Annotated in this window: 53 protein-coding genes and 1 pseudogene (1 of these 54 running past the window's edge); 36 read left to right on the top strand and 18 right to left on the bottom strand. The window is 71.3% G+C overall.

Annotation, left to right across the window (positions count from 1 at the left end; all coding sequences use genetic code 11):
- Window positions 1–99: 99 nt before the first annotated feature.
- Entirely contained in the window at window positions 100–1,074 is a 975-nt protein-coding gene (locus tag ABT063_RS19745) for an aminoglycoside phosphotransferase family protein (protein WP_351058644.1), read from the top strand.
- On the opposite strand, the gene ABT063_RS19750 is transcribed toward ABT063_RS19745, so the two are convergent.
- Both ABT063_RS19750 and ABT063_RS19755 read right to left on the bottom strand, forming a co-directional pair.
- On the bottom strand, window positions 1,031–1,726 hold the full coding sequence (locus ABT063_RS19750) for a gamma-glutamyl-gamma-aminobutyrate hydrolase family protein (protein ID WP_351058645.1): 696 nt from the start codon (window positions 1,724–1,726) through the stop codon (window positions 1,031–1,033). The two genes, ABT063_RS19745 and ABT063_RS19750, sit on opposite strands and share 44 nt — an antisense overlap.
- A gap of 64 nt (window positions 1,727–1,790) precedes the next feature.
- Window positions 1,791–2,525, bottom strand: a complete 735-nt coding sequence (locus tag ABT063_RS19755; RefSeq protein ID WP_351058646.1) for a FadR/GntR family transcriptional regulator — start codon at window positions 2,523–2,525, stop codon at window positions 1,791–1,793.
- An 86-nt stretch (window positions 2,526–2,611) separates the two neighbouring features.
- Here ABT063_RS19755 and ABT063_RS19760 point away from each other — a divergent pair, with 86 nt between their 5' ends.
- The 4 genes from ABT063_RS19760 to ABT063_RS19775 are packed head-to-tail and all read left to right on the top strand — an operon-like array spanning window position 2,612 to window position 7,085.
- Complete coding sequence (locus tag ABT063_RS19760; RefSeq protein ID WP_351058647.1) at window positions 2,612–3,982, top strand: glutamine synthetase family protein; 1,371 nt, start codon at window positions 2,612–2,614, stop codon at window positions 3,980–3,982.
- A gap of 8 nt (window positions 3,983–3,990) precedes the next feature.
- Complete coding sequence (locus tag ABT063_RS19765; protein WP_351058648.1) at window positions 3,991–5,370, top strand: aldehyde dehydrogenase family protein; 1,380 nt, start codon at window positions 3,991–3,993, stop codon at window positions 5,368–5,370.
- A complete protein-coding gene (locus ABT063_RS19770) occupies window positions 5,367–6,149 on the top strand; it encodes a 3-oxoacyl-ACP reductase (protein ID WP_351058649.1) in 783 nt (260 codons plus the stop codon). The genes ABT063_RS19765 and ABT063_RS19770 overlap by 4 nt, the downstream gene beginning before the upstream one ends.
- Window positions 6,150–6,182: 33 nt before the next feature.
- Window positions 6,183–7,085, top strand: a complete 903-nt coding sequence (locus ABT063_RS19775) for a DUF2510 domain-containing protein (RefSeq protein ID WP_351058754.1) — start codon at window positions 6,183–6,185, stop codon at window positions 7,083–7,085.
- Between the two features lies 1 nt (window position 7,086).
- On the opposite strand, the gene ABT063_RS19780 is transcribed toward ABT063_RS19775, so the two are convergent.
- Together ABT063_RS19780 and ABT063_RS19785 are read right to left on the bottom strand one after the other, a co-directional pair.
- Entirely contained in the window at window positions 7,087–8,289 is a 1,203-nt protein-coding gene (locus ABT063_RS19780) for an amino acid deaminase/aldolase (protein WP_351058650.1), read from the bottom strand.
- Window positions 8,290–8,777: 488 nt separating this feature from the next.
- Window positions 8,778–9,518, bottom strand: a complete 741-nt coding sequence (locus ABT063_RS19785) for a hypothetical protein (RefSeq protein WP_351058651.1) — start codon at window positions 9,516–9,518, stop codon at window positions 8,778–8,780.
- Between ABT063_RS19785 and ABT063_RS19790 the strand changes: the two genes are divergently transcribed.
- The gene (locus ABT063_RS19790) at window positions 9,505–10,923 is read left to right on the top strand and encodes a hypothetical protein (protein WP_351058652.1); all 1,419 of its coding nucleotides are present in this window, start codon (window positions 9,505–9,507) and stop codon (window positions 10,921–10,923) included. The two genes, ABT063_RS19785 and ABT063_RS19790, sit on opposite strands and share 14 nt — an antisense overlap.
- 5 nt (window positions 10,924–10,928) lie before the next feature.
- On the top strand, window positions 10,929–12,137 hold the full coding sequence (gene mycP / locus ABT063_RS19795) for a type VII secretion-associated serine protease mycosin (protein WP_502990849.1): 1,209 nt from the start codon (window positions 10,929–10,931) through the stop codon (window positions 12,135–12,137).
- A gap of 36 nt (window positions 12,138–12,173) precedes the next feature.
- Here mycP and ABT063_RS19800 read toward each other — a convergent pair whose 3' ends face one another.
- The gene (locus tag ABT063_RS19800) at window positions 12,174–13,121 is read right to left on the bottom strand and encodes a serine hydrolase (protein ID WP_351058654.1); all 948 of its coding nucleotides are present in this window, start codon (window positions 13,119–13,121) and stop codon (window positions 12,174–12,176) included.
- Window positions 13,122–13,271: 150 nt separating this feature from the next.
- Here ABT063_RS19800 and ABT063_RS19805 point away from each other — a divergent pair, with 150 nt between their 5' ends.
- Window positions 13,272–14,003, top strand: coding sequence for an SseB family protein (locus ABT063_RS19805; protein WP_351058655.1), 732 nt, complete (start codon window positions 13,272–13,274; stop codon window positions 14,001–14,003).
- A gap of 1 nt (window position 14,004) precedes the next feature.
- Here ABT063_RS19805 and ABT063_RS19810 read toward each other — a convergent pair whose 3' ends face one another.
- On the bottom strand, window positions 14,005–14,373 hold the full coding sequence (locus ABT063_RS19810) for a DUF1844 domain-containing protein (RefSeq protein ID WP_095749311.1): 369 nt from the start codon (window positions 14,371–14,373) through the stop codon (window positions 14,005–14,007).
- A 366-nt stretch (window positions 14,374–14,739) separates the two neighbouring features.
- Here ABT063_RS19810 and infC point away from each other — a divergent pair.
- From infC to ABT063_RS19860, 10 genes and pseudogenes are all read left to right on the top strand, one after another.
- Window positions 14,740–15,433: pseudogene (gene infC / locus ABT063_RS19815) on the top strand (translation initiation factor IF-3).
- A gap of 111 nt (window positions 15,434–15,544) precedes the next feature.
- Window positions 15,545–15,739: a 50S ribosomal protein L35 gene (rpmI, locus tag ABT063_RS19820; protein ID WP_351058656.1), complete on the top strand. Its 195-nt coding sequence runs from the start codon at window positions 15,545–15,547 to the stop codon at window positions 15,737–15,739.
- A 90-nt stretch (window positions 15,740–15,829) separates the two neighbouring features.
- Window positions 15,830–16,213, top strand: coding sequence for a 50S ribosomal protein L20 (gene rplT, locus ABT063_RS19825; RefSeq protein WP_006141703.1), 384 nt, complete (start codon window positions 15,830–15,832; stop codon window positions 16,211–16,213).
- 156 nt (window positions 16,214–16,369) lie between these two features.
- Window positions 16,370–17,218, top strand: coding sequence for a TrmH family RNA methyltransferase (locus ABT063_RS19830; protein WP_351058657.1), 849 nt, complete (start codon window positions 16,370–16,372; stop codon window positions 17,216–17,218).
- Window positions 17,219–17,269: 51 nt separating this feature from the next.
- The gene (locus tag ABT063_RS19835; protein ID WP_351058658.1) at window positions 17,270–18,406 is read left to right on the top strand and encodes a sensor histidine kinase; all 1,137 of its coding nucleotides are present in this window, start codon (window positions 17,270–17,272) and stop codon (window positions 18,404–18,406) included.
- 138 nt (window positions 18,407–18,544) lie between these two features.
- Entirely contained in the window at window positions 18,545–19,666 is a 1,122-nt protein-coding gene (gene pheS, locus ABT063_RS19840; protein ID WP_351058659.1) for a phenylalanine--tRNA ligase subunit alpha, read from the top strand.
- Entirely contained in the window at window positions 19,666–22,179 is a 2,514-nt protein-coding gene (gene pheT, locus ABT063_RS19845) for a phenylalanine--tRNA ligase subunit beta (protein ID WP_351058660.1), read from the top strand. The genes pheS and pheT overlap by 1 nt, the downstream gene beginning before the upstream one ends.
- Window positions 22,180–22,399: 220 nt before the next feature.
- Window positions 22,400–23,569: a PP2C family protein-serine/threonine phosphatase gene (locus ABT063_RS19850; RefSeq protein ID WP_351058661.1), complete on the top strand. Its 1,170-nt coding sequence runs from the start codon at window positions 22,400–22,402 to the stop codon at window positions 23,567–23,569.
- A gap of 225 nt (window positions 23,570–23,794) precedes the next feature.
- Window positions 23,795–25,135 (top strand): NsdA family TPR-like regulatory protein, encoded by a 1,341-nt coding sequence (locus ABT063_RS19855; protein WP_351058662.1) that lies wholly within the window; start codon window positions 23,795–23,797, stop codon window positions 25,133–25,135.
- A gap of 75 nt (window positions 25,136–25,210) precedes the next feature.
- Complete coding sequence (locus ABT063_RS19860) at window positions 25,211–25,756, top strand: NUDIX hydrolase (RefSeq protein WP_351058663.1); 546 nt, start codon at window positions 25,211–25,213, stop codon at window positions 25,754–25,756.
- A 34-nt stretch (window positions 25,757–25,790) separates the two neighbouring features.
- On the opposite strand, the gene ABT063_RS19865 is transcribed toward ABT063_RS19860, so the two are convergent.
- Both ABT063_RS19865 and ABT063_RS19870 read right to left on the bottom strand, forming a co-directional pair.
- Complete coding sequence (locus tag ABT063_RS19865; protein WP_351058664.1) at window positions 25,791–26,048, bottom strand: hypothetical protein; 258 nt, start codon at window positions 26,046–26,048, stop codon at window positions 25,791–25,793.
- Window positions 26,049–26,239: 191 nt separating this feature from the next.
- A complete protein-coding gene (locus tag ABT063_RS19870; protein ID WP_351058665.1) occupies window positions 26,240–27,112 on the bottom strand; it encodes a 3-hydroxybutyryl-CoA dehydrogenase in 873 nt (290 codons plus the stop codon).
- A 172-nt stretch (window positions 27,113–27,284) separates the two neighbouring features.
- Between ABT063_RS19870 and ABT063_RS19875 the strand changes: the two genes are divergently transcribed.
- Complete coding sequence (locus ABT063_RS19875) at window positions 27,285–28,511, top strand: glycoside hydrolase family 10-like protein (RefSeq protein ID WP_351058666.1); 1,227 nt, start codon at window positions 27,285–27,287, stop codon at window positions 28,509–28,511.
- 1 nt (window position 28,512) lies between these two features.
- Here the strand turns inward: ABT063_RS19875 and ABT063_RS19880 are convergent, their stop codons facing one another.
- The gene (locus ABT063_RS19880; RefSeq protein ID WP_095749299.1) at window positions 28,513–28,713 is read right to left on the bottom strand and encodes a DUF1918 domain-containing protein; all 201 of its coding nucleotides are present in this window, start codon (window positions 28,711–28,713) and stop codon (window positions 28,513–28,515) included.
- Window positions 28,714–28,806: 93 nt separating this feature from the next.
- Window positions 28,807–29,724, bottom strand: coding sequence for a DMT family transporter (locus tag ABT063_RS19885; RefSeq protein ID WP_351058667.1), 918 nt, complete (start codon window positions 29,722–29,724; stop codon window positions 28,807–28,809).
- Here ABT063_RS19885 and ABT063_RS19890 point away from each other — a divergent pair.
- Window positions 29,723–31,156, top strand: coding sequence for an aminotransferase-like domain-containing protein (locus ABT063_RS19890; protein ID WP_351058668.1), 1,434 nt, complete (start codon window positions 29,723–29,725; stop codon window positions 31,154–31,156). The two genes, ABT063_RS19885 and ABT063_RS19890, sit on opposite strands and share 2 nt — an antisense overlap.
- On the opposite strand, the gene ABT063_RS19895 is transcribed toward ABT063_RS19890, so the two are convergent.
- Entirely contained in the window at window positions 31,153–31,764 is a 612-nt protein-coding gene (locus ABT063_RS19895) for a DUF6461 domain-containing protein (protein ID WP_351058669.1), read from the bottom strand. The two genes, ABT063_RS19890 and ABT063_RS19895, sit on opposite strands and share 4 nt — an antisense overlap.
- Before the next feature lie 92 nt (window positions 31,765–31,856).
- On the opposite strand from ABT063_RS19895, the gene ABT063_RS19900 reads away from it, so the two are divergent.
- Both ABT063_RS19900 and ABT063_RS19905 read left to right on the top strand, forming a co-directional pair.
- Complete coding sequence (locus ABT063_RS19900) at window positions 31,857–32,357, top strand: GNAT family N-acetyltransferase (RefSeq protein ID WP_351058670.1); 501 nt, start codon at window positions 31,857–31,859, stop codon at window positions 32,355–32,357.
- Between the two features lie 41 nt (window positions 32,358–32,398).
- Window positions 32,399–32,992: a histidine phosphatase family protein gene (locus ABT063_RS19905; protein WP_351058671.1), complete on the top strand. Its 594-nt coding sequence runs from the start codon at window positions 32,399–32,401 to the stop codon at window positions 32,990–32,992.
- A gap of 13 nt (window positions 32,993–33,005) precedes the next feature.
- Here the strand turns inward: ABT063_RS19905 and ABT063_RS19910 are convergent, their stop codons facing one another.
- Window positions 33,006–33,458, bottom strand: a complete 453-nt coding sequence (locus ABT063_RS19910; protein ID WP_351058672.1) for a DUF6314 family protein — start codon at window positions 33,456–33,458, stop codon at window positions 33,006–33,008.
- Window positions 33,459–33,601: 143 nt separating this feature from the next.
- Here ABT063_RS19910 and ABT063_RS19915 point away from each other — a divergent pair, with 143 nt between their 5' ends.
- From ABT063_RS19915 to ABT063_RS19945, 7 genes are all read left to right on the top strand, one after another.
- Entirely contained in the window at window positions 33,602–36,085 is a 2,484-nt protein-coding gene (locus ABT063_RS19915; RefSeq protein ID WP_351058673.1) for an alpha-L-arabinofuranosidase family protein, read from the top strand.
- A gap of 426 nt (window positions 36,086–36,511) precedes the next feature.
- Complete coding sequence (locus ABT063_RS19920; protein WP_351058756.1) at window positions 36,512–39,052, top strand: YfhO family protein; 2,541 nt, start codon at window positions 36,512–36,514, stop codon at window positions 39,050–39,052.
- A gap of 273 nt (window positions 39,053–39,325) precedes the next feature.
- A complete protein-coding gene (gene argC, locus ABT063_RS19925) occupies window positions 39,326–40,366 on the top strand; it encodes an N-acetyl-gamma-glutamyl-phosphate reductase (protein WP_351058674.1) in 1,041 nt (346 codons plus the stop codon).
- Complete coding sequence (argJ, locus tag ABT063_RS19930) at window positions 40,363–41,541, top strand: bifunctional glutamate N-acetyltransferase/amino-acid acetyltransferase ArgJ (RefSeq protein WP_351058675.1); 1,179 nt, start codon at window positions 40,363–40,365, stop codon at window positions 41,539–41,541. Before argC ends, argJ begins: the two co-directional genes overlap by 4 nt.
- The gene (gene argB / locus ABT063_RS19935) at window positions 41,538–42,446 is read left to right on the top strand and encodes an acetylglutamate kinase (RefSeq protein ID WP_351058676.1); all 909 of its coding nucleotides are present in this window, start codon (window positions 41,538–41,540) and stop codon (window positions 42,444–42,446) included. The genes argJ and argB overlap by 4 nt, the downstream gene beginning before the upstream one ends.
- Window positions 42,443–43,630: an acetylornithine transaminase gene (locus tag ABT063_RS19940; protein ID WP_351058677.1), complete on the top strand. Its 1,188-nt coding sequence runs from the start codon at window positions 42,443–42,445 to the stop codon at window positions 43,628–43,630. The genes argB and ABT063_RS19940 overlap by 4 nt, the downstream gene beginning before the upstream one ends.
- 19 nt (window positions 43,631–43,649) lie before the next feature.
- The gene (locus ABT063_RS19945; protein ID WP_351058678.1) at window positions 43,650–44,186 is read left to right on the top strand and encodes an arginine repressor; all 537 of its coding nucleotides are present in this window, start codon (window positions 43,650–43,652) and stop codon (window positions 44,184–44,186) included.
- 82 nt (window positions 44,187–44,268) lie between these two features.
- On the opposite strand, the gene ABT063_RS19950 is transcribed toward ABT063_RS19945, so the two are convergent.
- The 6 genes from ABT063_RS19950 to ABT063_RS19975 form a co-directional block, all read right to left on the bottom strand.
- Entirely contained in the window at window positions 44,269–45,069 is an 801-nt protein-coding gene (locus tag ABT063_RS19950) for an FAD:protein FMN transferase (protein WP_502990845.1), read from the bottom strand.
- Window positions 45,062–45,829, bottom strand: a complete 768-nt coding sequence (locus ABT063_RS19955; protein ID WP_351058679.1) for an FMN-binding protein — start codon at window positions 45,827–45,829, stop codon at window positions 45,062–45,064. Before ABT063_RS19955 ends, ABT063_RS19950 begins: the two co-directional genes overlap by 8 nt.
- A gap of 28 nt (window positions 45,830–45,857) precedes the next feature.
- On the bottom strand, window positions 45,858–47,240 hold the full coding sequence (locus ABT063_RS19960; RefSeq protein WP_351058680.1) for a ferredoxin reductase family protein: 1,383 nt from the start codon (window positions 47,238–47,240) through the stop codon (window positions 45,858–45,860).
- Between the two features lie 100 nt (window positions 47,241–47,340).
- Window positions 47,341–48,036, bottom strand: coding sequence for a L,D-transpeptidase family protein (locus ABT063_RS19965; protein ID WP_351058681.1), 696 nt, complete (start codon window positions 48,034–48,036; stop codon window positions 47,341–47,343).
- Window positions 48,037–48,039: 3 nt separating this feature from the next.
- Entirely contained in the window at window positions 48,040–48,627 is a 588-nt protein-coding gene (locus ABT063_RS19970; protein WP_351058682.1) for a pyridoxamine 5'-phosphate oxidase family protein, read from the bottom strand.
- Between the two features lie 148 nt (window positions 48,628–48,775).
- Window positions 48,776–49,621, bottom strand: coding sequence for a hypothetical protein (locus ABT063_RS19975; protein WP_351058683.1), 846 nt, complete (start codon window positions 49,619–49,621; stop codon window positions 48,776–48,778).
- A 198-nt stretch (window positions 49,622–49,819) separates the two neighbouring features.
- Here ABT063_RS19975 and ABT063_RS19980 point away from each other — a divergent pair, with 198 nt between their 5' ends.
- The 7 genes from ABT063_RS19980 to ABT063_RS20010 all read left to right on the top strand — a co-directional run.
- Window positions 49,820–51,013 carry an argininosuccinate synthase gene (locus tag ABT063_RS19980; RefSeq protein ID WP_351058684.1) on the top strand — a complete coding sequence of 398 codons (1,194 nt, stop codon included), beginning with the start codon at window positions 49,820–49,822 and terminating at the stop codon, window positions 51,011–51,013.
- An 80-nt stretch (window positions 51,014–51,093) separates the two neighbouring features.
- Window positions 51,094–52,527, top strand: coding sequence for an argininosuccinate lyase (gene argH, locus ABT063_RS19985; protein ID WP_351058685.1), 1,434 nt, complete (start codon window positions 51,094–51,096; stop codon window positions 52,525–52,527).
- 159 nt (window positions 52,528–52,686) lie between these two features.
- Window positions 52,687–53,658, top strand: coding sequence for an aldo/keto reductase (locus ABT063_RS19990; protein ID WP_351058686.1), 972 nt, complete (start codon window positions 52,687–52,689; stop codon window positions 53,656–53,658).
- 82 nt (window positions 53,659–53,740) lie between these two features.
- Window positions 53,741–54,325: a TetR/AcrR family transcriptional regulator gene (locus ABT063_RS19995; RefSeq protein WP_351058687.1), complete on the top strand. Its 585-nt coding sequence runs from the start codon at window positions 53,741–53,743 to the stop codon at window positions 54,323–54,325.
- On the top strand, window positions 54,322–55,854 hold the full coding sequence (locus ABT063_RS20000; RefSeq protein WP_351058689.1) for an MFS transporter: 1,533 nt from the start codon (window positions 54,322–54,324) through the stop codon (window positions 55,852–55,854). The genes ABT063_RS19995 and ABT063_RS20000 overlap by 4 nt, the downstream gene beginning before the upstream one ends.
- Window positions 55,855–56,230: 376 nt before the next feature.
- Window positions 56,231–56,476 carry a hypothetical protein gene (locus tag ABT063_RS20005; RefSeq protein WP_351058690.1) on the top strand — a complete coding sequence of 82 codons (246 nt, stop codon included), beginning with the start codon at window positions 56,231–56,233 and terminating at the stop codon, window positions 56,474–56,476.
- Window positions 56,477–56,478: 2 nt separating this feature from the next.
- Window positions 56,479–56,554 carry the 5' portion of an AAA family ATPase gene (locus tag ABT063_RS20010; protein WP_351058691.1) on the top strand. 947 nt of this gene lie beyond the right edge of the window, so the window shows 76 of its 1,023 coding nt (coding positions 1–76); its start codon is at window positions 56,479–56,481; its stop codon lies off the right edge, out of view.

Below are 56,554 nucleotides of genomic sequence, written 5' to 3' on the forward strand. Positions count from 1 at the left end.
AGGTGCGGCAGCGGCGAGCAGTGGCCGGGCAACGGGCCTGCGCGCACTCCGGCGGAAAACCCTTGGCGGGCCCCCGCCGCGGCCCCGCACCATGCCTGCATGAGCTTCCCCGCCCCACCCGCCACCGGCACCCGTACCCCCTGGAACGGCCTCCCGGAGTCGGTGCGCGATGCCATCGCGGACCTGCTCGGCGCCCCCGTGGTGCACGCCGTCACCCAGACCGGCGGCTTCTCGCCCGGCGCGGCCGTCCGCGTCCGCACCGCCGATGGACGGCGCGCCTTCGTCAAGGCGGTCAGCGGGGACGCCAACCCGCAGAGCCCGGGAATGCACCGCGCCGAGGCCCGCAACGCCGCCGCCCTCCCGCCGAGCGTGCCCGCGCCCCGCCTCCTCGGCACCTACGACGACGGCACCTGGGTCGCCCTCGCCTTCGAGGACGTGGACGGCCGCCAGCCCCACGTCCCGTGGCGTCGGGCCGAGTTACGGCGCGTCCTGGACGCCGTAGCCGAACTGAGCCGCACCCTCACTCCCTCCCCGCTCGACGCCCCGCCCGCCGCCGAGGACCTCGCCGGCATCTTCGACGGGTGGCAGCGGCTCCTCGCAGAGCCCGGCCTCGCCGCCCGCCTCGGCCCCCGGACCGCCGCAGACCTCCCTCACCTCGCCGAGCTGGCCGCCCCCTGGCCCGAGGCCGTCAGCGGCGACACCCTCGCCCACGCAGACCTGCGCGCCGACAACATCCTGCTCACCGCCGACGACCGCGTCGTCTTCGTCGACTGGCCGCACGCCGTACGCGCCGCACCCTGGTTCGACCTGCTGGTCATGCTGCCCTGCGTCCGCGCCCAGGACGGCCCGGACCCGGAGGAGGTCTTCACCGCCCACCCGCTGGGCCGCGACGCCGACCCGGACGCGGTCACCGCCGCACTGGCGGGCCTCGCCGGATTCTTCCTCCGGCACTCGCTCCTGCCCCCGCCCCCGGGCATCCCCACGGTCCGCGCCTTTCAGCGGGCCCAGGGGGAAGCGGCCCTGGCCTGGCTCAGGAAGCGGCTCGCATCGCGGCCTCGACCAGTGCGCGCATGACCCGCAGGTCCTCACCCATCTCCGGATGCCACTGCACGCCCACCACCCAGCGGGGGCCGGGAAGCTCCACGGCCTCCACCGTCCCGTCCGCCGCGTACGCCGACGGGACCAGGCCCGTGCCGAGGCGGTCCACGGCCTGGTGGTGAAACGTCGGCACGGACGTCTCCTCCGGGACGACATCGGCGTACGACGTCCCCGGCACCGGCTTCACGAGGTGCCGGCCGAAGACGCCGGGCACCTCCGCGTGCCCCTCGATGTGCTGCGTGAGCGTGCCGCCCAGGGCGACGTTCAGCAACTGCATGCCCCGGCAGACGCCGAGCAGCGGGACGCCCGCCGTCAGCGCCGCGTCGACGAGCGCGAGCTCCCAGGCGTCCCGAGCGCGCGCGGGCGGCCCGGTGCGGGGGTCGGTCTCGGCGCCGTAGCGGACCGGCTCGACGTCCGGGCCGCCCGCGATCACCAGGCCGTCGAGGCGGGCGACGGTCGCGGCGGCGTGCTCCGGCGCGTCCGGCGGGAGCATCGCGGCCAGCCCGCCCGCCCGCTGCACGAGCCGCGGATACCCGGCGGGCAGCAGCGCGGCCTCCAGCTCCCACACACCCCAGCGCGCCCCGGCCTCCAGGTACGTACTGATCCCGATCAACGGCCTGTCCGCCATGCGACCTCCCGCAATGGAATACCTTTATACCTTTGCCGAGCGTCACCCTGGACGGCAAGGCCGCTCACGCCAGGAACCCCCGCAACAGCGCCGCCGTCCCCGCGCAGTGCTCCCGCATCATCTCCCGCGCCCCGTCCGCGTCCCCGTCGAGCACCGACTCGACCAGCGCGGTGTGCTGGCGCTGCGAGTGCTCCAGGTTGCGTACGAGAAGCGGGATGCAGTCGAGCAGGTCGTTCACCGACGCCCGTACCGCCGCGTACTGCGCGGTCAGCGTCGGCGAGCCGCACAGCTCGGCCAGCGTGAGGTGGAGCAGCGTGTCCAGGCGGCGGTACTCGGTCAGCGGCGCGTCCTGCGTCGCGGCCAGCGCCTCCCGCAGCCGGTCCGCCTGCTCCGCGGACAGGCCGTGCGTCGCGCACAGGCCCGCCGCGCCCACCTCGAGGACCTCCCGGAAGCGCAGGACGTCCTCGATGTCGACCGCGGAGATCCGTCGCCGCAGCTCGTCCTCGCCGCCCGCGTCCGTGCGGGGCAGGACGAACGTTCCGCCGTACCGCCCGCGCCGCGACTCGACCAGGCCCTGGTCCTGGAGCACCTTCAGCACCTCGCGCAGCGTCACCCGGCTGATCCCGAGCCGCTCCGCCAGTTCCCGCTCCGCGGGCAGCCGTTCTCCGCCCGGTACCAGACCCAGCCGGACCACCTGGAGGATCTGCTCCAGCGCCTCCTCGAAGCCGTTGCCCGCCCGCACCGGGCGCAGCACCGGGGTCAGCCGGTCGTCCGGGCCGTCCTCAGTGTCCACCGACATATGGCCGTGCCCCCCTTCCCAAGCAATGGTTCTCACCAATACCTTAGGGCTTCCGGCTGACCGAAGAAGCCGAAGGAGGCTTTCCCGTGGCAGACCGCACACCCCCGCTCGGCGTCGAGGAGCTGCACGCCCTCGTCGCGGGCGGTGAGATCGACACTGTCGTCCTGGCCTTTCCCGACATGCAAGGGCGGCTCCAGGGCAAGCGGTTCGCCGCCCGTTTCTTCCTCGACGAGGTCCTCCACCACGGCACCGAGGGCTGCAACTACCTCCTCGCCGTCGACACCGAGATGAACACCGTCGACGGCTACGCGATGTCCTCCTGGGACCGTGGCTACGGCGACTTCGCCATGCACCCCGACCTGAGCACCCTGCGCCGAGTCCCCTGGAACGAGGGCACGGCCATGCTCATCGCCGACCTCGCCTGGAACGACGGCTCCCCGGTGGTCGCCGCCCCCCGCCAGATCCTGCGCCGCCAGCTGGAACGCCTCGCCGAACACGGCTTCACCGCCCAGGTCGGCACGGAGCTGGAGTTCATCGTCTTCAAGGACACCTACGAGCAGGCCTGGGACGCGGGCTACAGAGGGCTCACACCGGCCAACCAGTACAACATCGACTACTCGGTGCTCGGGACCGGCCGGATCGAGCCCCTGCTCCGTCGCATCCGCAACGAGATGACCGGCGCCGGCCTCACCGTCGAGTCCGCCAAGGGCGAGTGCAACCCCGGCCAGCACGAGATCGTCTTCCGCTACGACGACGCCCTGGTCACCTGCGACCAGCACGCCATCTACAAGACCGGCGCCAAGGAGATCGCCTCCCAGGAGGGCGTCTCGATCACCTTCATGGCCAAGTACAACGAGCGCGAGGGCAACTCCTGCCACATCCACCTCTCGCTCGCGGACGCCGCCGGCAACAACGCGATGGCGGGTTCCCCTCAGGACGAGGGCGGGATGTCGGACGTCATGCGGTACTTCCTGGCCGGACAGCTCGCCGCACTCCGCGACTTCTCGCTGCTCTACGCCCCCAACATCAACTCCTACAAACGGTTCCAGCCCGGCTCCTTCGCACCGACCGCCGTCGCCTGGGGCTACGACAACCGCACCTGCGCGCTGCGGGTGGTCGGCCACGGCCGCTCCCTGCGCTTCGAGAACCGGCTGCCCGGCGGTGACGTCAACCCGCACCTCGCGGTGGCCGGACTGGTGGCGGCCGGCCTGTACGGCATCGAGCAGAAACTGGAGCTGCCGGAGCCCTGTCCCGGCAACGCCTACGCCGCCGACTTCGCGCACGTCCCCACCACGCTCCGCGAGGCCGCCGAGCTCTGGGAGAACAGCCCGATCGCCAAGGCCGCCTTCGGCGACGAGGTCGTCGCGCACTACCGCAACATGGCGCGCGTCGAACTGGACGCCTTCGACTCCGCGGTGACCGACTGGGAACTCCGCCGCTCCTTCGAACGCCTGTGAGGCCCTCCTTGTCCCCCGAGTACGAGCTCGAAGTACTGAACCCGGCGACCGAGGAGGTCGTCGCCACCGTCCCCGGCGCCACCGAGGCCGACGTCGACGCGGCCGTCGTACGCGCCACGCGGGCACAGGCCCACTGGGCCGCCATGGCGCCCGGCGACCGCGCCCGCCTGCTGCGCCGGTTCGCCACGACAGTCGACGAACACCTCGAAGAGCTGGCACGGCTGGAGGTCCGCGAGGCCGGACACACCGTCGGCAACGCCCGATGGGAGGCGGGCAACGTCCGTGATCTGCTGGACTACGCGGCCGGGGGAGTGGAGCGGCTGACCGGACGACAGATCCCGGTGCCCGGCGGCCTCGACGTCACGATCCTCGAACCGCTGGGCGTCGTCGGCGTCATCGCACCCTGGAACTTCCCCATGCCCATCGCGGCCTGGGGCACCGCCCCGGCACTCGCCGCCGGCAACGCGGTGATCCTCAAGCCTGCCGAGACGACCCCGCTCACCGCCCTGCGCCTGGCCGGACTCGCCCTGGAGGCGGGCCTGCCCGAGGGCCTGTTCCAGGTACTGCCCGGCCACGGAGCCGTCGCGGGCAACGCGCTCGTCGAGCACCCCGGCGTGGCGAAGATCGTCTTCACCGGGTCGACGGCCGTGGGCAAACAGGTGCTGGCGAAGGGGTCCGCCCTCCTCAAGCGCGTCACCCTCGAACTCGGCGGCAAGAGCCCCAACATCGTCTTCGCCGACGCGGACATCGAGGCCGCCGCCGCAGCGGCTCCGATGGCCTTCCTCGACAACTCCGGCCAGGACTGCTGCGCCCGCACCCGCATCCTCGTCCAGCGCTCCGCCTACGACCGCTTCCTCGACCTCCTCGCCCCCGCCATCGAGTCCGTCCTCGTCGGCGACCCGGCGGACGAGCGGACGAACATGGGCCCCCTGATCTCCAAGGTCCAACTGGACCGCGTGCGGTCGTACGTCTCCGACGACGCCGAAGGCATCCGCGGCAAGGCCCCCGAAGGCCCCGGCTTCTGGTTCCCGCCCACCGTCCTGACCGGAGTCGACCCGCACGCGCGCGTGGCCGTCGAGGAGGTCTTCGGCCCGGTCGCCGTAGTCCTGCCCTTCGAGGACGAGGCGGAGGCGATCCGGCTCGCGAACGCCACCGACTACGGCCTCTCCGGCTCCATCTGGACCCGGGACGTCGGCCGCGCCCTGCGCGTCTCCCAGGCGGTCCGCGCGGGCAACCTGTCCGTCAACTCCCACGCCAGCGTCCGCTACTGGACCCCCTTCGGCGGCTTCAAGCAGTCCGGCATCGGCCGCGAACTCGGCCCGGACGCCCTCACCGCCTTCACCGAAACCAAGAACGTCTTCATCAGCACGGAGGGCCCCGCACAGTGACCGAAGAAATCATCTGCCGCCGCCTCGTGGGCCGTACCGCCGTCGTGACCGGAGCCGGCAGCGGCATCGGTCTCGCCACCACGCGCCGACTCGCCTCCGAGGGCGCGCACGTCGTCTGCGGCGACGTCGACGAGACGCGTGGCAAGGCCGCCGCCGAAGAGGCCGGCGGGACCTTCGTGAAGGTCGACGTCACCGACCCCGAGCAGGTCGAGGCGCTGTTCAAGACGGCCTACGACACCTACGGCAGCGTCGACATCGCCTTCAACAACGCCGGCATCTCCCCGCCCGACGACGACTCCATCCTGGAGACCGGCCTGGAGGCCTGGAAGCGTGTCCAGGAGGTCAACCTCACGTCCGTGTACCTGTGCTGCAAGGCCGCGATCCCGTACATGCGGCGCCAGGGCAAGGGCTCGATCATCAACACCGCGTCGTTCGTGGCCCGGATGGGCGCGGCGACCTCCCAGATCTCGTACACGGCCTCCAAGGGCGGCGTCCTCGCCATGTCCCGCGAACTGGGCGTGCAGTTCGCGCGGGAGGGCATCCGGGTCAACGCCCTGTGCCCCGGACCGGTCAACACCCCACTGCTCCAGGAGCTGTTCGCGACCGACCCCGAGCGGGCCGCCCGCCGGCTCGTCCACATCCCGCTCGGCCGGTTCGCCGAGGCGGAGGAGATCGCCGCCGCCGTCGCCTTCCTGGCCAGCGACGACTCCTCCTTCGTGAACGCCACCGACTTCCTGGTCGACGGCGGAATCTCGGGGGCATACGTCACACCGCTGTAGGCCTCGCCCAGGACCTAGAGTGCCGGAATGAGCATGACGCCCCCGCCCGGCTGGTACCCCGACCCCCACGCTCCCCACCTGGAGCGCTGGTGGGACGGGACCGCGTGGACCGAACACCGGCGTGCTCCCGAGGCACCCGGGCCGCCGCAGCCGGCCGGCGGGGCCTCCGGACGTGCGAAGGCCGTCGCCCTCACGATCGCCGGGGTCGTCCTCGTCGCCGCGATCGTCACGGGAGTGGTCGTACTCGGCGAGGACGACGACGGCGGCGGCACGGTGGCGGACACTCCACCGACGTCCGTCACGCCCACCACGTCCACGGCCTCCACCGCCCCGACGCCGACCCCCTCCGAGCCGTCCGCCGACGACCCGGCCGTCGTGGTCGACGAACTCAACGGCATCACCCTGCCGTTGCCCGACGGCTGGGTCAGGCCGGAGAACGTCGCCGAGGACGACGTCGTCATGACCACGGACGGCACGTACGACTGCCCGGCCGGCGTCGGCATCTGCAGGCACGGCACGGTCTTCTCGCGCACCGTGACCGAGAACGACGAGAAGTCCCCCGAGGCCCTCGCCAAGCAGGACATCTCGGAGGCCGCCGACGACGCCTACGACCGCGACGCCCTCGGCCGGCGCCTCTACGGGGGCATCGAGTCGCACAAGACCGTCAAGTCCGGGCAGGTCGCCGTGGCGGGACGCGCCGGGTACCTCGTGCGCCGGCAGGTGACGACGGCGGACGGGCCCGGTGGCTATGTGCAGTCGCTGGTGTTCCCGTCCAGCGTCGGCAGCGAGTCGCCGGTCCTGGTGCGGTTCGTCTTCGACGCGGGGCCGGACGGACCGCCGCTCGCCGACATGGACCGGATCACCGAGGGGATCCGGTCGATCGACGACGCGGACACGGGCGGCGGCGTGGGCAGCAGCCTCGGCCCGCCCGGCTGACCTACAGGAACGTGCGGCCCTCGCCCCGGTACGTCGGGACGGTCGCCGTCACCGCGTCCCCCTCGATCAGGTGCAGCGTCTCGAACCGCTCGCACAGCTCACCGGCCTTGGCGTGCCGGAACCACACCTTGTCGCCGATCAGCAGGTCGTCGGCCGGCGAGCCGAGCAACGGCGTCTGCACCTCGCCCGGCCCCTCCTGAGGGTCGTACTTCAGCCCTTCCGGCAGATACGGCACCGGCAGCCGGTCGGGCCCGGCCGCACCCGAGGCGGGATAACCGCCACCGAGGACGGTCACGACGCCGACCCCCGGCCGCCGTACGACGGGCTGGGCGAACAGCGCGGCCGGACGGCCGCTGAAGGACGTGTAGTTGTCGAACAGGCGCGGTACGTACAGCCCCGACCCGGCGCCGATCTCGGTGACTGCGTCCTCCGCGGCGGTGTGCTGCACGCTGCCCGTGCCGCCGCCGTTGACGAACTCCAGGTCCGGCACCACGGCCCGGACCGCGCGCACGACCTCGCCACGCCGCTCGGCGAGTTCCCGGCGGGCGGTGGCCTGCATCAGCCGTACGGCCCGCGAACGCAAAGGCCGCCCGGCGACGGCGTCACCGACGCCCGCGACATGCCCCTCGTACGCCATGATCCCGACGACCTTGAACCCCGGTCGCCGGGCCACGACACGGGCCATGTCGGCGACTTGGGCGGGGGAGTGCAGCGGCGACCGACGGGCCCCGACCCGCACCCGCCCCCCGAGCAGCTTCAGCGAGGTGTCCAACTCCAGGCAGACACGGATCACTTCGCGCCCGCCGTCGCGTGCCTCGTCGATGAGCCTGAGCTGCGCCGGGTCGTCGACCATCACGGTCACGGCGGCGGCCAGCTTGGGATCGGAGGCCAGCTCGGCGTACCCGGCGCGGTCGGCGGACGGATAGGCGAGCAGCACGTCGTCGAAACCACTCCGCGCCAGCCACAGGGACTCGGCGAGGGTGAAGGACATGATGCCCGCGAAGCCGTCCTTCGCCAGGGCGCGTTCGAGCAGGGCACGGCAGCGTACGGACTTGCTGGCGACCCGGACCGGCTTGCCCCCGGCCCGGCGGACGAGGTCGTCGGCGTTGGCGTCGAAGGCGTCCAGGTCCACGATCGCGAGGGGGGCGTCTAGATGGGCGGTGGCCCGGTCGTAACGGGCCCGGTCGGCGGCGCGCGCAGTCATGAACGCAGCCTGCCAGACAGGATTACCGCAGGGTAGGGGGACGTTCCGGGCAGATGCCCCGGGGTCGCGGACTGGTTCCCGTTCGCCCAGGAACAACCCGTAGAGTGACGCGCACGCACGGAGGACCGTTCCGCCCCCGGTCGCACGCCCGCGCCGGGATGCCGGTCCGCCCGTGCGGGTATGCGTGCCCGGGACGGCCCAGTCCGCGCCGGGCGCGGATGTCGGCGACAACGGCCCGCGTACGAGGAGACGGCCCGGGCCTGAGGAAACGGGGGGTGCATGAGCACGGAAGCGCGCCGCGCCTCCATTCCTCCACGCCCACCCCAGCCGCCGACGACGGCAGAGGCGGACGGCGACGAGACGGGCACACAAGGGACTCGGACGGCGGGCCGTCAGGGGTTCGACGGGGCCGGGCAGCAGGAAACCGGTGGATCAGGCCGCCAGGTGTTCGACGCGACCGGGCGGCAGAGGAACGGTGAGGCGGGCCGTCAGCCGTATGACCCGGCGGGCCGTGAGTGGTCCAGCGGGTCTTCGGCCCCGGCGCGGCCGACCGCGCAGCCGGAGACCGAGTCCGGGCCGGCGACCTCCCGTGGTGTCGTTTCGGAGCCGGGATCGGCGTCGGGTGCCGGGCCGACCGTGTCGTCGGCCCAGGCGTCGACGGCCGGTGACGGCTCCGGTGCCGTCGCGTCGCCCCGGCGTGGCGGCGAGGACGACCGCGGCGGCGAGGCCGACGGGGGTGGCCCGGGATCCACCTCGCGGCCCTTCCGACTCCGCTCCCCGAACCCGTGGGCCCCGTCCCCCCGCAACCCCACCTCCCCACCCCCGCCCAAGGCCTCGGCCCGCTTCCCGGACACACCGCCGACAGCGGGCTGCGAGACGCGCCAGGAGAGCACGGGCACGGCCACACCGGGCGCGGCACCGCCTCGCCCGAACGCCGGGCCGGCCGTGTCGCCCTCCGCACCGCCCCGCTCGAGCGACGGTCCGACCGCCAACGATCCTGCCGCGCCGGGTGTCGTACCGCCTCGCCCGAGCAGTGGCCCGACCACGTCGGCCTTCGTACCGCCCCGGCGGAACGCCGGGCCGGCCGCGGCGAACGTCGGGCAGTCCCGTCCGAGCAGCGGGCCGACCACCGGGTCGAGCGTCACACCGCCTCGCCCGAGCAGCGGGCCGAGCCCGTCGACCTCCGTACCACCCCCTCCGAGCAGCGGCCCGACCGTGCGGAGCGCCACCCCGACCCGCCCCGGCACCGGACCGACCGCATCGGCCCCCGTGCCGCCCCGCCCGAGTCATCGGCCCCCGATACCGCCCCGTCCGACCGGCGCGCCCGTCGAGACCGCGTCGGAGACGACCTTCCGGCTGCGCCCGATCCCCGCGGATCCTCCGCCGGAGTCGGACAGCCGCCGCCGGGACGCCGAGGCGTACGGACGTACGGGGCCGACCGGCGTCGGCGGGCCCCGTGGGTCGGACGGCCGTCCGGATTCCGCGCCCGGCAGCCGTACCGGTTCCGGCACGTCGGGCGCACCGTCCGGCACTCGGCCGGGTGGCTCGGCCGCGCCCGTCCCGCCGGGCTTCCCGCCCCGCCCCGAGCGGGGGCCTGCCGTTGCCGGGAACGACTCGCGTGCCTCCTCCGCGGGCGGTATGGGCCCCTCCTCCGCGACCGCCGGGGAAGGGCGCGGTCCCCGTATCCCGTCCGCACCCACCGCCCCGCCCCGCTCCACCGCCACCGCCGGTGCCGACTCCACCGTCCTGTCTCCGGACCCGTCCCTGTCCTGGAGCGCCCCCATGGCGCCGGGTGGGGTCCCCGGCGCTGCGCGGCCCGTCGTCTCGTTCGGGGAGCCCGAGGGGTACGACGACCGGGCGCGGCCGCGTCCGCTCGGTGTGTGGGTGCGGCCCCGGGTCGCCGCGGCGGCCGCCTGTTTCGTGCTCGGCCTGGGGCTCATCGGCGGTGCCCTGACCGGGAGTTGGCTCATCGGAGACCCGAGGGAAACCGGCCCGAGCGACACCTTCGCCGCGGCCGGCGGCCTGTGGCACAGCGTCCCCGTGGACCAGTTGTTCCCGCCGACCGTGGAGGGCCAGGGCGCCGGCCCCGGCGGCGCCGACCGGACCTGGACCCGGATCGCCGTCGCCCCCGACAGCGGCTGCAAGGGCGCCTTCGACCCGCTGCTGCGCAAGGCCCTCGGCTCCGCCGGCTGCGAGCGGCTGCTGCGCGCCACCTACACCGACGCCACCCAGAGCTACGTCACCACCGTCGGCCTGCTCTTCACCAAGGCCGACGCCGCCGCCATGACCTCCCTCAGCACACGGTTCAAGGCCGAGGGCCTGGGCAAGCGGACCGACCTGATGCCCCGCCCCTACGCCGCGAAGGACACCGTCGCCGCCGACTTCGGCCCCGAACAGCGCGCCTCCTGGACCGTCTCCGTCCTCACCGAAGCCCCGGTGGTCGTCTACGCCGTCTCCGGCTGGGCCGACGGCCGCACGGTCGACGATCCGCAGCCCGCCGAGGAGGCCATGAAGTCCGGCACCACCACGGCCCCCGCCCAGGCCGGCCTCGGCAACGAGGCGCAGGGCCTCGCCGACCGCATCGAACGCGGCCTGCGCAAGACCGTCAGTTCGCCCACGGAGAAGCCCTCATGAGCCGCATGAGCATCAGGACCCGCCGGGCCGGCCTGCTGAGCGCCCTCCTCGCCGCCTCCGTGGCCCTCGTCCCGCCCACCGCCGCGCACGCCGACGGCATCCGCGCCCAGCAGTGGGCCCTCGACGCCATGCACACCCAGCAGGCCTGGCGCACGACCAAGGGCGCGGGCGTCACCGTCGCCGTCCTCGACACCGGCGTCGAGGACGACCACCCCGACCTCGTCGGCAACGTCCTCCCCGGCAAGGACATGATCGGCTTCGGCGCGAAGGACGGCGACCGCGCCTGGGCCCGGCACGGCACCGCGATGGCCGGCATCATCGCCGGCCACGGACACGGCGCCGGCGACGCCGACGGCGTCATGGGCATCGCCCCGGAGGCGAAGATCCTGCCCGTCCGCGTGATCCTCGAGGACGGCGACCCGGCCCGCGCCAGGGCCCGCAACACCCGCGGCAACGCCCTCGCCGAAGGCATCCGCTGGGCCGCCGACCACGGCGCCGACGTCATCAACCTCTCCCTCGGCGACGACTCCGCCTCCGCCCACCCCGAACCCGCCGAGGACGAGGCCGTCCAGTACGCCCTGAAGAAGGGCTCCGTCGTCGTCGCCTCCGCCGGCAACGGCGGCGAGAAGGGCGACCACATCTCCTATCCGGCCGCCTACCCGGGCGTGATCGCCGCGACCGCCGTCGACCGCTACGGCACCCGCGCCTCCTTCTCCACCCGCCGCTGGTACGCCACGGTCAGCGCTCCCGGTGTCGACGTCGTCATCGCCGACCCCGACCACAAGTACTACGAGGGCTGGGGGACGAGCGCCGCCTCCGCCTTCGTCTCCGGCGCGGCCGCGCTCATCAAGGCCGCCCACCCGGACCTGACCCCGGCCCAGATCAAGGATCTCCTGGAGGACACGGCCCGCAATGCCCCGAGCGGCGGCCGAGACGACTCCCGCGGCTACGGCTTCATCGACCCCGCGGCCGCCCTCGCCGAGGCCGACCGCCTCAAGCCCGAAGGCCTCCAGGCAGCCGCGTACGGCGACAGGTACTTCGGCTCCGGTCCGGACGCCGACCAGGCGGACAGCGACACCTCCGCCTGGGCGGCCCCGCTCGCGGGCGGCTTCGGCGTAGTGCTGCTGATCGTCGCGGTGGTGCTGTGGCGCGGCCGCCGCACCCCGCGCACCCACGAGGGCTACGACAGCTACGACAGCTACGACGGCTTCTAGAGCACTTGCGGAGCACTCGTAGAACTACGACCGCTTCTAGGGCGTGAATACCGACACCGTCGCCCGCGCCACCGCCTCCACCAACGAAATCCCCTTCGCCTGCGTCGAGTTGCCCTTCGACAGCACGGCCACCAGGTAGTCGTCGCCGTCCACCGTCACGCGCCCGACGCTGTTGATGTCCCACAGACCGGTGGTGCTGCGCGGCAACCAGCCGTTCTTCAGCGCCCACGCCGAACCGTCGGCCGCGGCCGACACCCCCCACTGCTGGCCGACGGCTACCTGCCTCATCAGCCCCCGCAGATACGACCGCGAGGCCTCACTCAGCTCCGAGTCCTCCCCGAACACCTGGTGGAGCAGGGTGAGTTGATCGGCGGCCGTGGTCTGCGTCAGCCCCCACAGCTCGCCGTCGCCGCCCTCGGTACCGGCGAGCCCGAACCGCTCGTTCGCGGCGTCCAGCCCCTGCGCCTTCCCGATGATCCGCCACAGGGCCGTCGCGGAGGCGTTGTCGCTGTCCTCGATCATCGCGGTGGCGTAGGCCTTCTCCTCGGCCGTGAGACGCGTCCCCGCGTCCTGATGCCGGAGCAGCAGCGCCGCGAGGATGTCGACCTTGACGATGCTCGCCGTGTCGAAGACGCCGTCGCCGTACGTCGCGCTCTCGCCGGAGCCCAGGTCCAGCACCGCCACCGACACCTCCGCGGTGTCTTCCGCGCTCACGGCCTTCACGGCGTCGGCCAGCAGCGCGTCGTGATCCACCGTCGGCCGCGCCACCGGTTCCACGGATGCCTCCTCGCTCGCCGGGGCCGAGGGGGAGGCCGACGGCGTCGCCGCCGACGATACGGCGCCCCCACCGGAGTGCGCCTGCGCCTTGACGTACACGGTCCCGGCCGCCGTACCGCCGACGACGGCGACGGAGGCGAGCGCGGTGTACAGCCAGGGGCGGCGCCAGGAAGGGCGGGAGCGGGGGGCGGCTCCGGAAGCGTCCATGCCCGCGATGCTCGGGGCGGCGACTGTGCGGGTTGTTAGACGGAGGTTAGATGTGTGTCAGCGAAATCTGAGAAAGCCGTGAAATGCGTCACGGGCAGGTTTCCGGGCCCGCACAAGCCCAGCAGCATCCTCCCTATAGGGTCGGTGACCGTGGCGAACAAGAACATTCCCGACTCCGGCTTCTCCGACGACGACGGCTCCGCCGACCCCCGGCTGAGCGCGGCGCTCGCCACGTGGGCCGAGGACCGCTCCGCCGAGGGACCCGTTCTGGAGGCGCTCAAGGGCGCCCGGCTGCTCGTCCCCGTCGTCGCGGTCCTCGGCGAGGTGGAGGAGGACGAGAACGGGCTGCGCCGCGAGAAGACCAGCGACATGGCCGTACCGACCCTGAAGGCCGGCAGCCGCGTCGCCCTTCCCGCCTTCACCTCCACCGAGTCGCTGGCCCGCTGGGACCCGGCGGCCCGCCCCGTCGCCGTACCCCTGCACCAGGCCCTGCAGGCCGCCGCGCACGAGAAGGCGGACACGGTGGTCCTCGACCTGGCCGGTCCGGTGCCGTTCGAGCTGACGGGATCCGCGCTGCTCGCGCTCGCCGAGGGGCGTGCGACGGTCGACCCGCTCGCCGACCTGGCCGTCGTCGAGGCCGTCCGCGGTGCCGTCGCCGCCGAGCCCGCCGTGCTGCGCGCCCACCTCGGGCCGGGGCAGGCCGACGGCACCCTCGCCCTCGTACTGGACCCGGCCACGCCACCTGCCGAGGCCGCGCGGGCGGTCGCACAGCGCCTCGCCGCCGACGACACGCTGCGGGCCCGCCTGGTGCGCGGCCTCGACCTGGCACTGCTGCCGGCCGGGGCGACGCCGCCGGGCGAGCCCCTGTACGTACGTCCGTGAATCAGCCGTAGATCGGGCCCGTGTACTTCTCGCCCGGTCCCTGCCCCGGCTCGTCCGGGACGAGCGACGCCTCGCGGAACGCCAGCTGCAGCGACTTCAGACCGTCGCGCAGCGGCGCCGCGTGGAAGGAGCTGATCTCGGTCGCGCTCGCGTCCAGCAGCCCGGCGAGGGCGTGCACCAGCTTGCGGGCCTCGTCCAGGTCCTTGTACTTGTCGCCCTCCTCGGTCAGCCCGAGCTTCACGGCGGCGGCGCTCATCAGATTGACGGCGACCGTCACGATCACCTCGACCGCGGGGACCTCGGCGATGTCGCGGGTCATCTCGTCGAAGTCGGGCTGCTCGGGGGAGCCGGAGGGGGAGGTATCACTCATGCAGGACACGATAGGCGGCGGACGGAGCACCACCCCCGTCGGTCTCGGTTAGCCCTTCCTGGACCGAGCTGCTAACCTTGTGTAACGACCGGCCGGACGCGCCAAGAAGTACACTGCGTGCTCGGCCCACAAGTGGAGGCTCCGATCTCCCACCTGACCGTCCTCCGGGACGGCGGGTCACCCGGTCAGGCGGCCACCATCGTTCCGTACGGACGATGGAGTCGCCCGAAAGCGCGCCCCGCGATCATCGCGGCGGTGCTCCGGTAGTAATGGGAGCCCCGCCTGTGATCGTCCGGGGCATTTTTTGTGCGTCGGCGCGGTTAGGTCTTACGAACAGATACATACGCGGCTGTCCGCCAGACCGCCGTGTGGTGCTAACCGAGGAGGATCCATCAGCGCCGAGCCCCGCATCAACGACCGGATTCGCGTTCCCGAGGTGCGACTTGTCGGTCCCAGTGGCGAGCAGGTGGGCATCGTCCCCCTGGCCAAGGCACTGGAGCTTGCGCAGGAGTACGACCTGGACCTGGTCGAGGTCGCGGCGAACGCCCGTCCGCCCGTGTGCAAGCTCATGGACTACGGGAAGTTCAAGTACGAGTCGGCCATGAAGGCCCGTGAGGCGCGCAAGAACCAGGCGCACACGGTCATCAAGGAGATGAAGCTCCGGCCGAAGATCGACCCGCACGACTATGACACCAAGAAGGGTCACGTCGTCCGGTTCCTCAAGCAGGGCGACAAGGTCAAGATCACGATCATGTTCCGTGGTCGCGAGCAGTCCCGGCCCGAGCTGGGCTACCGACTGCTGCAGCGGCTGGCGGAGGACGTCCAGGACCTCGGTTTCGTCGAGTCGAACCCGAAGCAGGACGGCCGAAACATGATCATGGTTCTCGGTCCGCACAAGAAGAAGACCGAGGCGATGGCCGAGGCTCGCCAGGCGCAGGAAGCCCGCAAGGCCGAGGCGAAGGCCAACCCCGGCAAGTCGCAGAACGCCGCGGAGGCCGAGGACGCCGACATCGCCGAGGACTCCGCCGAGGCTCCTGCCGAGGCTTCCGCCGACGCGTGATCCCCGGGGACGCGAGTCCCCAGGACGTAACCGATACAAGAGCGACGCTCCACCGTGCCCGGTTTTCGTGACCGGGCATCGGAGCGCCACCAACGAGGAGAGAACGGCGCCATGCCGAAGAACAAGACGCACAGCGGTGCCAAGAAGCGCTTTCGGGTGACCGGCTCGGGCAAGGTGCTCCGCCAGCGTGCGAACCGCCGCCACTACCTGGAGCACAAGTCCTCGACGCTGACCCGCCGCCTGGCCGGCACCGTCGAGCTGGCGTCGGGCGATGCCGCCAAGGCCAAGAAGCTCCTCGGGATGTAGTGCGCGCCCTGCGTGGGCAGGGCGCAGCCGATAACCGGGACCAAGCCGTTCTCGGGTCACCCTTGTGACCCAGCTACAAGGAGTTAACAAGTGGCACGCGTCAAGCGGGCAGTCAACGCCCACAAGAAGCGCCGGGCGATCCTCGAGCAGGCCTCCGGCTACCGCGGTCAGCGTTCGCGCCTGTACCGCAAGGCCAAGGAGCAGGTCACCCACTCGCTGGTCTACAACTACAACGACCGCAAGAAGCGCAAGGGTGACTTCCGCCAGCTGTGGATTCAGCGCATCAACGCCGCTGCCCGCGCCAACGGCATCACGTACAACCGCTTCATCCAGGGTCTGAAGGCCGCGAACGTCGAGGTCGACCGCAAGATCCTGGCCGAGCTGGCCGTCAACGACGCGAACGCCTTCGCGGCGCTCGTCGAGGTCGCCCAGAAGGCGCTGCCGTCGGATGTCAACGCGCCGAAGGCTGCGTGACGCTCGCGCCGGCCTTGAGCCGACGTGACTGAACGGACCCGTGGGATTTCCTGCGGGTCCGTCGTGTTGCCCGGTGCGGGTGGGTTCGGCACCGCCGAATTCCGCCGTCGTGGTTGATCGCCGTTGCGGCGGAAAGAAGTTCTGAAAGTGAGCCCCATGTCCCCCGCCACTCCCGAGCTGATCTCCCCCCGTTCCCCCCGCGTCTCCGCCGCCCGGCGGCTCGCCAAGCGGAACTTCCGGGGCAAGGAGCGGCTGTTTCTCGCGGAGGGGCCGCAGGCCGTGCGGGAGGCGGCGGCGCATGCGTCCACGTTGGTCGAGCTCTTCACCACGCTGGACGCCGCGGAGCGGTACGCCGACATCATCGGTGAGGCCCGTGACGCCGGGGCCCGGGTGCACCTCGCCGACGAGCAGGTCATCGCCGACATCTCCACCACCGTCACCCCGCAGGGACTCGTGGGGATCTGCCGGTTCCTCGACACGCCCTTCGAGGAGATCCTCGCGGCCCGCCCCCAGCTCGTCGCCGTGCTTGCGAACGTACGGGATCCCGGGAACGCCGGCACCGTCCTGCGGTGCGCCGACGCGGCCGGTGCCGAGGCCGTCGTCCTGACCGATGCCTCGGTCGATCTCTACAACCCCAAGGCCGTACGAGCCTCCGTCGGCTCGCTGTTCCACCTTCCCGTCGCCGTCGGCGTGCCCGTCGAGCGGGCGCTGGAAGGGCTCAGGGACGCCGGGGCGCGGATCCTCGCCGCCGACGGTGCCGGGACCGACGATCTCGACGACGAGCTCGACAAGGGGACCATGGGCGGGCCGACCGCCTGGGTGTTCGGGAACGAGGCCTGGGGGCTTCCCGAGGAGACCCGCGCGCTCGCGGACGCCGTGGTGCGCGTCCCGATCCACGGGAAGGCCGAGAGCCTGAACCTTGCCACCGCGGCCGCCGTATGTCTCTATGCGTCAGCCCGTGCACAGCGCGCCTCCGGAGGGTGCCGCACCGTCACCGAGAGCTAGTAGGGTGACCAGCTCGGGGGCCCTGCGCCGTCTGAGAGGTGGGGTACGGGGATGAGTGTCGGCACGAGCAGCGCACCGGGAGCACGAGACGTACGGTGCCCGCCCGCGTCACAGCCCGGTGATCTCGCCGAGCTCGGCATCGACCCCGACCAGCTGCCCGACGGCCTCGTCGTCGCCGACGAGCACGGGCGGGTGATCTGCTTCAACGCCGCGGCGGCCCGGATCACCGCCCTCCCCGCCGAGGACGCCCTCGGGCAGCGGCTGGAGAAGGCCCTGCCGTTAGAGGACCTGGAGGGGCGGCGCTGGTGGCAGCTGACCGATCCGTACGGCGGGCTCGCCATCCGGGTCGGACAGCCCGAGCGCAACCTCCTCCTCCCCGGCGGCCGGGAGGTGCTCGTCTCCGCGAAGTACGTGCGGACACGGCCCACCGGGCCCGTCCACCGGGTCGTCGTCTCCCTCCGCGACACCGAGGCCCGCCGCCGCACCGAGCGCAGTCACGCCGAGCTGATCGCGACGGTGGCCCACGAGCTGCGCTCCCCCCTCACGTCCGTCAAGGGCTTCACCGCGACCCTCCTCGCCAAATGGGAGAGGTTCACCGACGACCAGAAACGGCTGATGCTGGAGACCGTCGACGCGGACGCCGACCGGGTCACCCGGCTCATCGCCGAACTGCTGGACATCTCGCGGATCGACTCCGGGCGGCTCGAGGTGCGCCGCCAGCCCGTCGACATGGGCGCCGCCGTCGGACGGCACATCCAGGCGTACGTCGCGGCAGGGCTGCCCGCCGACCGGTTCCTGCTGCGCGTCGAGCAGCCCCTGCCCGCCCTGTGGGCCGACCCCGACAAGATCGACCAGGTGCTCAGCAACCTGCTGGAAAATGCCGTGCGGCACGGCGAGGGAACGGTCACCATTGACATCACGGCCACGGCGTCCCCGCGCGAGGGCGAGGACACCGGCACGTCGGTCACGGTCAGCGACGAGGGGCCCGGCATCCCGGAGGAGTCCATGAACCGCGTCTTCACCCGCTTCTGGCGGGGCAGCAAGCGCGGTGGCACCGGCCTCGGGCTCTACATCGTCAAGGGCATCGTGGAAGCCCACGGCGGCACCATCACGGTCGGCCGGGCCGCCGGTGGCGGCGCCGAGTTCCGATTTACGTTGCCCGTGAGCGCTCCGGCCTATCTGACCTGAGCAGCCCGCGGGCGCATTCGTATACCTCCGCCCCGTTAGACTCGGCCTTTGGCACCCTTGTGTCCCAAAAACCGTGACGATCCGTCCACGAGTCGGTGACGGGGACCTTCAGCCAGCCAATCGGAAGCACGGGAAGAGATGTCGGCACCGAATAAGTCGTACGACCCTGTAGAGGTCGAGGCCTTGAAACCGGAAGAGATCGAGCGCATGCGGGACGAGGCGCTCGCCGCCTTCGCCGCCGCGGACTCCCTCGACGCGCTCCAGGAGGCCAAGGTCGCCCACACCGGCGGCACCTCCCCGCTGGCCCTCGCCAACCGCGAGATCGGCGCGCTGCCCCCGCACGCCAAGGCCGAGGCCGGCAAGCGCGTGGGCCAGGCCCGCGGCGCCGTGAACAAGGCCCTGGCCGCCCGCCAGGCCGAGCTGGAGGCAGAGCGGGACGCACGTGTGCTGGTCGAGGAGGCGGTGGACGTCACGCTGCCGTACGACCGCGTACCGGCCGGTGCCCGCCACCCGCTCACCACCCTCTCGGAGCGCATCGAGGACATCTTCGTGGCCATGGGCTACGAGGTCGCCGAGGGCCCCGAGGTCGAGGCCGAGTGGTTCAACTTCGACGCGCTGAACATCGGGCCGGACCACCCGGCCCGCGGCGAGCACGACACGTTCTTCGTGCAGGGACCTCAGGGCGGCACCGAGTCCGGCGCCGTGCTGCGTACCCACACCTCGCCGGTGCAGATCCGCTCCCTGCTCGACCGCGAGCTGCCGGTCTACGTGATCTGTCCCGGCCGCGTGTACCGCACCGACGAGCTGGACGCCACGCACACCCCGGTCTTCCACCAGGTCGAGCTGCTCGCCGTGGACGAGGGCCTGACCATGGCCGACCTCAAGGGCACCCTGGACCACATGGTCCAGTCGCTGTTCGGCGAGGGCATGAAGACCCGGCTGCGGCCGAACTTCTTCCCCTTCACCGAGCCGTCCGCCGAGATGGACATGGTGTGCTACGTCTGCCGCGGCGAGTCCGTCGGCAACCCCGACCGGCCCTGCCGCACCTGCTCCTCCGAGGGCTGGATCGAGCTCGGCGGCTGCGGCATGGTCAACCCGCGGGTGCTCACCGCCTGCGGCGTCGACCCGGAGAAGTACAGCGGCTTCGCCTTCGGGTTCGGTATCGAGCGGATGCTGATGTTCCGCCACAACGTCGATGACATGCGAGACATGGTCGAGGGTGACGTCCGGTTCACCCGGCCGTTCGGGATGGAGATCTGATGCGGGTCCCGCTTTCTTGGCTGCGGGAGTACGTCGACCTGCCGGCGACTCAGACCGGGCGCGACGTCCAGGCCAAGCTCGTTTCGGCCGGTCTGGAGGTCGAGACCGTCGAGCACCTCGGCCACGACCTCAAGGGGCCGCTCGTCGTCGGCCAGGTGCTGACCATCGAGGAACTGGAGGGCTTCAAGAAGCCGATCCGCTTCTGCACGGTCGACGTCGGCCAGACCAACGGCACCGGCGAGCCCCAGGAGATCGTCTGCGGCGCCCGCAACTTCGCCGTCGGCGACAAGGTCGTCGTGGTGCTGCCCGGCGCCACGCTGCCGGGCGGCTTCTCGATCTCCGCGCGCAAGACCTACGGCAAGACGTCCCACGGCATGATCTGCTCCAGCGGCGAGCTGGGCATGGGCGACGACGGCACCCACGGCATCATCGTGCTGCCGCCGGAGGCCGAGGTCGGCAAGGACGCCATCGAGCTCCTGGAGCTGGTCGACGAGATCCTGGACATCGCCGTCACCGCCAACCGCGGCGACTGCCTGTCCATCCGCGGTGTCGCCCGCGAGGCCGCCATCGCCTACGGCCTTCCGCTGCGCGACCCGGCCCTGCTCGACGTGCCCGGCCCGAACGCCTTCGGCTACCCGGTGCGGGTCGCCGACCCGGCCGGCTGCGACCGCTTCACCGCCCGTACGGTCACCGGTCTGAGCCCCGAGGCGCGCTCGCCGATCTGGCTGCGGCGCCGCCTGCAGAAGGTCGGCATGCGCCCGATCTCGCTCGCCGTCGACGTCACCAACTACGTGATGACGGAGCTCGGCCAGCCGCTGCACGCCTACGACCGGGCTCTGGTCCAGGGCACGATCGGCGTGCGCCGGGCCGAACCGGGCGAGAAGCTCACCACCCTCGACGGCGTGGTCCGCACGCTGGACGCCGAGGACCTGGTGATCGCCGACGACCGCGGCCCGATCGGTCTCGCGGGCGTGATGGGCGGCGCGAACACGGAGATCGCCGACCACGACGACCTGGAGAACGCGACGACGGACGTCGTGATCGAGGCGGCGCACTTCAACGCCGTCTCCATCGCCCGTACGGCCCGCCGCCACAAGCTGTCCTCCGAGGCCTCCCGCCGCTTCGAGCGCGGCGTCGACCCGCAGGCCGCGGCCGCCGCCGCGCAGCGCACGGTCGACCTGCTCGTGCTGCTCGCGGGCGGCACCGCAGAGGCCGGCGTCACCGAGGTCATCGCCCCGTCCGCGCCGCACACCATCACCGTCCCGGCCGACCACCCGGACAAGGTCGCGGGTGTCACGTACGGCCGCGAGACCGTCGTACGGCGTCTTCAGGAGATCGGCTGCGACGTGTACGGGCAGGACGAGCTGCTCGTCACCGTGCCGTCCTGGCGGCCCGACCTCCTCGAGGTCAACGACCTGGCCGAAGAGGTCATCCGCCTGGAGGGCTACGAGAACCTGCCCTCCACACTGCCCAAGCCGCCGTCCGGCCGGGGCCTGACCCACCGACAGCGGCTGCACCGCCGCGTCGGCCGGGCCCTGGCCGGGGCCGGATACGTCGAGGCGCCGAACTACCCGTTCGTCAGCGAGCAGGTCTTCGACCAGCTGGACCTGGCGGCCGACGACCCGGCCCGCCGGGTCGTCAGGCTGACCAACCCGCTCAACGACGAGGAGCCGGCGCTGCGTACGTCGCTGCTGCCGGGCCTGCTGGGTGCCCTGCGGCGCAATGACGGTCGGGGCTCGCACGACTTGGCGTTGTTCGAGACCGGGCTGGTGTTCCTGCCGCGTGAGGAGCAGCGGGTCGCTGTTGCTCTGCCCGTCGACCGGCGTCCCACCGACGAGGAGATCGCGGAGCTGAACGCCGCGCTGCCGGAGCAGCCGCGGCACGTCGCCGTCGTCCTCGCCGGCGCCCGCGAGCAGGCCGGCTGGTGGGGCAAGGGCCGTCCGGGCGACTGGGCCGACGCCGTGGAGGCGGCGCGGGTGGTGGCCCGAGAGGCCGGTGCGGAGCTGGTCGTCCGCAGCGGGCAGTACGGGCCCTGGCACCCGGGGCGGTGCGCCGAGCTGGCGGTCGTCGCGGATGGTGCCGAGCGGGTCGTGGGACATGCGGGTGAGCTGCACCCGCGGGTGCTGAAGGCGCTGGGGCTGCCCGCGCGTACCTGTGCGATGGAGATCGATCTGGACGCGCTGGAGCGGGTGGGGGACGGTACGCCGCAGGCGCCGAGCATCTCCACGTTCCCTGTCGCTACGCAGGATGTGGCTCTCGTGGTCGAGAAGTTCGTGCCGCATGCGGATGTGGAGGCCGCGCTGCGTGAGGGTGCGGGTGAACTGCTGGAGGGTATCCGGCTGTTCGATGTGTACGAGAACGAGGAGCAGCTGGGGGAGGGGCGGAAGTCTCTGGCCTATGCGTTGCGGTTCCGTGCGGGTGACCGGACTCTGACCGTGGATGAGGCTTCTGCGGCTCGGGATGCGGCGGTTGCGCTGGCGGGGGAGCGTACGGGGGCTGTTCTGCGGAGTTAGTCGCCCAAGGGGTGGGGACTGCGGTTCGTTGGCGGCTGCGGGTTCGCCGTGGCTTGTCGCGCAGTTCCCCGCGCCCCTTAGGGGCGTTGCGGTCACCTCACTCAATAGGGTGACTTCTCCCAGTGACTGGCCCTTTCTGGGCATCTGGTCGACAGAATCGGACCGGCCTTTCGGGGTCGGTCCGATTGCGCTGTCAGGGCCTAATTGGGGGGCCATCGGCATGATCCGCATCAAGGCTGGGGTTCCCCGCAGGGCGGGGCGGACCCGGACGGACTCACGGGCGCCCGGTCGCCGGGGTCTTCCCTCATGGCTTCGAGGCACCTCTCGGCCCGGCCGCCGACCGCTGCGGCGGGCCCTCGCGCTCGGGCTGCCCACCGCCTGGGGAGCCGTCGCCATCACCTACAAGCTGGCCTGTCCGCTCGCCCAGCAGAACAGCCTCGGGGCACGCGCGGTCACCAGCGCCGTCTTCTTCACCGTCGGCACCGGGCTGATCCTCTACGTCCGGCACACCCTGCTGCGCGAACTCAGGCAGGCCCGCCAGGTCGCGGACGCCGCTCAGAGCGTGCTGCTACGGCCGCTGCCCCCGCGCGTCGACGGACTGAACCTCGCCGCCGCACAGTTGTCCGCCGACCACGGCGCCACCATCGGCGGCGACCTGTACGACGTGGTGGCCACCGAGCACGGCGTACGGATCGTGATGGGCGACGCACGCGGGCACGGTCTCACCGCCATCGGTACGGCGGCCGCCGTCCTGGGCAGCTTCCGCGAGGCCGTGCACGACGAGGCCGAACTCGACGGTGTGCTGCGCCGGTTGGAGCGGGCGCTGGCCAGGCATCTACGCGAGCGGGCCCGCGCCGAACATCCCTCGGCCGGTCCGGCACCCGACAACCCGGTCGCCGAGGAGTTCGTCACCGTACTGCTGCTGGAGATCGACCGGGACGGAGAGGTCCGCGCCCTCAACTGCGGCCATCCGTGGCCGTATCTGCTCAGCGGCACGAGCGTCGAGCCCCTCGCGACCGCGGATCCCCTCCCGCCCCTCGGCCTGTTCCCCCTCCCGCCCGACCTGCCGCCCGAGCGGTGTGGCCACCTGCAGCCGGGCGAGACCCTGGTCCTGCACACGGACGGCGCCGAGGACGCGAGGGACGCGCGTGGCCGGTTCTTTCCCCTGTCGACGGCTCTGTCCGAGGCTGTACGTCGGCAGCCCGTTGGCGCACCTCAGGCGGTCATAAGTTCAGTTTTCACGGCCCTACTGCAACACACGGGCGGGCTGCCTGCGGATGACATCGCCCTACTCGCGCTGCGAAACGAGCGGCAACGCAGACGTGCTCCAGGGGCGCGGGGAACTGCGAGACCAGCCAGAACCAACCCGCAGCCGACAACGCACCTATAGCCACCCGGTGTTTAGTCGCCCGGCCCAGCCAGCGCAGCGCCCGGGCCGCCGCACTGTACGAGGGGGAGCCGACGGCCCGGCCGGCCTCTTTCGAGGCATTTCAGTCAACCGGCTGGAAACTCTCCGCAACAGTGCGCACACAGCGCGGATTCGAGTACTCCGTTCACACCCCGTGTGAAGGCGAACCCACTACTCTGGCGGCACCGAGCCACCGGGGGGCCTCCCATGCAGCCCAACACTCTGCTCGACGCGATCCTGGACGAGGCGGGCATCTCGCACGCGGGACTCGCCGCCCATGTGAACCAGGCGGGGCGGGCGCGCGGTCTCGCGCTCAGATACGAACACACCGCCGTGGCACGGTGGTTGAAGGGCCAGCGCCCCCGCGGCCAGGTGCCCGACCTGATCTGCGAGGTACTCGCCGCCCGGCTGCAACGCCCCGTCACCCTCGACGACATCGGCCTCGGCGTGCCCGGCGAGCCCTCCAGCCCGCACGGCACGTCGCTGTCCGGCTTCGTGGAGCGGGCCACCGCCCTGTGGCGCTCCGACGAGCAGCAGCGCCCGCACATCCTGGGCGCGCCCGCGGTCACCGGCACGCCCGCCGTCATGCCCGTGTGGGAGTGGGAGAACCCGCCCGAGGACGTCGACGTCTCGCGCGGCGGCCGGCACCGGGTCACCTCCGCCGACATCGAGATGCTGCGGGCGGCCCGTGCCCACTACGAGCAGATGTACCGCAAGGCCGGCGGCATAGCGACCCGCACCCGGATCGTCGGCTTCCTCAACGCCGAAGCCGCCCCGCTGCTGCGCGGCAGCTACACCGACGAGACGGGCCGCCAACTGCACCGCGCCACCGGCGGATTGGTCGCGGTCGCCGGGATCTGCGCGTACGACTCCGACGCGCACGGCCTCGCCCAGCGCTACTTCCACCAGGCTCTCCGGCTCGCGAAGGCCAGCGGGGACCGGGGGCTGGGGGCGTACGTGATCGCGCTCCTGGTCAATCAGTCGCTGTTCATACGGGAGTACCGCCAGGCCGTCGCCTTCGCCGAGGCCGCGCTGCGCGCCGCCGGCAGGCACATCACCCCGGCGCTCGCCTCCGACCTGTACGCGATGCAGGCGAAGGCGTACGCACACCTCGGCGACGGCACGAGCGCGCTGTCGTGCATCCGGCGGGCCGAGCAGGCCGCCGAACGCATCCGGCGCGGATACGAGCCCGACGAGACGGGCTATGTCCAGCCGGGACTGGTCAATGTCCAGGTGGCGGAGGCGCTGTTGAGCCTCGGGGAGCTGGCGGCGGCACGGGAGCACGCCATGGCCGCCGTCGACAACCCCGCCCACGACCGGGGCCGGGTGCACCGGCTCGCCATGCTCAGCACCATCGAACTGCGCCAGGGCAACGCCGACAAGGCGGTGGCCACGGCGGTGCAGATGGCCGAGCAGGCCAGGGGGATGGAGTCCCAGCGCCTGCGCGACAGACTCCGGGCCGTCCGCGAACACCTCGTGCGCAGCGGCTGCGCGGGCACGTCCGAGGCGGCCGAACTCATCGACGGGGCGTTGCGCGTACCGCTGTAGACCGGCACCCGACCACCGACACCCCCTCGTCCCTGCTGCGATATTGCCACTTACTCGACGGAAGGTGGCAGAACCGTGCAGTGGACGAAACAGAACGAACAAACTGTGTATGAAAACCGCTGGTTCACCGTCAACCTGGCAGATGTGGAGCTGCCCGACGGCCGGCACCTGGACCACTTCCTCATACGGCTGCGGCCCGTGGCCGTGGCCACGGTGGTGAACGAGGCCAACGAAGTCCTCCTCCTGTGGCGCCACCGTTTCATCACCGACAGCTGGGGGTGGGAACTCGCGGCGGGCGTCGTCGAGGACGGCGAGGACATCGCCCGCGCGGCCGCCAGGGAACTCGAGGAGGAGACCGGCTGGCGGCCGGGACCCCTGCACCACCTGATGAGCGTGGAGCCGTCCAACGGGCTCACCGACGCCCGGCACCACATCTACTGGGCCGACGAGGGGGAGTACGTCGGACACCCCGTGGACGACTTCGAGTCGGACCGCCGGGAATGGGTCCCCCTGAAGCTCGTCCCCGACATGGTCGCCCGCGGTGAGGTCCCGGCCGCGAACATGGCGGCCGCGTTGCTGCTGCTGCATCATCTGCGGCTGGGGCAGGACGCCATGCCCTGATTCCCCCCACCGGCGTCCTGGTCCACAAGGTCCTTCAGCCTCCCAGGGCCTGCCAGATCGTCACGACGAGCGCGCCCATGGCGGTGAGTACCGCGACCGCGGGCAGCGGCCAGCGGGCGTGCTCCAGGGCGACGATCCGGGCGGCCAGGTCGTCGAGTTCCTTGTCCGTCTCTTCGGTGCGGTGGTTGAGCAGAGCCAGCCCTCCCTCGACACGCGCGTACGCGACGTCGAGGCGGCGCCGTAACTCTGCGAGTTCTCCATGGACCACGGGATGTTCGGGGTCGGCGGTCACGAGTCCGCTCCTTTCCGTAGTCTTCACATCCCTTGCATGCGCATGAAGAGTCAACTCGCCTGGTGGGTGCGTGGGGAGAGTGTGCGAGGGGCATATGCGAGCCCGGTGCGCACACGGTGTGTGAACGCCGTGGGCCCGGCACCTTCTCCGGTGCCGGGCCCACGCGATGGCTGGATACTGACCGTCTGTAATCAGCCGTAGGTGTAAAAGCCGGAGCCGGACTTCCGGCCCAGCCGGCCGGCGTCGACCATGCGCTGGAGCAGCGGGGGAGCGGCGTACAGCGGCTCCTTGTACTCCTCGTACATGCTCTGGGCCACCGAGGCGACCGTGTCCAGACCGATCAGGTCGGACAGCTTCAGCGGGCCCATGGGGTGGGCGCAGCCCATCTCCATGCCGTTGTCGATGTCCTCGCGGCTGGCGATGCCCGACTCGAACATCCGGATCGCGGAGAGGAGGTACGGGATCAGCAGCGCGTTCACCACGAAGCCGGAGCGGTCCTGGGCGCGGATGGAGTGCTTGCCGAGCACCTTCTCGGTGAAGACCTGGGCCCGGCTGAGTGTGGCCTCGGAGGTGGTGAGCGCCGGGATCAGCTCGACCAGCTGCTGCACCGGGGCCGGGTTGAAGAAGTGGATGCCGACGACCTGGTCGGGGCGCGAGGTGGCGACCGCCAGCTTGACCAGCGGGATGGAGGAGGTGTTGGAGGCGAGAATCGCGTCCGCCCTGGTCACCACCTGGTCGAGCACCTGGAAGATCTCGGTCTTGACGTGCTCGTTCTCGACGACGGCCTCGACCACCAGGTCGCGGTCGGCGAACTCGCCGAGATCGGTGGTGAAGCTCAGGCGCGCCTGCGTCGCGTCGAGCTCCTCGCCGGTGATCTTGCCGCGCTCGGCGGCCTTGGACAGGGAGTTGAACAGCCGGGTCCGGCCTATCTCCAGGGCCTCGCCGGTGGTCTCGGCGACCATCACGTCCAGGCCGGCGCGGGCGCACACCTCGGCGATGCCCGCTCCCATCTGGCCGCAGCCCACCACTCCGACCCGCGCAATGTCTACCGAGATGCCGGTCACATCGTCCCTTTCGCTGCTTCTTCGGCCGTGACAGGGCTCCCGCTGTGCAGGACCTGCTCCGATCGTGTGCACGTTACCCCGAAGTAGCGATGATCGATCGCCCGGGTGGGGCATCCTTGGGCGCGGAGACGATCCGTGACCGCGCGGATCCACGGTGTTCAGGAGTGTGCAGATGGGGCGACTGTCACGTCGGGCGTTCGCGCTGGCCGCGCTGTCGACTCTCACGACGGCCTCGAGTGCGGCGGCCAGGCCGGAGCATCCACGCCGGGCGACCACCGAGATGCGGGGCGTGTGGCTGGCGACCGTGACCAACCGCGACTGGCCCTCGCAGCCGGGTCTCACGGCGGCCGAGCAGCGTGCCGAGCTGATCGCCCACCTGGACACGGCGGTCCGCAACCGCCTCAACACGGTGATCTTCCAGGTGCGGCCGACGGCGGACGCGCTGTGGCCCTCGCCGTACGAGCCCTGGTCGTCGTACCTCACCGGCACTCAGGGCAGATCCCCGGGCTGGGACCCGCTCGGTACGGCCGTGCGGGAGGCGCATGCCCGGGGGCTGGAACTGCACGCCTGGTTCAATCCCTACCGCATCGCCACGCACGCGGACCCGACGCGGCTCGTCGCCTCACACCCCGCCCGCACCCATCCTGACTGGGTGGTGGCCTACGGCGGCAAGCTCTACTACAACCCCGGGCTGCCCGAGGTCCGCGCCTTCGTGCAGAACGCGATGCTGGACGCGGTGAAGAAGTACCCGGTGGACGCCGTGCACTTCGACGACTACTTCTACCCGTATCCGGTGGCGGGCCAGACCTTCGACGACGACACGGCCTACGACCGCTACGGCGGCGCCTTCCCGAACCGGGCCGCCTGGCGGCGGGACAACACCGACAAGCTGGTGCTGGAGATGGCCAGGCGTATCCGGGAGATCCGCCCCACCACCCGCTTCGGCATCAGCCCCTTCGGGGTGTGGCGCAACGCGGCCACCGACTCGCGCGGCTCGGACACCCGGGCGGGTGTGCAGACGTACGACGATCTGCACGCGGACACGCGCAAATGGGTCCGTGAGGGCTGGATCGACTACATCGTGCCGCAGCTCTACTGGAACATCGGCTTCGCCGCCGCCGACTACGCCAAGCTGCTGCCCTGGTGGGCGGAGGTGGCGAAAGGCAGCAACACGAAGCTGTACCTGGGCGAGGCCCTGTACAAGGCGGGTGATCCGGCGCAGCCCGCGGCCTGGCAGGACCAGGGTGAGCTGTCCCGCCACCTCACCCTGGCACGCGACTACGCGAAGGCGCGCGGGCACGTCTTCTTCGCCGCCAGGGAAGTGGCGGCGGACCGGATCGGGGCGATGGCGCGGGTGGTCGCCGACCACTACGGGCAGCCGGCGAAGCCCCCGCGCTGAATCACCGGCGGGTTTCCTTTTCCCGATGCCTGATCTCGGTGTCGGGGCCGGGTGAGCACACGCCCTCGTGCCCGTCCTCGAAGCGGACGCGGTACGGGGGGTTGCCCTCCTGACCGAGTACTTCGACGATCTCGCCGACCTTGTCGTGCTGTCCGACCACCCTGCCGTGTTGGACAAGCTGGTCGCCCACGGTTGCGCGCATCTGTTGGGCCTCCTCACCATGTGCGGGAGCAGCGGTCCGTGGCCTCGAGTTTACGGCGCAGGGGCCCGGTTGGGACCGTCGCGTGCGCGCCGCTCAGCTCCGCGCCCGCTGGGTGACGGCGATGCACACGAGCACCGCCGCGGCCGTCACCGGGGCGGCCACCGTCAGGTGCTCGCCGAGCAGCAGCACCGACCACACCAGTGTGAGCAGCGGCTGGGCCAACTGCAACTGGCTGGCCCTCGGGATGCCGATCGCGGCCATGCCCCGGTACCAGACGACCAGGCCGAAGAACTGCGAGCCCGCCGCGACCCACAGCAGTCCGGCCACGCTGTGCGCGGTCAGACGCACGGGCTCGTACGCCAGCGCCACCGCGGCGGCGGGCACGGCGAGCGGCAGACACAGCACCAGCGCCCAGCCGATGACCTGCCACCCCGGCATGAGACGGGCCAGTCGGCCGCCCTCGGTGTAGCCGGCCGCGCACACCAGCAGCGCGGCGAAGAGATACAGGTCGGCGGCGGTGAGGGCGCCGCCGCTCTGCCGCACCGCGAAGGCGACCACCGCCGCCGCGCCCACGAGCGCCGCCGTCCAGAAGGTGCGGGAGGGACGGGTGCCCATGCGCAGGGCGGAGCAGAGCGCGGTCGTCAGCGGGAGCAGGCCGACGACCACGGCGGCGTGCGCGGTGGTCGAGGTCTGCAGGGCGAGCGTGGACAGCAGCGGGAAGCCGACCACAACCCCGGCGGCGACGACCGCCAGGCCCGGCCAGTGCCGGCGGCCGGGCAGCGGGACACGCAGTGCCAACAGGCAGCCGCCCGCGATCATCGCCGCGAGGACCGTGCGCGCCGCGATCAGGGCCCAGGGGCTGAAGCCCTCCAGGCCCCAGGCGGTGGCGGGGAAAGTGAGGGAGAAGGCGACGACGCCGAGGGCGGCCTGGAGGATGCCGGTGGTCGCCGTCCTGGCCGGGGTGGTGACCGCTATCCGGGTCGGCGCAGTAGCGCTACTCTGTGCTCTCATGCAAGAGCGTAGCAGCGTCGGTGATCTGGCAGAACAGCTACGAAGGGAGCTGGACCGCTACTCGCCGGGAGGAAAGCTCCCGTCGAGCCGTGCCCTCGTCGAGCGGTTCCGGGTGAGCCCGGTGACCGTCTCGCGGGCCCTGGCGCAACTGGCCGCGGAGGGGCTGGTGGTCACCCGGCCCGGCGCCGGCGCCTTCCGCGCCCGGCCCCGGCCCGCCGCCGCTGTCGCCGGCGACACCTCCTGGCAGGAGGTCACCCTCAGCGCCGACAGTGCCGCCGATCTCGTGCCGCGCTCGGTCGACGCCTCCGGCGTTCTGGTCTCCCTCGCCGCCCCGCCGCCCGGCGTGGTCGAGTTCAACGGCGGCTACCTGCACCCGTCGCTGCAGCCGGAGCGGGCGATGGCCGCGGCGCTGTCCCGGGCCGGCCGCCGCCCCGGCGCCTGGGGGCGGCCGCCGACGGAGGGGCTGCCGGAGCTGCGGGAGTGGTTCGCGCGCAGCATCGGCGGTGCCGTCACGGCCGCCGAGGTACTGATCACCTCGGGCGGCCAGTCCGCGCTGACCACCGCACTGCGCGCGCTCGCCCCGCCCGGGGCGCCCGTCCTCGTCGAGTCGCCGACCTACCCGGGCATGCTGGCGATCGCCCGCGCGGCCGGTCTGCGTCCCGTCCCGGTACCGGTGGACGCGGACGGGGTGAAGCCCGCGCTCCTCGCCGACGCGTTCCGGGCGACCGGTGCCCGGGTCTTCGTCTGCCAGCCGCTGTTCCAGAACCCCACCGGCGCCGTGCTCGCGTCCCAGCGGCGCGCGGAGTTGCTCCGGATCGCGCGCGAGGCCGGAGCGTTCGTCGTCGAGGACGACTTCGTACGACGGCTCGTGCACGAGGACGCGGGGCCGCTGCCGCGTCCGCTCGTCGCCGACGACCCCGACGGCGTCGTCGTCCACGTCTGCTCGCTGACCAAGGCGACCTCGCCCAGCTTCCGGGTGAGCGCGCTCGCCGCCCACGGCCCCGTGCTGGAGCGGCTGCGCGCCATCCAGATCGTCGACACTCTCTTCGTCCCCCGGCCGCTCCAGGAGGCGGCGCTCGAGCTGGTCGGCTCGCCCGCCTGGCCCCGCCATCTGCGCGCCATCTCCGCGGAGCTGAAGACCCGCCGCGACACGATGACCTCCGCCCTCCGCCTCGACTTCCCCGAACTCTCCCTCCCGCACATCCCCTCGGGCGGCTACCACCTCTGGCTGCGCCTCCCCGACGGCACCGACGAGGCCGCCCTGACGGCCGCCGCCCTCCGCGCCGGCGTCGCGATCATTCCCGGCCGCCCGTACTTCAGCGCCGAGCCTCCGGCCGGGCACGTGCGGTTGAGTTTCGCGGCGGTGGCGGGGACGGGGGAGATCGTGGAGGGGGTGCGGCGGCTTCGTACGGCTTGTGACGAGGTGCTCTAGGCGCGGGGGACCCGGGCTGTGCCGCCGATGAACTCGGCGGAGGACAGGAGTTCCGGGGTCAGGCGTATGCCCGTGATGCGGTGGGCGAGCGCGAAGGCCGCCTCGGTGTGGTTGTGGTAGTCGCGGTCCTCGTCCTCGCTGAGGTCGAAGCCGGCCTCGCGCATCTGCGTGAGGAGCTCGTCGGGGTGGCTGCCGTGGCGGTCGTGGGCGAACAGCGGCTGGAAGTGCAGACGCAGTTCGCCGTCCTCGTACCAGCAGAAGTGGTCCACCGCGTTGACGTTGCGGTAGTGGGAGACCACTGTGCGGCCGCGCGAGACGGGAAGCATGGCCTGGTTCGTGACGCCGAGGTGGCCGTTGAACTCGACCATCAGCGACCAGTCGCCGACGGAGGTGGCGCCGACGAACAGCCGGTACGGTTCGCGCACGTCGTACGACGGTTCGCTCAGGGGCTCCACTCCGGTGACGCGCACCTCGGGCTCCGCTCCCAGCCGCTGGAGCAGTTCCTCGGCCGTCAGGCCTCGGACCAGTGTGACGCAGAACGCCACCATCAGATGGGCGTACCGCTCCTCGAGCCATGCGTAGTCGGCCGCGGTCGTCGTAGCAGTCATGCCCGCAGCATCGCAGCCGCCACTGACAACGCCCCGTGCCCGGCGCCGAAAACCGCTCGACGCACTCGCCCGCGACCTGCGAATCTCCCGGCATGACCGACACCCCCAGGCCCGGCCTCGCCGAGGGCTATGAGATCTCCGCCGATCCCGATCGCGTCGACGCCGAGCGCGTGCACCGGTGGCTGTCCACCGACGCGTACTGGGCCGTCGGCCGCCCCCGTGAGATGCAGGACCGGGCGATCGAGGGGTCGGTCAACTTCGGGGTGTACGAGTCGGTTTCGGGGGATCAAGTCGCGTATGCGCGGGTCATCACCGACCGGGCGACCTTCGCGTGGCTGTGTGACGTGTACGTCGACCCGTCCGTGCGGGGCAAGGGGATCGGTACGGCGCTGGTGGGGGCCGTACGGGACCATCTGCGGCCGTACGGGCTGCGGCGGATCCTGCTCGCCACCCACGACGCGCACGGGGTGTACGAGAAGCTCGGTTTCGCGCCGCTGGCGAAGCCGGACCAGTGGATGGCGCTCGTCTTCCAGCCGCCGTCCCCGTCCCCCACGGCCGGCCCCGTTCCGGCCCCCTGGGTAACTCCCAGGTAACACCTCTTGACCTGCGCACTTCCGCGACTCACCATCGCCGCATGCAACTACGGGTCACCTTCGTCGCCGCCGCGCGCAGCTCCCCGCTGCTGGCGGAGCGCTTCGCGGACGACCGTCCGCTGGACCAGGCCGGCTGGGACGAGGTGCAGCGCGTCGCCCGGGACCTGATCCCGCTCGCGGCGGCCGAGCTGCGCTACTGCTCGCCGACTCCGCGCAGCCGCGCCACGGGGGACGCCCTCGGGTACTCACCGCTGGTACAACTCGCCCTGCGGGACTGCGACATGGGGCGCTGGAACGGGCTGACGCTCGGCGAGGCGATGGCCCGTGAGCCGGAGGCCGTGGACGCCTGGCTCGCCGACCCGCAGGCCACCCCGCACGGTGGTGAGTCCCTGCTGGCCTTCATCTCGCGTGTCGGGAACTGGCTCGACACCCGGCCCGTCGAGGACGGCGGCCGCATCGTCGCCGTGGCCGAGCCGTCGGTGATCCGCGCGGCCCTGGTGTACGCCCTGAAGGCACCGCCCGCGACATACTGGAACATCGACGTCCGCCCCTTGTCGACGACCACCGTCACCGGCCGGGCAGGACGCTGGAATCTCCGCTTCGACGGGGTGTCCGCTCAGCCCTCGCGGGCGTAGCGGGGATGACTGCTCAGCGCTCGCGGGCGTACTCGGTGGTGAGGACGAGGTCCTTGGCGGGGCCGCCCACCCGCCACACGGTCCGCCAGTGGTCCTGGTCGCGCACGGTGAACTCGCCCCGGTAGAGGTCCGCCGAGCACGGATGGTCGGCGAGGTACCGGCCGGAGGTCAGATCCAGGTGGTGGAAGGGGCGGCCGTCGGCGAAGCGCACGTCCGCGGTGCCCGGTGAGCTCCCGGGCAGGAAGCGCAGCGTGCGTTCGGCGGGACGCGGGACGCCCTGCCAGGTGAAGGTGCCGGACTCGTGATGCAGCAGCCCGCCTCCGTCCAGTGGGTCCAGTGGGCCGAAAGCCGTCGTACCGCTGAAGTGGCCCTGTGCGCCACACGCCAGGTCCCGCACCGACCGCTCCACCCGCCAGCTCCCGGCCAGATACGCCAGCACGTCCGGCACCGGCCAGAACTCGCCCATCCCGTTGCGCCCTCGTCCCATCCGTTGCTGCGCGACCCATTGACGCGTCCGTGTCCCCTCCCTATCTTGCCGTTCGAAGTGCTGATCATTGTCCGGCATATCGAACAACCGCACCACTCCCATACCTGAGCCGCGGAGTATCCATGTCACGCACGCGCACCCGCTGGAGACTAGGTCTCACGGCCACCGCCTTCCTGGTGGCGGCCGGCCTCGTCACGGCACCCGCACACGCCGAGGACGTCACCGACTACGCGATCACTGTCGACCCGAGTGCCAAGGGCGCGAAGATCGACGACACGATGTACGGCGTCTTCTTCGAGGACATCAACCGGGCCGCGGACGGCGGCCTGTACGCCGAGCTTGTGCAGAACCGGTCCTTCGAATACTCCACCGCTGACAACACCTCGTACACGCCCCTCACCTCCTGGACGGTCGACGGCACCGGCCAGGTCGTGAACGACGACGGCCGGCTCAACGAGCGCAACCGCAACTACCTCTCCCTGGGCGCCGGTTCCTCCGTGACGAACGCCGGCTACAACACCGGCATCCATGTGGAGCAGGGCAAGAAGTACGACTTCTCGGTCTGGGCCCGCGGGGCGAGCGGCACCGCCCTCGCCGTTACCCTGCAGGACGCCGACGGCCCGCTGGCCACCGCCCGCAAGGTGACCCTGCGGAAGGACGGCTGGGCCAAGTACACCGCCACCTTCACCGCGACCCGCACCAGCAGCAACGGCCGCCTCACCGTCGGCTCCTCCGCCGCGGCGGCCCTGGACATGGTGTCCCTGTTCCCGCGTGACACCTACAAGCACCAGCCGAACGGCCTGCGCAAGGACCTCGCCGAGAAGGTCGAGGCCCTCCAGCCGGGCTTCCTGCGCTTCCCCGGCGGCTGCCTGGTCAACACCGGCTCGATGGAGGACTACAGCGAGGCCTCCAACTGGCAGCGCAAGCGTTCCTACCAGTGGAAGGACACCATCGGCCCGGTCGAGGAGCGCGCCACCAACTCCAACTTCTGGGGATACAACCAGAGTTACGGCCTCGGCTACTACGAGTACTTCCGCTTCGCCGAGGACGTCGGCGCGATGCCCCTGCCCGTCGTCCCGGCCCTGGTGACCGGCTGCGGCCAGAACAAGGCCACCGACGACGAGGCGCTGCTCAAGCGGCACATCCAGGACGCCCTCGACCTCATCGAGTTCGCCAACGGACCCGTGACGTCGACCTGGGGCAAGAAGCGCGCGCAGATGGGCCACCCCAAGCCCTTCCACCTCACCCACATCGGGGTCGGCAACGAGGAGAACCTGCCGGTCGAGTTCATGGACCGGTTCAAGCAGTTCCGCGCCGCCATCGAGGCCAAGTACCCCGACATCACCGTCGTCTCCAACTCCGGCCCGGACGACACCGGTCAAACCTTCGACACGGCCTGGCAGCTCAACCGTGAGGCCAAGGTCGACATGGTCGACGAGCACTACTACAACAGCCCGTCGTGGTTCCTGCAGAACAACAACCGCTACGACTCCTACGACAGGAACGGCCCGAAGGTCTTCCTCGGCGAGTACGCCTCACAAGGCAACGCCTTCAAGAACGGCCTCGCCGAAGCCGCCTTCATGACCGGCCTGGAGCGCAACGCCGACATCGTCAAACTCGCCTCCTACGCACCGCTGTTCGCCAACGAGGACTATGTGCAGTGGCGCCCGGACATGGTGTGGTTCAACAACCACGCCTCCTGGAACTCCGCCAACTACGAGGTCCAGAAGCTGTTCATGAACAACGTCGGCGACCGGGTGGTGCCCTCCAAGGCCACCGGCACTCCGTCGCTGCTGGCGCCCATCACCGGCGCCGTCGGCCTGTCGACGTGGGCGACCAGTGCGGCGTACGACGACGTGAAGGTCACCGACGCCGACGGGAACACGCTGCTCACCGACGACTTCTCCGCTGACGCCTCGAAGTGGACCCACACCGGCGGCGGCAGCTGGAGCATCCAGGACGGGCAGTACGTCCAGACCGACGCCGCCGCCGAGAACACCATGGTCTCGGCCGGGGACGCGAACTGGCACGACTACGACGTGCACGTGAAGGCCACCAAGAAGTCCGGCAAGGAGGGCTTCCTCGTCGCCTTCGGCGTCAAGGACACCGGGAACTACTACTGGTGGAACCTGGGCGGCTGGAACAACACCCAGTCCGCCGTCGAGCAGGCCGTGGACGGCGGCAAGTCGACGCTCATCTCCAAGGCCGGGTCGATCGAGACGGGCCGCGCCTACGACATCGACATCAAGGTGCGGGGCCGTCAGGTCACCCTGTTCCTCGACGGCAAGGAGTGGGGCAGCTTCAAGGACGACAAGCCGGCCGAGCCGTTCCGGCAGGTCGTCACCAAGGACAAGAAGTCCGGTGACCTGATCGTCAAGGTCGTCAACGCCCAGTCGTCGGCGGCCCGTACGGCGGTCGACCTGGGTGGCGCGAAGGTCGCGTCCAAGGCCAAGGTCACCACGCTCACGGCCGACCCGAACGCGGTCAACAGCGAGACTCAGACGCCGGTCGCCCCGGTGACGTCCACCTTCTCCGGAGTCGCGAAGAAGTTCACGTACACCTTCCCGGCGAACTCCATCACCTTCCTGCGGATCAAGCAGAGGTAGCCGGTACCCGTGTGGGCCGCCGCCGTCCGGGCGGTGGCCCACATTAACTCCCGGACAATGTGCGGGACGGCTTTTGTTCACCCAGTGGTAACGGTCGTCGTGCAAAAGGCCTGTGCGCGTATTCGGAATTCACTTCATCTATTTCCGGCGGCAGCACAACCCATCGGAATCGGGGCTCGTCTAAGTCGGCGAATCGACGCCGCGCGGGGGTGACCTCCCCGGATGAGACGCCGTGCGTCCCGAATGCTCTGGGGGCCTGCCGAGTATGGATTGCTCGACCCTGCACACAGCCGTATTCCGAAGCGGCGTCGCTCACTGGACCGCACAGTGACGACCGACCAGGGACTTCGGCCCCCCGCACCCGCGCCGGACCTGCCCGCCGATCCGCCGTCCGGCCCGGCGCACGACCGCCCCCGGCGGTTACGCCTGCCGCGTCCGACCGGACCGAGGCAGGCCGCCGCCCTGCTCGCGGCGCTGGTCACCGTCACCGCGTTCTGCGCCGCCGACGCCGTAGCCCGCAGCTACCCCTTCGGACCCCGCACCAGGAGCGTCAACGACCTGGGCAACCAGTACGTGCCGTTCCACGCACACCTGTGGGACCTGCTGCACGGACGGGCCGACGGCGGTCTCCTCGTCAACTGGCGGTCCGGATTCGGCGCGAGTTTCCTCCCCGACCTCGGTACGTACCTCACCAGCCCGTTCGCCCTGCTCGTGGCGGTGTTTCCGCGGGACGAGATCGACCTCGCGGTGTATGTGATCACCGTGCTGAAGGTCGCGTCCGCCGGTGCCGCCATGGCCTGGCTGCTGCTGAGCCTGCGGCCCGGCCGCTGGTGGGCGGCGGGACTGCTGGGCGCGTCCTACGCCCTGTGCGGCTGGACCGTGGCGAGCGCCGTGTACAACGTGATGTGGCTCGACGGCCTGATCGCCCTGCCGCTGCTGTGCCTGGTCGGCGAATGGACGCTGAACGGACGGCGCCCGGTCCTCGGGGTGGTGGTCGTGGCGGCCGCCTGGATCGCCAACTTCTACACGGCGTACATGGCCACGCTCGCCGCCGGTCTCGTGCTGCTCCTGCGGCTGTGGCTCTCCGGTCTCCCGCGCCGCCAGAGGCTCGCCGCGGCGGGCCGTGCCGGCCTGACCGTCGCCCTCGGCACGGGCCTGGCCGCACCGCTGGTGACGGTGGTGTACTTCGGCACCACGCACGCCTCCCCGGGCAGATTCAGGGACTTCACGCCGGTGGCGACCGAGGACCTGCTGGCCCGCCTGCTGCCGACGACCTACGGCTTCGGTTCACCGGCCCTCTATGTGGGCACCACGGCGCTGCTGCTCGCCCTCGCCCTGCCCTTCCACCGGGCGGCTCCCCGGCAGGTGCGCACCGGGTGGACCCTGCTGGTGGCCGGGGTGACCCTGTCGATGCAGTGGGGCCCGACCCAGCTGCTCTGGCACGCCTTCGCCGCACCGCAGGGCAGTTCGTACCGCCAGGCCTTCGTGCTGTGCGCGCTGCTGGTGATCGCGGCGTGGCACTCGCTCTCGTACGGCCCGCCCGACCGGCGCGCGCTGTGCGCGGCGGGCGCGCTGCTCGCACTGATCGCCGCCCTCGCGAGCCGAAGCGACCTGGTGCGCCCCCTCGCGTGGCCGGTGCTGCTCCTGGCCGCCGCGGGCGCGCTGGCCGGGCTGGCCCTGCTCGCCCGCACGGACGGTGGACGTCCCCTCGACAACGGGCGACGCGGCGCGCCGGCCGTGTTCGCCGTGGTACTGCTCCTCGGCACGCAACTCGGCGAGGCCACCGCCACCTCCGCCGTGGCCACCCGGCTGCGGCTCGGTCACATGGACGACTACGCGCCCTGGGGAGACCGGCGGCAGCAGCAGGCGGAGGCGATCGCGCGGGCCGACGGCTGGCCCCGGTACCGTACCGACCCGGGCCGGGAGCAGACCGTCGGCAACGACCCGCTGCTGGTGGGCGGCCAGGGCGCCCAGTACTACAGCAGCCACACCTCCGACCTGCTCTTCCGCACGCTCACCGCCCTCGGGGGCGGCTGGACCTCGGGAGGCCGCAGTCTGCAGAGCCTGGACAACGCCGTCACGGACGTGATCTTCTCCGTCGGTGCGCGGGTGCACTCCCCGCCGGACCCGCACCAGAACTGGTTCCCGCAGGACGGCAGCCGAGTGACCGTGTCCCGGCAGGCCGTACCGCCGCTGGTCACGGTTCGCCCCTCCGGCGCCTCCGCGCGCACGAACGTTTCCGCCTTCGGGTCGTCGCCGTACCGCAACCAGGAACTGCTGCTGGGCACCCGTGTCTACACCGTGCCCCGCCTCACGGTGGGGACCGGCGTCGGAAAGCGGACGATCACGGCCCAGTGCCCGGTGGACAGCGAGGTGTACCTGTGGGCGCCGCACTTCGCAGGTACCGCACGGCTCACCGGCGACTCCGCCCCCGGCCCGACCGGGCGGTTCCGGTCCGACCGCAATCTCAGCAAGATCGCCGCCATGCAGCGGCTCGGCACGGTCCCGCCGTCCGGACGCCTGCGGATCGAACTGTCCCCCACAGCGACGGGCACCGTCCCGGACGGCGCGGTCGGCTGCCTGGACACCGCACGGCTGCGCACCGCCGTCGAACGGCTCAAGGCGACCGGCGCCACCGAGGTGACCGTCTCCGGCGGCACCATCCGGGCGGAACTCCCCGCCGGCAGCACGGGGACCGCCGTCGTCGCGGCCCCCCGGATCGCCGGTTGGCGCTGTGCCGCGGGCGACGCCCCCGCCGTACCCGCGCGGGAGTACTACGGACTGATCGCCGTGCCCCTCGACGGCTCCTCGACCAGCGTCACCTGCACGTTCCACCCGCCCGGTCTGCGACTGGGCACGACTGTCGGGGGCGCCTCGCTCTTGGCGCTGATCCTGCTCGGTGCCCTTACCGCCGTCCGTCGACGGCGCCGGTTCCACGGGGAGCGACCGAAACACCTCATTTCCTGATGCGGAGGCTCGCCCGCATTCTTGCGGCGTTCCCCGGCATGACCGGATCCCTTTTCCCGAACGTGCGGTTCACCTGCCGGATGCGGCCGGCCTGGCGGAAATTCCTTTCCTTCCGCCGAGGAATGCCGCGCATTTCCTGGGCGCGACGGCGGGCGTCCGCGGGCTCGTGGACGCCCGGCATGCCGGGACCCGGGTCGGCCCCCGACCGCGCCCCGGGATTGCATAAACGTGCAGCGATACGTATAGTCATGCCATCCGAGCAGGAGGATGGACATGGTGGTACGCGCGGCAGTGGCCGGAGCGAGCGGATACGCGGGCGGAGAGCTCCTCCGTCTGCTCCTGACGCACCCCGAGGTCGAGATCGGCGCCCTCACCGGCAACTCCAACGCGGGGCAGAAGCTCGGCGCGCTGCAGCCGCACCTGCTGCCGCTGGCCGACCGCGTGCTCCAGGAGACCACCGCCGAGGTCCTCGCCGGGCAGGGCCGACGGCATGATGTGGTCTTCCTCGCGCTGCCGCACGGGCAGTCCGCCGCCGTCGCCGAGCAGCTCGGGCCGGAGGTGCTCGTCGTCGACATGGGCGCCGACTTCCGGCTGAAGGACGCGGCCGACTGGGAGCGGTTCTACGGCTCCCCGCACGCCGGTACCTGGCCGTACGGCCTCCCCGAACTGCCGGGTGGCCGCGCCGCGCTGGAGGGGTCCAAGCGCATCGCGGTGCCCGGTTGCTACCCGACCGCCGTCTCGCTCGCGCTGTTCCCGGCCTACGCCGCCGGGCTCGCCGAGGCCGAGGCCGTGATCGTCGCCGCGTCCGGCACGTCCGGCGCGGGCAAGGCCCCCAAGCCGAACCTGCTCGGCAGCGAGGTCATGGGCTCCATGTCGCCGTACGGCGTGGGCGGCGTCCACCGGCACACGCCCGAGATGATCCAGAACCTCAGCGGGGCGGCGGGGGAGCGGGTCTCCGTGTCCTTCACGCCGACCCTCGCGCCGATGCCCCGCGGCATCCTCGCCACGTGCAGCACCAAGGCGAAGCCCGGCGTCACCGCCGAGTCCGTCCGCGCCGCCTACGAGAAGGCCTTCGCCGACGAGCCCTTCGTCCACCTCCTGCCCGAGGGACGGTGGCCCGCCACGGCGTCCGTCTACGGTTCCAACGCCGTTCAGACACAGGTCGCGTACGACGACGCCGCGCACCGCATCATCGCGATCAGCGCCATCGACAACCTGACCAAGGGCACCGCGGGCGGTGCCGTCCAGAGCATGAACATCGCCCTCGGCCTCCCCGAGGAGCTCGGTCTTTCCACGATCGGAGTCGCACCGTGAGCGTCACGGCAGCACAGGGATTCTCGGCGGCCGGAATCGCCGCCGGGATCAAGGAGAACGGCAACCCGGACCTGGCCCTCGTGGTCAACAACGGGCCCCGCCGCGCCGCCGCGGGCGTCTTCACCTCCAACCGCGTCAAGGCCGCGCCGGTGCTGTGGTCCGAGCAGGTGCTCAAGGGCGGCGAGCTGACCGCCGTCGTCCTCAACTCCGGTGGCGCCAACGCCTGTACGGGGCCCAAGGGCTTCCAGGACACCCACGCCACCGCCGAGAAGGTCGCGGAGTCCCTCAACACCGCCGGGCACGACGAATCGGACGGCCATGCCCCGGGCTGGATCGCCGTGTGCTCGACCGGGCTCATCGGTGTGCTCCTGCCGATGGACAAACTGCTGCCGGGCGTCGACAAGGCCGTCGCCCAGCTCAGCCCGCACGGCGGCGAGAAGGCCGCCATCGCCATCAAGACCACCGACTCCGTCCACAAGACGTCCGTCGTCACCAAGGACGGCTGGACCGTCGGCGGCATGGCCAAGGGCGCGGGCATGCTCGCCCCCGGCCTCGCCACCATGCTGGTCGTCCTCACCACCGACGCCGATCTCGAGGCCGACGTCCTGGACAAGGCGCTGCGCGCCGCGACCAAGGTCACCTTCGACCGAGTCGACTCCGACGGCTGCATGTCCACCAACGACACCGTGCTGCTGCTCGCCTCCGGTGCCTCCGAAGTCACCCCGGAGTACGAGGAGTTCGCCGAGGCCGTACGGACCGTCTGCGACGACCTCGGGCAGCAGCTGATCCGCGACGCCGAGGGCGCCAGCAAGGACATCAAGGTCGAGGTGATCAACGCCGCGAGCGAGGACGACGCCGTCGAGGTGGGCCGCTCCATCGCCCGCAACAACCTCCTCAAGTGCGCCATCCACGGTGAGGACCCCAACTGGGGCCGTGTGCTCTCCGCGATCGGCACGACGAGCGCCGCCTTCGAGCCGGACCGGCTGAACGTCGCCATCAACGGCGTCTGGGTGTGCAAGAACGGCGGTGTCGGCGAGGACCGCGAGAAGGTCGACATGCGCTACCGCGAGGTGCACATCGTCGCCGACCTCGCCGCCGGGTCCGAGTCCGCCACCATCTGGACCAACGACCTCACCGCCGACTACGTCCACGAGAACAGCGCGTACTCCTCATGAGCACTACTCGTAAACACACCGCCCTTCCCAAGGCGCAGATCCTCATCGAGGCGCTGCCCTGGCTGGTCCGGCACAACGGCAAGACCGTCGTCATCAAGTTCGGCGGCAACGCCATGATCGACGAGGACCTGAAGGCCGCGTTCGCGCAGGACGTGGTGTTCCTGCACCACGCCGGTATCAAGCCCGTCGTCGTGCACGGCGGCGGCCCGCAGATCAGCGCCGCCCTCGACCAGCACGGCATCGTCAGCGAGTTCAAGGCGGGCCTGCGCGTCACCACCGAGGACGCCATGGACGTCGTACGCATGGTGCTGGCCGGGCAGGTCCAGCGCGAACTGGTCGGACTGCTCAACCAGCACGGCCCGCTCGCCGTCGGCCTCACCGGCGAAGACGCGCACACCATCACCGCCACCAAGCACCAGCCCGAGATCGACGGCGAGTTGGTCGACATCGGGCGGGTGGGCGAGATCACCGAGATCGACACGGGCGCGATCGACGCCCTGCTCGCCGACGGCCGTATCCCGGTCGTCTCGTCGATCGCCCGCTCCCAGGACGACGGACATGTCTACAACGTCAATGCTGATACGGCGGCTGCGGCACTCGCTGCTGCTCTGGACGCCGAAACCCTCATGGTCCTCACGGACGTCGAGGGCCTCTACGAGGACTGGCCCAACTCCGACGAGGTGATCAGCCGCCTCACCGCTTCCCAACTGGAGAAGCTGCTGCCGGACCTGTCCTCCGGCATGGTGCCGAAGATGGAGGGCTGCCTGCACGCCGTGCGCAACGGCGTCACCACCGCCCGCGTCATCGACGGCCGGGTCCAGCACTCGATCCTGCTGGAGATCTTCACCGACGAGGGCATCGGCACGATGGTCGTGCCCGACGAGCAAGAGGGGGATGCCGTATGACCGCCAACGAAGAGCTGACGCAGCGGTGGCAGGGCGCGCTCATGAACAACTACGGCACCCCGCGGCTGCCCCTCGTGCGCGGCGAGGGCGCCAAGCTGTGGGACGCCGACGGCAAGGAGTACGTCGACTTCGTCGGCGGCATCGCGGTCAACGCGCTCGGCCACGCCCACCCCGCGATCGTCGAGGCCGTCAGCAAGCAGATCGCCTCCCTCGGCCACGTCTCCAACCTCTTCATCGCCGAGCCGCCCGTCGCGCTCGCCGAACGGCTGCTGGAGCGCTTCGGCCGGGACGGCAAGGTGTTCTTCTGCAACTCGGGCGCCGAGGCGAACGAGGGCGCCTTCAAGATCGGTCGGCTGACCGGGCGGACGCACATGGTCGCGACCGAGGGTGGCTTCCACGGCCGCACGATGGGCGCCCTGGCGCTGACCGGGCAGCCCGGCAAACAGGAGCCGTTCCTGCCACTGCCCGGCGACGTGACCCACGTGCCGTACGGCGACGCGCAGGCGCTGGCCGCCGCGGTCACCGAGGACACGGCCCTCGTCGTCATCGAGCCGATCCAAGGCGAGAACGGGGTGATCGTGCCTCCGGTCGGCTACCTCAAGGCCGCCCGGGCCATCACCGCCGCCACCGGCTCGCTGCTCGTCCTCGACGAGGTGCAGACCGGGATCGGCCGGACCGGGCACTGGTTCGAGTACCAGGCCCACGAGGGCGTCCTGCCGGACGTCGTCACGCTCGCCAAGGGACTCGGCGGCGGACTGCCGCTGGGCGCCACCGTCGCCTTCGGACGGGCCGCCGAGCTGCTCCAGCCGGGCCAGCACGGTACGACCTTCGGCGGCAACCCGATCGCCTGCGCCGCCGGACTCGCCGTCCTCGACACCATCGCCGCCGAGGGCCTGCTGGAGAACGTCAAGCGGCAGAGCGAGAAGCTGCGCGACGGAATCGAGGCTCTCGGTCACCCGTTGATCGATTATGTCCGGGGCGCCGGCCTCCTCCTGGGTATCGTGCTCACCGAGCCGCTCGCGCCGAAGGCGCAGCAGGCGGCTCAGGACGCCGGATTCCTGGTGAACGCGCCCGCCCCCGAGGTCGTACGGCTGATGCCGCCGCTGAACCTCGGTGACGAGGAAGTGGACGCGCTTCTTCAGGCGCTGCCCGGCATCCTGGACGTGGCCAGGGGGGACGGATGATCCGGGGAATGAGACGACGATGAGCCAGGCGCAGGACCACGAGACCGCAGGGCCTGCCGTGCCGCAGACCCGCACCGCGCGGCACCGCCGGATCGTGGACATCCTCAATCGGCAGCCGGTGAGGTCGCAGAGCCAGTTGGCGAAGCTGCTCGCCGACGACGGGTTGAGCGTCACGCAGGCGACGCTCTCCCGGGATCTGGACGAGCTGAACGCGGTGAAGATCCGTAACACCGACGGTGACCTCATCTATGCGGTGCCCAGTGAGGGGGGGTTCCGGACCCCTCGTGCGCCGTTGGGGGAGTCGGCGAAGGAGGAGCGGATGCGGCGGCTGTCCGCGGAGCTGTTGATCTCCGCGGAGGCGTCGGCGAATCTCGTGGTTTTGCGCACCCCGCCGGGTGCGGCTCAGTTTCTTGCCTCTGCGATTGATCAGGCTGAGCTGCACGACATTCTGGGGACCATCGCGGGCGACGACACGTTGTTGTTGATCAGCCGGGATCCGGTTGGGGGGCAGGCGTTGGCGGATCACTTGTTGAGCCTGGCTCAGAACGGCCACTGAATGGGGTGGTGACTGTGGTGCGCCGGCTGCGGGTTGTGTGTGGCTGGTCGCGCAGTTCCCCGCGCCCCTAAGGCACCTGCGCTCAACCGAGTCGAGCCGCCAAGCCCCCTGTACACCTGACCTCGTCCCCCGCCGTGATCAGCAGCGCCTCCACGTCCGGCAGCGACTCCAGCCAGCGCAGGCCCTCCCGTGAACCCATCGCGAAGGCTGCCGTCGCCCAGCAGTCCGCCCACGTCAGTTGGGGGGCCACCACCGTCACCGCCACCAGGTCGGTGACCGCGGAGCGGCCCGTGCGGGGGTCCACGATATGTGTGCCCCGCTCGGCCGTGCCGGACGTGGCGACGGCCAGTTCGTCGACGCCCGCCGCCGAGATCACCGCCGCCAGTCCGCCTGGCCGCAACGGGTCCGAGACTCCCACCCGCCACGGCCGCTGCGGCCCAGGCACGCCCAGCAGCTGCACGTCCCCGCCGCCGTTGACGCTCACCCCGCTCGCCCCGGCCTCCGCCAGCTGTCGTGCCGCCCGTTCGGCGGCCCAGCCCTTGACGATGCCGGTCGGGTCGAGGCGGCCCTCGTAGCGCGTGCTGAACCAGCCGTCGCTCGTCCGCTCCGCCTCGGCGCCCAGTTCGAGCGCCTCGGCGACCAGGGGATCGCACTCCTCGACGGTCAGTTCACCGCGGGCCAGCCGGGAGACCTGGCTGTGCTCGCGGTAGGTGCTGAACACCTCGTCGACCCGGTGCAGGTCGGCGACCGCCTGCCGCAGGGCCGCCTGTATCGCGTCGGGATCCCCGCCGCGGACGTCAAAGGAGAAGACCGTCCCCATGACCTCCTCCGCATGACGTACCGCGGCGGGAGCTTGTGCCGAATCGGCCACCGTGTCAGCCACCGGCCTGGTCCAGAGCGGACTGCAGCGACTCCTTGTACCCGGTGCTGGTGTACGTGGCCCCGGAGACCGAGTCGATGTCCGCGCTGCCGGCCGCCACGGCCGCCTGGTTGAGCTTGGGGATGGAGAGGGCGGTCTTCTGGTCGCTCTCGCCGCCCTTGGGCGCCTGGACCGCCTCGGCCTTGGTGATCTTCCCGCCGCTGACCGTGATACGGACCTGGACCGGGCCGTACTGGGTCTGGGAGACGGAGCCGGTGACGGTACGGGCGGCCTGGGAGTTGCCCGAGCCCTGGTCCTGGGACGCCCCCGACCCGCCCGCGGCCTTCGCCTTGTCCATGGCCGACTGCAGCGACTGCTTGTAGCCGGTGCTGGTGTACGTGGCCCCGGACACCGCGTCGATGTCCGCGCTCTGCGCGGCGACCGCCGCCTGGTTGAGCTTGGGGATGGAGAGGGCGGTCTTCTGGTCGCTCTCGCCGCCCTTGGGCGCCTGCACCGCCTCCGCCTTGGTGATCTTGCCGTCCGCGACGGTCAGCCGGACCTGGACGGCGCCGTACTGCGTCTGGACCGCGTCCCCGGTGACCGAGCCGGTCCCGGCGGGCTGGGCGCCGCCCTGCACCGACTCCTGTGCCGGTGGCTGGTTCGCCGCTCCGCCCGCCGCCGACGCCGGGTCGGACGACGGCTTCAGCGACAGCAGCAGCACGACGCCGGAGACGGTGGCGGCGGTCGCGAGCATGACACGTCGGACGGGGTGACTCTTCCTCATCGCTTCAACAGCTCCTGAATCCCGTCGCTCACATCTCGAACGACTCGTGATGGATGCGGCGGGCGGGCACACCCGCGCCGCGCAGTGCTTCGTACACGGACTGTGCGAATCCGGGCGGCCCGCACAGGAAGACGTCGTGCTTGTCGATGTCGGGGAGCTTCTGCCGCAGCCGCTCCGCCGAGATGTCCGGGCGCTCCCCGTCCGGGCTGTTGACCGCGTACATCAGCCGGGCACCGCGCTCGTCGGCGATGGCGGCCAACTCGTCCCACAGCGCCAGGTCCTGGGTGCTGTTGGCCCGGTAGAGCAGGGTGATGTCGCCGGACGCGCCGGGCAGCGTCTCGAACAGGGCCCGCATCGGGGTGATGCCGACGCCGCCCGCGACCAGCAGCACCTTGCCGCGGCTGCGGCGGGCGGCGGTGAGCGCGCCGTACGGGCCCTCGGCCCACACCTTGGTGCCGGGCGTCAGCTCGCGCAGCCGTTCGCTGTGGTCGCCGATCGCCTTCACCGTGATCCGCAGCATGTCGGGGCGCGGGGCCGCCGACAGCGAGTACGGGTGGGAGCTGAACCGCATGCCCGGCGCCAGGAACCGCCAGCGGAAGAACTGGCCCGCCTCCGCGCCCATCCGGTGCAGCTTCTTCCCGCCGATCAGCACCGACACGATGCCCGGCGTCTCCTCGATGACCGCCTCGACACGCATCCGGTGCCGCAGGTTCAGCCGGATCGGAGTGAGGATCCGGTACCAGATCACCAGCGCCGTCACCGAGCCGTACAGCCCGTACCAGACGGTCTTCGCGACCGGCTCGACGGCGAAGTCGTTACCGGTGGTCAGCTGGTGCCAGAACGCCAGGAACACCGCCGCGTACGTCAGCAGATGCACGTGGTACCAGGTGTCGTACGGAATCCTGCGGCGGACCGGGCCGATCGAGATCAGGCCGATGAAGAACAGCAGACCGGTGCCGATGGCGGCCTTGCCCATGTCCGGCAGCTGGTTGATGGAGTCGATGGTCTGCTGGACGATGTCACCGAGGCCCTTGCCGGCCTGGAGGGCGTAGCCCCACATGATCAGGAAGACGTGGGCGAGGGTCAGACAGAGCGTGTAGCGACCGCTCATCGCGTGCCAGCGCGCCACCCGGTCGGAGCCCACCCGGCGTTCCAGCGCGGGCACCCGGGCCATCTGGAGCACGACGAGGGCCATGAGGTAGCCGGCGAGCAGACCGGTGATCCGGCCCGCGTTGAGGATCTTGCCGTTGTTGTCGCTGATGGACGGGGTGTTGGCCCACCACAGCCACAGCACTCCGGCCGCGCCGGCCCAGACGGCGATCAGCAGGATGGTCGCAGGGGAGCGGCGCGGGCGGATGCGGCGCATCGTCTGGCGGCGGGCGGCGCGGCCGCCTGCGAGCGTGGTGGTCACGGTTCCTCCGGGAACGGGAGCAAGGGGGTGGCGTGGTCCCTTGGCCCAGAGATACGTGTGAGGAGGCCGGTGTGTTCAGCCGTACGAACTCGTACGCCGTTCAGTACCGGGTGATCGCCGTCGGCCCGCTCGCCGTTCCGATCGCGAGGTGCGGATTGCGGCCGGGATCGGCCCATGTGAGGATCCGCCGCATGGCGTCCGCCGACACCGACACACAACCGGCCGTCGCCCCGCGCCCGTTGACATGCAGGAAGATGCCGGCACCCCGACCCCGCACCGGGCGCTCGTAGTTGAAGCCGATGACGAGCGCGTACGCGTACCGCGTGCCGTAGGAGATCAGGTGCTCGGCGTGGGCGGCCCGGCAGTCGGCGGCGCGGGGCTCGGTCCAGCGGTTGTAGGACCGTGAGTCGTCGTCCTGGCACCACCAGGAGTTCCTGCGCACGAGCCGGTACTTGTACGCCGTCCCGCGCGGCGCCGGCTTGATGCCGAAGGCGTACGGCAGGTCGTACAGCCCGGTCGGAGTCGTGTTCGTGCCCTGCTTCCGCGAGGTGCCCGCGACGAGCCCCTTCGCCCCGAAGCGGGCCGCGGCCGAACCGGCCTTCACCCACCGCCCGTCCCGCCGGTCCCACCAGTTCACGGTGCCGGACGTCGAGCCGGCCTTCGCGGCCACCGCCGTGATCAGCTGGCCGCCGCCGCCCGTGTCCGCCATCCGCGCGGGCAGCGGGGCGTCGGCGGGCGCGGCACCGAGCACGAGCGGGCACGCGGACACCAGGGTGGCGACGACAGCGGGGCGCATGCTTCAGACCGTAGACGGCGGAAGCGGCAACGGCAGCCCGGGTAGGCCATCCAGGCTGGTGGCGACGTGGTCCTTCTTGGTGAAGTACTCGCTGAGCGAGTCGTCGTCCTCGCGCGCGAAGCGCTGGGCGTGCAGTACGCGGTCGCCGTCGTACGACATGTAGGGCACCGCGAAGCCGCAGGAGTCACGGACGAGTTCGGCCCGGACGACGATGATCGCGCGCAGCCCGTGCGCGGCGGGGTCGATGTCCGGGAAGTGGCCGAGCAGTTCGGGGAAGCGCGGGTCGTCGCGGAAGACCGGCTCGCCGCGGCCGTGCACGCGGACGATGTTCGGCGGACCCTGGAAGGCGCACCACATGAGGGTGATACGGCCGTTCTCCCGCAGGTGCGCGATCGTCTCCGCGTGGGACCCGGCGAAGTCGAGGTAGGCGACGGTGAGCTCGTCGAGGATCGCGAAGGAGCCCTTGAGGCCCTTGGGGGAGAGGTTCACCGTGCCGTCACCGGACAGGGGAGCCGTCGCGGTGAAGAAGAGGTGCTGTTCCTCGATGAAGGTGCGGAGCCGGCCGTCTATGCGCTCATAAGTCTTTCCCATGTCTAACGATTATGAGCGCAAGTCTTTCGATTGTCTAAGGAATTGCGGAAGTCGGTCTTCGACGTCCGCTGTCGATGTCCACTTCCGTTGAGACGTCCGTGGCCGCCCCGGCCGGCACTCACGCGGGGCGGCCACAGCGCCTGTCACGTCACTTGGTGAGCGTGCAGGCGGCCAGGGAGTCCAGGCCCTGGGGCTTGGCGGCGGTGCGGCCGATGGCGGTGGCGATGCGGTTGACGGTGGCGACGCGCTTGTCCTTGAGGGGGCCGACGATGGCGTTCTGGACGAAGTTGGGGCCGCCCTGGCCGACCGTTTCGACGAGGCGCTTGTTGGCTTCCTGGATCTGGGTGTTGAGGAGGGCCAGGTTCCGGTCGACCTCGGCCTTGGCGGAGGCGGGGACCGCGGGGAGCTTCGACTTCACGTCCGGACAGGTGATCGTGCCGGCCGCGTTCGGGTTGCCGGTGTTGCCCGTGTTGCCGCCGGTCTGCTGCTGAGGGGGCGCCGTCGCACTGGGCTTGGCGGAGTTCTGGGCACCGCCCGCGTTGGTGCCGCTCGCGTTGAGGGTGCAGGCGGCCAGGGAGTCCAGGCCCTGGGGCTTGGCGGCGGTGCGGCCGATGGCGGTGGCGATGCGGTTGACGGTGGCGACGCGCTTGTCCTTGAGGGGGCCGACGATGGCGTTCTGGACGAAGTTGGGGCCGCCCTGGCCGACCGTTTCGACGAGGCGCTTGTTGGCTTCCTGGATCTGGGTGTTGAGGAGGGCCAGGTTCCGGTCGACCTCGGCCTTGGCGGAGGCGGGGACCGCGGGCAGCTTCGACTTCACGTCCGGGCAGGTGATCGTGCCGGGGCCCGCCAGTGTCCGCGCGCTGTTCCCGTTGTTCTTGGAGGTCTCCCCGGCGAGGGCGAAGCCGGCGATCGCCGTGCCGGACAGCGCGACTGCGGCAGCGCCGCCGATGAACGCGACGCGACGCTTGTTGTACTTCGGAAGAGCCCTGGACATGCGGATGCCTCACTCGGGTCAGGGGTGTCGTGGTCGTGGTTGACAAACGCGGCGCCTGCGTTCGGCGTGAGATACGGGTAAGCGGTTTCCCGCGTTCAAAGGATCTTCAAATTTCCTACACCCGGAACCTCGATTGACGAATCATGCAGAGTCCTGCATACTCATGCATGCCAGTGAACGCACTATGAGGAGAAACCCGTGACCGAGCGCGTCGTACTCGCCTACTCGGGCGGACTGGACACCTCCGTCGCCATCGGCTGGATCGCCGAGGAGACGGGCGCCGAGGTCATCGCCGTCGCGGTCGACGTCGGCCAGGGCGGCGAGGACCTGGACGTCATCCGCAAGCGCGCGCTCGCCTGCGGCGCCGTCGAGGCCGAGGTCGCGGACGCCAAGGACGAGTTCGCCGACGAGTACTGCCTCCCGGCGATCAAGGCCAACGCCCTCTACATGGACCGCTACCCGCTGGTCTCCGCCCTCTCCCGGCCGACGATCGTCAAGCACCTCGTCGCCGCCGCCAAGAAGCACGGCGCCACCACGGTCGCCCACGGCTGCACCGGCAAGGGCAACGACCAGGTCCGCTTCGAGGCGGGCATCGTCGCCCTCGCCCCCGACCTCAAGTGCATCGCCCCGGTCCGCGACTACGCGATGACCCGCGACAAGGCCATCGCGTTCTGCGAGGAGAAGAGCCTCCCGATCGCGACCACCAAGAAGTCCCCGTACTCCATCGACCAGAACGTCTTCGGGCGCGCCGTCGAGACCGGCTTCCTCGAGGACATCTGGAACGCCCCGATCGAGGACATCTACGAGTACACCCGGAACCCGGCCGTCCCGCGCGAGCCCGACGAGGTGATCATCACCTTCAAGGAGGGCGTCCCGGTCGCCATCGACGGCAAGCCCGTGACCGTCCTGCAGGCCATCCAGCAGCTCAACGAGCGCGCCGGAGCCCAGGGCATCGGCCGGATCGACATGGTCGAGGACCGCCTCGTCGGCATCAAGTCCCGCGAGGTGTACGAGGCTCCCGGCGCGATCGCCCTGATCACCGCCCACCAGGAGCTGGAGAACGTCACCGTCGAGCGTGAACTGGCCCGCTACAAGCGGCAGGTCGAGCAGCGCTGGGGCGAGCTGGTCTACGACGGCCAGTGGTTCTCCCCGCTGAAGCGGGCCCTGGACGGCTTCGTCAACGAGGCCAACCAGCACGTCTCCGGCGACATCCGGATGACCCTGCACGGCGGCCGCGCGGTCGTCACCGGCCGGCGCTCCCAGTCGTCGCTGTACGACTTCAACCTGGCGACGTACGACACCGGCGACACCTTCGACCAGGCCGCGGCCAAGGGCTTCATCGACATCTACAGCCTGTCGTCGAAGATCGCGGCGAAGCGGGACCTGGCGTAAGCAGTAGCGTGATGACCGCCTCCTCACTCACGCCGTGGGGAGGCGGTGGCACATCCAGACCTCTTGAGGAGCAAACGCAAGTGAGCAGCAACAGCGGTGACGTACGGCTCTGGGGCGGCCGTTTCGCCGACGGTCCCGCCGAGGCCCTGGCGAAGCTGTCCGCGTCCGTCCACTTCGACTGGCGGCTCGCGCCCTACGACATCGCCGGTTCGCGTGCCCACGCGCGCGTGCTGCGCAAGGCGGCGCTCCTCACGGACGACGAGCTGACCCGGATGCTCGCCGGGCTCGACCGGCTCGAAGCGGATGTCGCCGACGGTTCGTTCGTCGGCACCATCGCCGACGAGGATGTCCACACCGCCCTGGAGCGCGGCCTGCTGGAGCGCCTCGGCCCGGACCTCGGCGGCAAGCTGCGCGCCGGCCGGTCGAGGAACGACCAGGTCGCGACCCTCTTCCGCATGTACCTGCGGGACCAGGCCCGGATCATCGGCGGCCTGATCGCCGACCTCCAGGACGCGCTGATCGGCCTGGCGGAGGCCCACCCGGACGTGGCGATGCCCGGCCGCACCCACCTCCAGCACGCTCAGCCGGTGCTCTTCGCCCACCACGTCCTGGCCCACGTCCAGTCCCTCTCCCGGGACGCCGAGCGGCTGCGCCAGTGGGACGAGCGGACGGCCGTGTCGCCGTACGGCTCGGGCGCCCTCGCGGGCAGCAGCCTCGGCCTGGACCCGGAGGCGGTCGCGCGCGATCTGGGCTTCGAGCACGGCAGCGCCGGCAACTCCATCGACGGCACGGCCTCCCGTGACTTCGTGGCGGAGTTCGCCTTCATCACTGCGATGATCGGCGTCAACCTCTCCCGCATCTCGGAGGAGATCATCATCTGGAACACGAAGGAGTTCTCCTTCGTGACCCTGCACGACGCGTTCTCCACGGGCTCGTCGATCATGCCGCAGAAGAAGAACCCGGACATCGCCGAGCTGGCGCGTGGCAAGTCCGGCCGACTGATCGGGAACCTGACCGGCCTCATGGCCACCCTCAAGGCCCTCCCGCTCGCGTACAACCGCGACCTCCAGGAGGACAAGGAGCCCGTCTTCGACTCCTGCGACCAGCTGGAGGTCCTGCTCCCCGCCTTCACCGGCATGATCGCCACCCTGACCGTCAACCGGGAGCGCATGGAGGAGCTGGCCCCGGCCGGCTTCTCGCTCGCCACGGACATCGCCGAGTGGCTGGTCAAGCAGGGCGTGCCGTTCCGCGTCGCGCACGAGGTGGCCGGCGAGTGCGTGAAGGTCGCCGAGGCCGAGGACAAGGAGCTCGACGAGCTGACGGACGAGCAGTTCGCGAAGATCTCCGCGCACCTGACCCCCGAGGTGCGGACCGTCCTCAACGTCCACGGCGCCCTCGCCTCCCGCAACGGCCGCGGCGGTACGGCGCCCAGCGCGGTCGCGGTCCAGCTGGCGGAGGTCAAGCAGGACGTGGCGGCCCAGCACGAGTGGGCCACGGCTAAGGAGAAGCGGTAAGGGAAGCGCCCCTTGGGGGCGCGGGGAACTGCACGACCAGCCACAACGATCCCGCACTCGCCAAAGCACCGTAGGAACCGAGCTCCGAGGCGGTAGTCGAAGGTCATCGAGGGTTACGTTGGTCATGAGCCGCAAGGAGCCGACCGAACGGAGCCCGCGATGCCCTTCGCACGTCTCGCGACCGCCACGACGCCCACCTGCCACATCGGCTTGGGTCTCGCCGCAGTCGGCCGCCCCGGCTACATCAACCTCGGCCGAGACCACGACCTCGGAGAGGACCGCAGCGTCGCGACGCTGCGCACCCGCACCCACGAACTCCTCGACGCCGCCTACGCCCAGGGCGTCCGCTACTTCGACGTCGCCCGCTCCTACGGCCGCTCGGAGGAGTTCCTCGCCGACTGGCTGAACGCCCGGCCCGACATCGAGGACATCGTCGTGGGCAGCAAGTGGGGCTACACCTACACCGCCGGCTGGACCACCGACGCGGAAGAACACGAGGTCAAGGACCACAGCGTCCAGACGTACGAACGGCAGCGCGCCGAGACCGACGGACTCCTCGGCGACCGGCTCGACCTCTACCAGATCCACTCGGTGACCCCGGACAGCCCGGCCCTCACCGACAAGGAACTCCACGCGAAGCTGGCCGAGGCCGCCGCGCAGGGCCTCACCATCGGCTTCTCCACCAGCGGTCCCGACCAGGCCGACGCCATCCGTGCAGCGCTCGCCGTCACGGTCGACGGCGAGCCCCTCTTCCGTACCGTCCAGTCGACGTACAACGCGCTGGAGACCTCCGCCGCCCCCGCCCTCGCCGAGGCGCACGACGCCGGGCTCACGGTGATCGTCAAGGAGGCCATGGCGAACGGCCGGCTCGCGGACCCGCACGTGCCGGACGCGCTGAGGGCCGTAGCCGAAGAAACGTCTCTCGGCTGTGACGCGGTCGCCCTCGCGCTCGTCCTCCGTCAGCCGTGGGCCGGAGTCGTCCTCTCCGGCGCCGCCACCGTCAACCAGCTCGCCTCCAACCTGCACGCCGCCGTGGTCGACCTCGACGAGGACCAGCTGACCCGGCTCGCCACGCTCGTGGAGGAACCGCACGCCTACTGGGAGCGGCGCGGGCAGTTGCCCTGGCACTGAGAAATCCTGCTGAGCGCGGCCACTGTGAGACGTGCATGCCCGTGGTGAGACACATATGTCTCACATGGGCTATCGTTGTCTCATGGCCGTCGATCGTGACCACGTACTGCGCAGCGCCGCAGCCCTGCTGACCCGTAACTCCACCGCGACCATGGACGAGGTCGCCAAGGCGGCCGGGATCAGCCGGGCCACGCTGCACCGCCACTTCGCCGGACGCGACGCGCTCGTCCGGGCGCTGGAGGCGCTCGGCATCGCGGAGTGCGAGGCCGCCCTGGACGCGGCCCGCCTGGACGACGGGCCCGCGAGCGACGCCGTACGGCGGCTCGTGCGCGAGCTGGAACCCGCCGCCGGACTGCTCGCCTTCCTCTACACCGAGAACCAGCTGTTCGAGGGCGAGGAACTGCACGCGGGCTGGACCCTGCTCGACGAGCGGATCTCGGCCCTGTTCCGGCGGGGACAGCTGAGCGGTGAGTTCCGCATCGATCTGACGCCCGCCTGGCTCACCGAGGCGCTCTACGGACTGCTGGCCTCCGGCGCCTGGATGGTGCAGAGCGGCAAGGGCGCGCCCAAGGACTTCCACCACATGACCGTCGAGCTGCTGCTCGGCGGCGCACTGCGACGAGACGAACCACAAAGGCCACAGAGACCACAGAGAGAGGAAGCATGACCAGCACCCTGCAGCCGGCGAACCCGACCGAGGCGGTGAAGCGCCCCGGCCGTTGGCTCGCGCTGTCCGTCCTCGTGCTCGCCGTGCTGCTGGTGGCCGTCGACGCGACCGTCCTCGGCCTCGCGACCCCCTACATCAGCGAGGACCTGAAGCCCTCGGGCACCCAGCTCCTCTGGATCGGTGACGTCTACTCCTTCGTCATCGCCGGACTGCTCGTCTCCATGGGCAGCCTCGGCGACCGCATCGGCCGCAAGCGGATCCTGCTCATCGGCGCCACGGCGTTCGGCGCGATATCCGTCCTCAACGCCTACGCGACGACACCCGAGTTGATGATCGTCGCCCGGGCGCTGCTCGGCGTCGCCGGCGCGACCCTGATGCCGGCCACGCTCGCCCTGATCCGCAACCTCTTCCACGACCCGCGCGAGCGCAGCCTCGCGATCGGTATCTGGGGCGCGACCGCTTCCGCGGGCACGGCGATCGGGCCGATCATGGGTGGCTTCCTGCTCGAACACTTCTGGTGGGGCTCGGTCTTCCTGATCAACCTTCCCGTGATGGCGGTCCTCGTGCTCGTCGGCATCAAGCTGCTGCCCGAGTCGCGGAATCCTCGTCCCGGTCCGTGGGACGCGCTGAGCGTCGCCCTGTCGCTGATCGGCATGATCGGCATCGTGTACGCCGTCAAGGAGGCCGCCAGCCATGGCTTCACGTGGGAGCCGCTCGCCGCGGGCCTACTGGGCGCGGGCGCGCTGTACGGCTTCGTGCGACGCCAGCTCACCCTGCCGAACCCGCTGCTGGACATGCGGCTGTTCCGCAACCGCGGCTTCAGCGGCGCGGTCCTGGCCGACCTGTTGACCATCCTCGGGTTGTCGGGGCTGGTGTTCTTCCTCTCGCAGTACCTGCAACTCGTTCAGGGCAGGCGGCCGTTGGAGGCGGGTCTGGCCGAACTGCCCGCCGCCGTGGGCGCGGTGGTGGCCGGTCTGGTCGCCGGTACGGCGGCCCGGCGCTTCTCGGTCCGCTCCGTGGTCTCCGGCGGACTCGCGGCCGTCGGCCTCGCGCTGGCCTCTCTCACCGTGATCGACCAGTCCACGGGCTATCCGCTGCTCGGCGCGGCGCTGCTGGTCGTCGGCGTCGGCGCCGGCTTCTCGTTCACGGTGACCGCGGACGTGATCCTCTCCGGCGTGCCCAAGGAGCAGGCGGGCGCCGCGTCCGCCGTGTCCGAAACGGCGTACGAACTCGGCGCGGCCCTCGGCATCGCCCTGCTCGGGTCGATCGTGACCGGCGTCTACCGCGGCTTCGCCGGCCCGGCGGGCACCCCGGCCGAGGCGCATGAGTCGTTGGGGGGTGCGGTGGAGTCGTCGGTGGGCCTGCCCGCGCAGACATCCGAGGCGATGCTGGACGCCGCCCGCCAGTCCTTCGTCGACGGCCTGGCGCTCGCGGCGGGCGCGGGCGCGGCGGTCCTGTTGGCCGCGGCGGTGGCGGCCTGGTTCCTGCTGCGCGGACAGCGGCTGGAGGGCGGGGCCGAGCATCCGTGACCCGGCCGCAGGCGTGCCGGGCGGTTCTGGTTGCCGTCGCGTCGGCGGGCGGGCGGGAGGCGCGCAGGCGCTAGGGCCCTTCTGATGGATCTCCGTGGGAGAAGGACCGGCGTCCGGTGCGTGCGCGCGGTGCGGCGAGAGTGCGTGCCGGGCGTCGCGACGCCGCGGAGATCCATCAGAAGGGCCCTAAGGCCCGACGCCACGGAGTCCGTTGCTGAACCGGCATCCGACAGGGCTGGTCCACCGGTTGCCGGGCGCGCCCGTCGAGGCCGCTCGGCGTGTTCCTCACGCCGGTTTTAAGTCCGTTTTCGCCCTCGCCTGATGGTCTTGGCTCCGTACCCGGCGTCGTTCCCCACGGCCGAAGGAGCCACCGATCATGACACGTCGTACGAAGAAGGCGATCGTCACCGTCTCGTTCATCGCCGCCGCAGGGCTGGCGGGCGGCGGCGTGGCGCTCGCCGCCGACGGTGAGAAGACGCCGCGCGAGCAGGTCCGGTTCGTCGTCGAGGAGGGCGACTCCTCGGGCGGCGGTGCGGCGGACCGCGAGGACTGCCCGTGGAAGGACGGGGGCGGCTCCGCCACCCCGTCGGCGGGCACCGGCGATCCCGCCTCGGAGCTGTGACCGTGTCGACCGCCCCGGCCGGCCCGACGTCCCAGGACAAGGTCCTCGAAGAGGCCCTCTTCGAGGTCAAACGAGTGA

The sequence above is a fragment of the Streptomyces sp. NPDC002838 genome (assembly GCF_040295365.1).
Lineage (GTDB): Bacteria > Actinomycetota > Actinomycetes > Streptomycetales > Streptomycetaceae > Streptomyces.

Excerpts from the sequence above, each read along its gene's own strand:
- ABT063_RS20000 (WP_351058689.1), top strand. The coding sequence starts at position 54,322 with ATGACCAGCACCCTGCAGCCGGCGAACCCGACCGAGGCGGTGAAGCGC.
- pheT (WP_351058660.1), top strand. The coding sequence starts at position 19,666 with ATGCGGGTCCCGCTTTCTTGGCTGCGGGAGTACGTCGACCTGCCGGCG.
- ABT063_RS19880 (WP_095749299.1), bottom strand. The coding sequence starts at position 28,713 with ATGCGCGCAACCGTGGGCGACCAGCTTGTCCAACACGGCAGGGTGGTC.
- ABT063_RS19915 (WP_351058673.1), top strand. The coding sequence starts at position 33,602 with ATGTCACGCACGCGCACCCGCTGGAGACTAGGTCTCACGGCCACCGCC.
- ABT063_RS19890 (WP_351058668.1), top strand. The coding sequence starts at position 29,723 with ATGCAAGAGCGTAGCAGCGTCGGTGATCTGGCAGAACAGCTACGAAGG.
- ABT063_RS19955 (WP_351058679.1), bottom strand. The coding sequence starts at position 45,829 with ATGAGGAAGAGTCACCCCGTCCGACGTGTCATGCTCGCGACCGCCGCC.
- ABT063_RS19875 (WP_351058666.1), top strand. The coding sequence starts at position 27,285 with ATGGGGCGACTGTCACGTCGGGCGTTCGCGCTGGCCGCGCTGTCGACT.
- ABT063_RS19835 (WP_351058658.1), top strand. The coding sequence starts at position 17,270 with ATGAGTGTCGGCACGAGCAGCGCACCGGGAGCACGAGACGTACGGTGC.
- ABT063_RS19965 (WP_351058681.1), bottom strand. The coding sequence starts at position 48,036 with ATGCGCCCCGCTGTCGTCGCCACCCTGGTGTCCGCGTGCCCGCTCGTG.
- ABT063_RS19755 (WP_351058646.1), bottom strand. The coding sequence starts at position 2,525 with ATGTCGGTGGACACTGAGGACGGCCCGGACGACCGGCTGACCCCGGTG.
- ABT063_RS19995 (WP_351058687.1), top strand. The coding sequence starts at position 53,741 with ATGGCCGTCGATCGTGACCACGTACTGCGCAGCGCCGCAGCCCTGCTG.
- ABT063_RS19830 (WP_351058657.1), top strand. The coding sequence starts at position 16,370 with ATGTCCCCCGCCACTCCCGAGCTGATCTCCCCCCGTTCCCCCCGCGTC.
- ABT063_RS20005 (WP_351058690.1), top strand. The coding sequence starts at position 56,231 with ATGACACGTCGTACGAAGAAGGCGATCGTCACCGTCTCGTTCATCGCC.
- ABT063_RS19910 (WP_351058672.1), bottom strand. The coding sequence starts at position 33,458 with ATGGGCGAGTTCTGGCCGGTGCCGGACGTGCTGGCGTATCTGGCCGGG.
- argC (WP_351058674.1), top strand. The coding sequence starts at position 39,326 with ATGGTGGTACGCGCGGCAGTGGCCGGAGCGAGCGGATACGCGGGCGGA.
- ABT063_RS19945 (WP_351058678.1), top strand. The coding sequence starts at position 43,650 with ATGAGCCAGGCGCAGGACCACGAGACCGCAGGGCCTGCCGTGCCGCAG.
- ABT063_RS19810 (WP_095749311.1), bottom strand. The coding sequence starts at position 14,373 with ATGAGTGATACCTCCCCCTCCGGCTCCCCCGAGCAGCCCGACTTCGAC.
- ABT063_RS19885 (WP_351058667.1), bottom strand. The coding sequence starts at position 29,724 with ATGAGAGCACAGAGTAGCGCTACTGCGCCGACCCGGATAGCGGTCACC.
- ABT063_RS19895 (WP_351058669.1), bottom strand. The coding sequence starts at position 31,764 with ATGACTGCTACGACGACCGCGGCCGACTACGCATGGCTCGAGGAGCGG.
- ABT063_RS19905 (WP_351058671.1), top strand. The coding sequence starts at position 32,399 with ATGCAACTACGGGTCACCTTCGTCGCCGCCGCGCGCAGCTCCCCGCTG.
- ABT063_RS19750 (WP_351058645.1), bottom strand. The coding sequence starts at position 1,726 with ATGGCGGACAGGCCGTTGATCGGGATCAGTACGTACCTGGAGGCCGGG.
- ABT063_RS19780 (WP_351058650.1), bottom strand. The coding sequence starts at position 8,289 with ATGACTGCGCGCGCCGCCGACCGGGCCCGTTACGACCGGGCCACCGCC.
- mycP (WP_502990849.1), top strand. The coding sequence starts at position 10,929 with ATGAGCATCAGGACCCGCCGGGCCGGCCTGCTGAGCGCCCTCCTCGCC.
- ABT063_RS19970 (WP_351058682.1), bottom strand. The coding sequence starts at position 48,627 with ATGGGAAAGACTTATGAGCGCATAGACGGCCGGCTCCGCACCTTCATC.
- pheS (WP_351058659.1), top strand. The coding sequence starts at position 18,545 with ATGTCGGCACCGAATAAGTCGTACGACCCTGTAGAGGTCGAGGCCTTG.
- ABT063_RS19975 (WP_351058683.1), bottom strand. The coding sequence starts at position 49,621 with ATGTCCAGGGCTCTTCCGAAGTACAACAAGCGTCGCGTCGCGTTCATC.
- ABT063_RS19900 (WP_351058670.1), top strand. The coding sequence starts at position 31,857 with ATGACCGACACCCCCAGGCCCGGCCTCGCCGAGGGCTATGAGATCTCC.
- ABT063_RS19940 (WP_351058677.1), top strand. The coding sequence starts at position 42,443 with ATGACCGCCAACGAAGAGCTGACGCAGCGGTGGCAGGGCGCGCTCATG.
- ABT063_RS19775 (WP_351058754.1), top strand. The coding sequence starts at position 6,183 with ATGACGCCCCCGCCCGGCTGGTACCCCGACCCCCACGCTCCCCACCTG.
- ABT063_RS19855 (WP_351058662.1), top strand. The coding sequence starts at position 23,795 with ATGCAGCCCAACACTCTGCTCGACGCGATCCTGGACGAGGCGGGCATC.
- ABT063_RS19800 (WP_351058654.1), bottom strand. The coding sequence starts at position 13,121 with ATGGACGCTTCCGGAGCCGCCCCCCGCTCCCGCCCTTCCTGGCGCCGC.
- ABT063_RS19850 (WP_351058661.1), top strand. The coding sequence starts at position 22,400 with ATGATCCGCATCAAGGCTGGGGTTCCCCGCAGGGCGGGGCGGACCCGG.
- rpmI (WP_351058656.1), top strand. The coding sequence starts at position 15,545 with ATGCCGAAGAACAAGACGCACAGCGGTGCCAAGAAGCGCTTTCGGGTG.
- argB (WP_351058676.1), top strand. The coding sequence starts at position 41,538 with ATGAGCACTACTCGTAAACACACCGCCCTTCCCAAGGCGCAGATCCTC.
- ABT063_RS19745 (WP_351058644.1), top strand. The coding sequence starts at position 100 with ATGAGCTTCCCCGCCCCACCCGCCACCGGCACCCGTACCCCCTGGAAC.
- ABT063_RS19990 (WP_351058686.1), top strand. The coding sequence starts at position 52,687 with ATGCCCTTCGCACGTCTCGCGACCGCCACGACGCCCACCTGCCACATC.